The 42,623-nt window shown below is 40.0% G+C and carries 30 protein-coding genes and 1 pseudogene (1 of these 31 only partly in view); 5 read left to right on the top strand and 26 right to left on the bottom strand.

Annotation, left to right across the window (positions count from 1 at the left end; genetic code table 11):
* The 5 genes from BN4609_RS10170 to BN4609_RS10190 form a co-directional block, all read right to left on the bottom strand.
* Positions 1-236, bottom strand: partial view of an aldose epimerase family protein gene (locus BN4609_RS10170; RefSeq protein ID WP_068856580.1) — the beginning only. 853 nt of this gene lie to the left of the window's left edge; 236 of the gene's 1,089 nt are visible here — the first part of the coding sequence; the start codon lies at positions 234-236; its stop codon lies beyond the left edge, outside the window.
* 131 nt (positions 237-367) lie between these two features.
* Positions 368-1,669 (bottom strand): bifunctional folylpolyglutamate synthase/dihydrofolate synthase, encoded by a 1,302-nt coding sequence (locus BN4609_RS10175; RefSeq protein WP_068856581.1) that lies wholly within the window; start codon positions 1,667-1,669, stop codon positions 368-370.
* Positions 1,670-1,728: 59 nt separating this feature from the next.
* The gene (gene dnaJ / locus BN4609_RS10180) at positions 1,729-2,874 is read right to left on the bottom strand and encodes a molecular chaperone DnaJ (protein ID WP_021993745.1); all 1,146 of its coding nucleotides are present in this window, start codon (positions 2,872-2,874) and stop codon (positions 1,729-1,731) included.
* A 1-nt stretch (position 2,875) separates the two neighbouring features.
* Positions 2,876-3,463, bottom strand: a complete 588-nt coding sequence (locus BN4609_RS10185) for a nucleotide exchange factor GrpE (RefSeq protein WP_068856582.1) — start codon at positions 3,461-3,463, stop codon at positions 2,876-2,878.
* A 48-nt stretch (positions 3,464-3,511) separates the two neighbouring features.
* The gene (locus tag BN4609_RS10190; protein ID WP_068856583.1) at positions 3,512-5,128 is read right to left on the bottom strand and encodes an ABC-F family ATP-binding cassette domain-containing protein; all 1,617 of its coding nucleotides are present in this window, start codon (positions 5,126-5,128) and stop codon (positions 3,512-3,514) included.
* A gap of 221 nt (positions 5,129-5,349) precedes the next feature.
* On the opposite strand from BN4609_RS10190, the gene BN4609_RS10195 reads away from it, so the two are divergent.
* On the top strand, positions 5,350-6,240 hold the full coding sequence (locus BN4609_RS10195) for an RluA family pseudouridine synthase (protein ID WP_241033244.1): 891 nt from the start codon (positions 5,350-5,352) through the stop codon (positions 6,238-6,240).
* Positions 6,241-6,484: 244 nt separating this feature from the next.
* Here BN4609_RS10195 and BN4609_RS10200 read toward each other — a convergent pair whose 3' ends face one another.
* The 6 genes from BN4609_RS10200 to BN4609_RS10225 form a co-directional block, all read right to left on the bottom strand.
* Entirely contained in the window at positions 6,485-7,111 is a 627-nt protein-coding gene (locus BN4609_RS10200) for a DUF3256 family protein (RefSeq protein ID WP_068856585.1), read from the bottom strand.
* An 871-nt stretch (positions 7,112-7,982) separates the two neighbouring features.
* Positions 7,983-8,522, bottom strand: a complete 540-nt coding sequence (locus BN4609_RS10205) for a hypothetical protein (protein WP_164071639.1) — start codon at positions 8,520-8,522, stop codon at positions 7,983-7,985.
* A complete protein-coding gene (locus BN4609_RS16995; protein ID WP_068856587.1) occupies positions 8,491-9,594 on the bottom strand; it encodes an RHS repeat-associated core domain-containing protein in 1,104 nt (367 codons plus the stop codon). Before BN4609_RS16995 ends, BN4609_RS10205 begins: the two co-directional genes overlap by 32 nt.
* Before the next feature lie 5 nt (positions 9,595-9,599).
* Positions 9,600-10,541 carry a hypothetical protein gene (locus BN4609_RS10215; RefSeq protein WP_068856588.1) on the bottom strand — a complete coding sequence of 314 codons (942 nt, stop codon included), beginning with the start codon at positions 10,539-10,541 and terminating at the stop codon, positions 9,600-9,602.
* Positions 10,542-10,953: 412 nt separating this feature from the next.
* Entirely contained in the window at positions 10,954-13,674 is a 2,721-nt protein-coding gene (ppdK, locus tag BN4609_RS10220) for a pyruvate, phosphate dikinase (RefSeq protein ID WP_068856589.1), read from the bottom strand.
* A gap of 233 nt (positions 13,675-13,907) precedes the next feature.
* Positions 13,908-14,534, bottom strand: a complete 627-nt coding sequence (locus BN4609_RS10225; RefSeq protein WP_164071640.1) for an ATPase — start codon at positions 14,532-14,534, stop codon at positions 13,908-13,910.
* A gap of 2,054 nt (positions 14,535-16,588) precedes the next feature.
* Between BN4609_RS10225 and BN4609_RS10235 the strand changes: the two genes are divergently transcribed.
* The gene (locus BN4609_RS10235) at positions 16,589-18,448 is read left to right on the top strand and encodes an SLC13 family permease (protein WP_068856607.1); all 1,860 of its coding nucleotides are present in this window, start codon (positions 16,589-16,591) and stop codon (positions 18,446-18,448) included.
* Positions 18,449-18,477: 29 nt separating this feature from the next.
* Here BN4609_RS10235 and BN4609_RS10240 read toward each other — a convergent pair whose 3' ends face one another.
* The 15 genes from BN4609_RS10240 to BN4609_RS16560 form a co-directional block, all read right to left on the bottom strand.
* On the bottom strand, positions 18,478-19,251 hold the full coding sequence (locus BN4609_RS10240) for a hypothetical protein (protein ID WP_068856592.1): 774 nt from the start codon (positions 19,249-19,251) through the stop codon (positions 18,478-18,480).
* A 19-nt stretch (positions 19,252-19,270) separates the two neighbouring features.
* Entirely contained in the window at positions 19,271-19,831 is a 561-nt protein-coding gene (locus tag BN4609_RS10245) for a hypothetical protein (RefSeq protein WP_021992926.1), read from the bottom strand.
* Entirely contained in the window at positions 19,785-23,300 is a 3,516-nt protein-coding gene (locus BN4609_RS10250) for an acetate and sugar kinases/Hsc70/actin family protein (RefSeq protein WP_068856593.1), read from the bottom strand. The genes BN4609_RS10245 and BN4609_RS10250 overlap by 47 nt, the downstream gene beginning before the upstream one ends.
* 13 nt (positions 23,301-23,313) lie before the next feature.
* Entirely contained in the window at positions 23,314-24,795 is a 1,482-nt protein-coding gene (locus BN4609_RS10255) for a hypothetical protein (protein ID WP_068856608.1), read from the bottom strand.
* A 101-nt stretch (positions 24,796-24,896) separates the two neighbouring features.
* On the bottom strand, positions 24,897-25,340 hold the full coding sequence (locus BN4609_RS10260; RefSeq protein ID WP_068856594.1) for a hypothetical protein: 444 nt from the start codon (positions 25,338-25,340) through the stop codon (positions 24,897-24,899).
* A gap of 2 nt (positions 25,341-25,342) precedes the next feature.
* A complete protein-coding gene (locus BN4609_RS10265) occupies positions 25,343-26,845 on the bottom strand; it encodes a hypothetical protein (RefSeq protein WP_068856595.1) in 1,503 nt (500 codons plus the stop codon).
* A 794-nt stretch (positions 26,846-27,639) separates the two neighbouring features.
* A complete protein-coding gene (locus tag BN4609_RS10270; protein WP_241033245.1) occupies positions 27,640-30,066 on the bottom strand; it encodes a TonB-dependent receptor in 2,427 nt (808 codons plus the stop codon).
* A 70-nt stretch (positions 30,067-30,136) separates the two neighbouring features.
* Positions 30,137-31,132, bottom strand: a complete 996-nt coding sequence (locus tag BN4609_RS10275) for a beta-carotene 15,15'-monooxygenase (protein ID WP_068856596.1) — start codon at positions 31,130-31,132, stop codon at positions 30,137-30,139.
* Complete coding sequence (locus BN4609_RS10280; RefSeq protein ID WP_241033246.1) at positions 31,119-32,978, bottom strand: peptidase U32 family protein; 1,860 nt, start codon at positions 32,976-32,978, stop codon at positions 31,119-31,121. Before BN4609_RS10280 ends, BN4609_RS10275 begins: the two co-directional genes overlap by 14 nt.
* A gap of 12 nt (positions 32,979-32,990) precedes the next feature.
* The gene (metA, locus tag BN4609_RS10285; protein ID WP_021992934.1) at positions 32,991-33,908 is read right to left on the bottom strand and encodes a homoserine O-acetyltransferase MetA; all 918 of its coding nucleotides are present in this window, start codon (positions 33,906-33,908) and stop codon (positions 32,991-32,993) included.
* A 222-nt stretch (positions 33,909-34,130) separates the two neighbouring features.
* Complete coding sequence (locus BN4609_RS10290; RefSeq protein WP_068856597.1) at positions 34,131-36,653, bottom strand: ATP-dependent Clp protease ATP-binding subunit; 2,523 nt, start codon at positions 36,651-36,653, stop codon at positions 34,131-34,133.
* 52 nt (positions 36,654-36,705) lie between these two features.
* Positions 36,706-37,290 carry a tetratricopeptide repeat protein gene (locus BN4609_RS10295; RefSeq protein ID WP_068856598.1) on the bottom strand — a complete coding sequence of 195 codons (585 nt, stop codon included), beginning with the start codon at positions 37,288-37,290 and terminating at the stop codon, positions 36,706-36,708.
* Between the two features lie 5 nt (positions 37,291-37,295).
* Positions 37,296-38,576 carry a M64 family metallopeptidase gene (locus BN4609_RS10300; protein WP_068856611.1) on the bottom strand — a complete coding sequence of 427 codons (1,281 nt, stop codon included), beginning with the start codon at positions 38,574-38,576 and terminating at the stop codon, positions 37,296-37,298.
* 22 nt (positions 38,577-38,598) lie between these two features.
* The gene (locus BN4609_RS17260; protein ID WP_021992938.1) at positions 38,599-38,994 is read right to left on the bottom strand and encodes a 2-amino-4-hydroxy-6-hydroxymethyldihydropteridine diphosphokinase; all 396 of its coding nucleotides are present in this window, start codon (positions 38,992-38,994) and stop codon (positions 38,599-38,601) included.
* 2,234 nt (positions 38,995-41,228) lie between these two features.
* Complete coding sequence (locus tag BN4609_RS16560; protein ID WP_164071641.1) at positions 41,229-41,429, bottom strand: hypothetical protein; 201 nt, start codon at positions 41,427-41,429, stop codon at positions 41,229-41,231.
* A 31-nt stretch (positions 41,430-41,460) separates the two neighbouring features.
* Here BN4609_RS16560 and BN4609_RS10315 point away from each other — a divergent pair, with 31 nt between their 5' ends.
* From BN4609_RS10315 to BN4609_RS10325, 3 genes and pseudogenes are all read left to right on the top strand, one after another.
* A complete protein-coding gene (locus BN4609_RS10315; protein WP_005823735.1) occupies positions 41,461-41,700 on the top strand; it encodes a DUF6926 domain-containing protein in 240 nt (79 codons plus the stop codon).
* 23 nt (positions 41,701-41,723) lie between these two features.
* Positions 41,724-42,149 (top strand): PcfK-like family protein, encoded by a 426-nt coding sequence (locus BN4609_RS10320; protein ID WP_068856600.1) that lies wholly within the window; start codon positions 41,724-41,726, stop codon positions 42,147-42,149.
* Positions 42,146-42,623 (top strand): annotated as a pseudogene (locus BN4609_RS10325) (PcfJ domain-containing protein); the annotation flags it as partial. The gene BN4609_RS10320 and the pseudogene BN4609_RS10325, both read left to right, overlap by 4 nt.

Raw genomic sequence — 42,623 nt, forward strand, 5'->3', positions numbered from 1 at the left:
GGCTCTGGAGAATTGATGACATCGACAATATTGTCATGACCTTGTATGACATTTGCCATTTTTCCATTTTTGTCGGGAACCATTATTGCGACTATTGCTCCTCCGTAATTAGTTATTGCAACTTCATTACCCAGTGCGTTTTTAAGGATGTACAAGTCTGTCTTTTTCCCATTTATTGTGGTCTGGAAATCTTTATGTTTCAGACCGCAGATGTACTCAGCTTCTTTTATGCTCATACTGCAATAAGTTTTTAGTTATGTCTTATTATTGCAAAGTAACTGAAAAAAAACGAATTCGGCAAAAGAAATATTCAAAAATGTATTTTTGTCCTGTGTTAAAAACCATTAAGCAAAATGCACTTGTTGTTTTACTTACTATGTTGTTGCCGTATATAAAGTAACAAATCAGAAACAATATAACTGCTACCTCCTATAAATATCATATCATCAGGTGTTGCCATTTTTTTTGCAGCAGTATATGCCGATGGCACATCGTTATAGCAATCTCCTGCTAAACCGTGCGTCATTGCTTTCCGTTGTATGTCTTTCTCCGGAATGGCTCTTTTTGACTGTGGCTTTGTAAAATAATAATGTGCATTTTTAGGTAACAGGCACATCACCCCATCAACATCCTTATCGTTTACCATACCGAAAACAATGTGTAGTTTATTGTATTTCTGTACTTGCAGTTGTCGGCTGATATAAGTCCACCCTCCTACATTGTGTCCCGTGTCGCAGATGACAGATGGATTGGAACCTATCTTTTGCCACCTTCCAATCAGTCCGGTAAGTCTGCATACATTATAAAATCCATTGTTTATTGAGCCTGTATTCTTTATTATATGTTGGTTATATAAAAATCTTACTGCGTGTAGTATGGTGTTTGTGTTTTTTTTCTGATATAAACCGCCCAATTCTCCCTGTATTATTCCGAAGCTTCTGGTGTTGTAGGTAATGCCGCCATCTTCATTCATAGTGAATGATATTATTTCGTCATTTTCATCTGCGTATATAATTTCAGCATTCATGCTCTCCGCGCAGGTTTTGAATACTGGTTTTGTCTCATTGGTGGTTTCTCCAATGATTACCGGTATATTTTGTTTTATAATACCGGCTTTTTCCTTTGCTATTTTTTCAAGTGTGTTTCCGAGAAAATTAGTGTGGTCGAAACTGATATTTGTTATTATTGAAAGAATTGGAGTTATAATATTTGTGCAATCCAGTCTTCCGCCAAGACCTACTTCTATTATTGCATAATCGACATGTTGTTCTGCAAAATATTTAAAAGCCAATGCCGTTGTTACCTCAAAAAAAGACGGGTGGATTTTTTCAAATAAACTTTTTTCTTGATTTACGAATTCAATGACATATTCTTTACTTATACACTCACCATTGATTTTAATTCTTTCTCTAAAATCCATGATATGTGGAGATGTATATAATCCCACTTTATATCCGTCATTTTGTAAAATAGCAGCTAAGGTGTGTGAACATGAGCCTTTGCCATTTGTTCCTGCAATATGTATGCTTTTAAATTTTCTATGAGGATGACCAAAATGCTCATCCAGCAGATATGTATTATCCAATCCCTCTTTATAAGCTGAAGCACCGATGTGTTCAAACACCGGTGCTATATTGAATAAATAATTTACCGTTTCAAGATAATTCATTATTCTTTATATATTATGTTATGATTCTTGAATCATTGTTATTCGGAAAAGTGGAAAGTTTAATTAAAATAGCTTCTGAATTTTTCAAAGATAGACTTTTTATCTGTATCATCTCCCTTGAAGTTCTTACTTTCTTTTAGGCTTTCTATTGTTTCCCTTTCATTTTTATTTAATGTTTGTGGAATATAAACACTAATATTAACAATTATATCTCCAATCCCACTCCCATAACCATGTATTGCAGGCAGGCCTTTTCCTCGAAGTCTTAAAGTCTTACCCGGTTGTGTTCCTGGTTCTATTTTTATTTTTACTTTAGTACCGTCTATCGTAGGAATCTCAACGGTATCTCCCAATATTGCGGTCGGAATATCCAGCAGCAGATTATAGATCAAATCGTTTCCGTCGCGAATGAACGTATCTTCCGGTATTTCGGAAATATAAACTTGAATATCTCCATTAATTCCATTGCGAGGTCCGGCATTTCCTTTTCCGGGGATGTTTACAATCATACCATCAGCAACTCCAGCTGGAATTTTTATCTCAACGACCTCTTCTCCTTTTATAACGCCTGTACCCTTACATTTTTGGCACTTGTTTTTTATAATTGTTCCATCTCCATGGCAGGTCGGACATTCACTCTGTGTCTGCATTATACCAAATGCAGTTCTGACAGAGCGCATTATTATACCTGCTCCATGGCATGTCGGACATGATTCCGCGTGACTGCCAGGTTCAGCTCCACTACCATTACAATGTGTACATACGACGTCCTTTTTTACTTTGAACTTTTTGGTAATTCCGGTAGATATTTCCTGTAGGGTAAGAGACACTTTCATTCTAAGATCCGTACCACGGTATTGCGGTCTCCTGTCTTGGTTGCTGCCGCCGGTATTTCCAAAGTTGCCGAAAATATCCCCGAACATGGAGAAAATGTCATCCATAGAGAATCCGCCCGATCCACCAAATCCGCCAAAGCCACTGTTCGGACCGTCAAAACCGAACTGATCATATTGCTGCCGTTTCTGAGGATCATGCAGGACATCGTATGCCTCTGCCGCTTCCTTGAATTTTTCTTCAGCCTCTTTGTTCCCTGGATTTCTGTCAGGATGATATTTTATGGCAATTTTTCTGTATGCCTTTTTTATTTCATCTTCTGTAGCGTTTTTACTGACGCCTAAGACTTCGTAATAATCTCTTTTTGCCATTTTATTGTCCTACTGCAACTTTTGCGTGACGAATTACCTTATTATTTAATGTATATCCTGTCTGAATACAATCTATAACCTTTCCTTTCTTGTCATCTTCTCCTGTAGGTATCATCGCAACAGCTTCATGATAGTCAACGTCGAAGTCTTTGCCTACGGGTTCAATCTTGTTTACGCCAATACCTTCAAGAATCTTGTTAAATTTATTATAGATAAGCTGCATTCCTTCTTTTATTGCCTTCGGATCATCACTTTTGTCTGTAATGGCACGCTCAAAGTCATCAAGAACAGGCAATATCGCGGTGATTGTCTTTTCACTTCCATTAAGAATGAGTTCCGTCTTTTCTTTTAGTGTTCTTTTTTTATAATTTTCAAATTCGGCAATTTTACGAAGATAGCTGTCTTTAAGCTGTTTCAACTCTTCTTCAATATTCTCGATATTTTCAGATGTGGAAACCTTCTCTGTATTCTCATTCTCATTATTTTCGCTATTACAGCTTTTATTCTCAGTATCCTTCTCGTTATCTTTGACAGAATTGTTCATATTCTCTTCCGTCTGTTTTTCGATATTTATATCCTTTTCATTCATAGCTTTGATGTTTTTATTTATACAGCAAAAAACCTGCCAAATATAATATCAGACATTATACATTTTAGCTTTCTGCTCTTTTATCTGCTCATTATAGATATAGTCATCATAGTCCATGAGTTTGTCAATTGTTCCGGATGGTGTTAATTCAATTATTCTGTTCGCAACAGTTTGTATAAATTCGTGGTCATGACTTGCAAAAAGAATATTACCCTTAAATCCGATAAGATTATTGTTAAATGCCTGTATGCTTTCCAAGTCAAGATGGTTGGTTGGTGTATCCAAAATCAAACAGTTTGCATTTTTCAGTTGCATACGCGCAATCATACATCTCATTTTCTCTCCACCTGACAGTACATTGACTTTTTTCATGACCTCTTCACCTGAAAACAGCATTCTGCCTAAGTAGCCTTTCATTGCGACTTCATTTCCCGGACCATACTGACTAAGCCATTCCACCAAGTTCATATCACTGTTAAAAAATTCCGTATTATCAAGTGGCAGATAAGCGGTTGTAATTGTAATTCCCCATTTATATGTTCCGGCATCTGGCTCTCTGTTGCCATTTATTATCTCAAACAGAGCTGTCATAGCCTTTGGAGAATGGCTAAGAAATACTACTTTTTCACCTTTTTCTATATTAAAGTTTACATTGTCGAACAATACGGTGCCATCAGAATCTACAGCCTTAAGACCTTCGACTTCAAGAATCTGATTGCCAGGCTCTCGTTCCATTTGGAAAATAATGCCCGGGTATTTTCTACTTGATGGACGAATTTCTTCAACGTTAAGTTTCTCAAGCATTTTTTTACGGCTTGTCGTTTGTTTGCTTTTTGCAACATTAGCTGAGAAGCGGCGTATGAACTCTTCAAGTTCCTTACGCTTTTCCTCTGCCTTCTGACGCTGGTTCTGTGCCTGTCTTAAAGCAAGTTGTGAACTCTCATACCAGAATGAATAGTTTCCTGCAAATACAGTTACCTTCCCGAAATCAATGTCCACTGTTTGTGTGCTTACCGCGTCAAGGAAATGACGGTCGTGACTGACAACAAGAACTGTCTGTTCCACATTGCTAAGATATTCTTCAAGCCATTGTACAGTGTCCAAGTCAAGATCGTTCGTCGGCTCATCCAACAGCAGGTTGTCAGGATTTCCGAATAGTGCCTTTGCCAGCATCACACGCACCTTCTCATTATTAGAAAGTGTGTTCATCTGTTTATTGTGGAGCTCTTCCTTTACACCAAGATTTGACAACATCTGAGCCGCATTGCTCTCAGACTCCCAACCGCCCATCTCGGCAAACTTCTCTTCAAGTTCGGCGGCACGGTTACCGTCCTCTTCTGACATTTCCGGCTTTGCATATAGTGCTTCACGCTCTTTCATGTTTTTCCACAATGGTTCGTGTCCCATCAGAACTGTGTCAAGAACGCTGTAATTATCGTATTTGAAGTGATCCTGTTCCAAAACAGACAGACGTTCGCCTGGTCCTAACTCAACATTTCCCTTATTTGGTTCAAGTTCTCCGCTTATTGCTCTCAAAAGCGTCGATTTTCCTGCACCGTTGGCACCGATTACTCCATAAATATTACCTGGAGTAAATTTGATATTTACGTCTTTGTATAACACTCGTTTTCCAAATTGGATTGCAAGATTTGTTACAGTAATCATCCTTTATTCTTATTGTTTTTATATATTATGAGTGTGCAAAGTTAGTGCAAATACTGTGAATATCCAAAAATAAAGGAATCTTTTGTATATATTTGATATATATGATATTATCGGTATTTTTATTATTACGCGGATATTTATGAAACACAATATATACAGCAATTTATTTTGTCACAAAATCGAATTGCATTATCTTTGTAAGACATAAAAATAAGAGTTGTATGAGGTCAAATATGTATAAAACATCCAATGATTATGCACAATATGTTGTAACAGAAGAGTCCCCATTGCTTGAATATCTAATGGAGACTCTTGATGACAGCCGTACAAAGATTAAAGCCATCTTACAGGGGAGGGGGATAAAGGTGAATGGTAAAATCGTCACTCAATATAATTTCCCGTTAAAACCAGGGATGAAGATTTCTGTCAGTCGTAAAAAGGAAAATAACACGTTTAAAAGCAAGTATTTGAAAATTGTATATGAGGATCGATGGATCATTGTTATAGAAAAAAATTGCGGAATACTTTCCATGGCAGCCGGACATTCGTCGTTGAACGTTAAAACCGTACTGGATGATTATCTTCACAAGAGCAGGCAAAAGTGTTCCATTCATGTTGTGCACAGACTTGACCGTGACACAAGCGGCCTCATGATATATGCCAAGGATTATGAGACAGAGCAGGTTCTTGAACGTAATTGGCATAATATTGTTTACGACCGTCGTTATGTAGCAGTGGTAAGTGGGGAAATTGTAGAAGACGGTGGTACAATATCCAGTTGGTTAAAGGACAACAAAGCTTATATTACATATTCTTCTCAAACAGACAACGGAGGCAAATTTGCCGTAACGCATTTCAATGTTCTTGCAAGGACCACTGAGCATACTTTAGTTGAGTTCAAACTGGAAACGGGGCGGAAGAATCAGATTCGCGTGCATTCCGCAGATATAGGTCATCCTGTATGCGGAGACACGAAGTACGGAAACGGTGACAATCCTTTGCCTCGTCTTTGCCTGCATGCATACATATTGTGTTTCTATCATCCTGTTACCGGTGAGCGTCTTGAATTTGAAACACCAATACCGGCATCTTTTAATAAGTTGTTCAAGTAAAGCATACCTGATAAATAAACAACTATTATACACATCCATATTTTTTATCCCGTAATATAGAATTTCAATGTCGGAATCCGGTTATGACGCTGTAAGAAATACCATAAAATAAAAAAATTGATTGTCTCACGACAACCAATCTCTCTTAACCTTAATAATCTAATACCATGAAAAACACGATGCAAAGATATCTCTTTTATGCGATATTGCAAAAAAAAGGTATTATATATCACGTCATATAACATTAATTAAAACTATTGCCATTCCATTTAAATTTTCTTTGCACTAATATCGCATTTATCTTATCCTGTTCTTCATCTGTGACATTTGCGACAGAAGCACTGACGCTAATCTCTTCTGAATCCGGTGACATATTTGCTGTTATAAGATATGGATCCATCATGAGTTTTATGTTTTCAAATTCAGATTGTTCTATAGAGTCTGGTTTATTCAAAAATTTTTCTATACTGAATTTTATTTCTGAGATTTTATTCCATTTTTGCGTATAAAGAGCTATGCTGCTCTCTGGAAGCGGACCTTTATACGTATGAATATAGCATATTATAGTGTCATTAAATGCAGGCAATAATTTTATTTGTATATTAGAGGCTTCGCTCAATGTCGCTGAAATAAAATCTGACGTTATTGTGTCTATTCTTGTCTTGCCTCCAAGCCTGTTTGTTATTTCCGGAGTCATACCTTTTTCTATAAGATCAATACATTCCATCCTTGCTTTTTTATCCATGTAAACAATCATGGAGTCAGGCATGGTTGTCCATATATCTTTGATATTCTTTGCGGATATCTTTAGATTGACTGTTAAGAATAAGAGCATTAATAACAGTAGGATAAGTTTATTAGTCTTTTTCATTTATACTTTTATATATAATTATTATCGTGTTGCTCCATTATCTGCATTAATTGCAAAATTACCGAAAAGATTTGAGTTTCTCCACCTTTCATATATGAAATGTTTTCTTTAAGAATATAAAAAACGGGATGTTCTATTTTTTAACAGAACATCCCGCTATGCTATAATAGGATAGAATAAAACTAAGGTTTATCCTTCAATGGCAGCCTGCGCAGCGGCTAACAAGGATTGAAAATCAGTGGTTTACAGAGTTAGTGTAAAGTACTGGCTACTCTTTTTCGACACATTCTGCGCATTTTTACACGCTCATAGCTACTAAAACGTGCTTAATGGCAGAGGATTCAAAAAGTCCAGCGAATGCTGAACCTTCATACGTATAAGAGATTATTCTGTGCCAACTGCGATATTATTACCTAAATTAAATGTACATTAAGAATGAAAAGGCCATTTCTTTTGTTGAAAAGACAAGCAACCTTCCTTCAAATTGGATTAAAGCGATGGCTATTATTTCTCCATTTTCTCTAATCAATGGACAACTGTAACTATTTACAGAGTCTTCAGAAAAAGAAATGAAATCATTCTTCAGACTTGCTCCACTAGTTACCTTCCAATCATGTTCTTTTATAATGCTATTCCTTACCGTAAACATACATGTCGAGACGACAAAGAATAAAGATACCGCAGTAATAACAGTCTTTCTTTTTTCATAACTAACGATGCGCACCTGGTTGATAATATCTATCTACAATTCCCCTTCCGTTCCTACTTGTTCGCATAGGTTTTGCTTGAGTACAAGTAGGGGAAAAACGCCCTACAATCCCAAGAGATGATCCTCCAACCATATAAGTCGGATATGAAAATGTCCCACAATCTACCATGTATAACCAAATTCAATGTGTTTTAAATATCCCTTATCAAATATGTAAACGCTTCGATACAGGTTAGTTATATCTTGAAATTCGTATGTTTTTTTATTTGCACTTTTGGAAACAGAAAAGGTCATTTCTTTATATTTTTCGCTAAATTCTGTTTCAGAACTGCCGATATGAACTCCTAATGTGGTGTAAAAAACAGAATCTTCAAGAATAACTATTTTTGGCTTGTATTCAGGAAGTACACTATCAGTCAAACAAAAATAATTATACTGGTTATGCAACCCACCATTTTCTCTAACTAATAGTAAGAATTCTGATGACGAGGCATTTGAAAAACCTATGAACTCTCCGAAATTAGGATCGTCAATCATATCTGGAAGTTTTTCTATATTTACAAAAGATGATGTGTCACGCAAGACAAATTGGTTTACAGAAGTATCTCCTATAAAATATGTATTTTGAATAGAAGCACATCTATTCCTTCCACAAGACATCACTATGAGACTAATGACCAATATAAGGATTAGCTTTGCCATTATTGCCATAATTTGGGTTACCAGTTATGATAAAGTTTATTTGAATATTCTTATTCTGAGTTTTTATATAGTCATAAAGAAAACTTCCAAGTTTAGTCAATGCCTCAGCAGAACCTTGTATTCCAATGCAACCAGCTGTTCCTGGGGAGTTTGTATCGGGATGCATCCTTAATCCCGTCCTACCATTATAGTCTTCCATATAGACTTTCCAACCTCTATTTCCACCTATAGTCATTCCTGCTTGAGAAGTATAAGCAAAATCGCTACCAGTATAATTGTGGTTAGGAGTTGGTCCATTTCCGTAAGGACCACTAGTAAATGGATATGTTTCTGTAGTATAGATGCCTCCATCTGAGAATACTGCATTTAAATAAGCTGTACCTCGAATACCTTTTGCAGCGTGATTGCTACCCAATTGTTTTCCCGTAAGTTCCTGAGAACTAATCACCTCTCCAGTAAAGTCGAATTGATATGTTCCGTTGTGAACTTCATACGATAATGTCTTATTGGGCAAATAGTGTTCTTGTACCAATCCTACGGCACGAGAATTATTCCAATTCATATATCTTATATAATCAACACCGCGATATATTTCTCCCTGATTAAGTACTTTTTGATAATTTGACGATACAACAGAATTCCTCCAAACAATATTTCCATCCGCTCCTTCTACCCAATCCATTCCAGTTGTGTCAATTCTATTAACAGGATTCCCACCACAATAGCTATATGGACTCAAATGATAATAACTCTCTGCGTGAGGATCAATGGTTGTAAACATCGCCTTCGTATTTTCACCGATACTGTCTTGTCGGAGAATGTTACCTTCTGCATCATACAATGTTGCCAGACCTTTATTCATGTCAAAGTCCGCATAAAGGTTTACGCCATTAGTTGATTGTACGCCTACACGATATATGCTTGGAACAGACTCCCTCTTTGCCTCGAGCATTTTAGAGTTATCGCCAAACATAGCGTATGGGCTTTGGGCAGATACTTTTATGCATGTGCTCATGAGAAGGATTATCATTGTGATAATCTTTTGTGGTTCTAATGGATTAACTTTTCTCATATTCGTTATTCTTTGGCTTCGTTTTCAATATCCTTCAATGCTTTCTCCACACTCTGTTTATATTCCTCATCTGTTTGCTGAGAATAACCAAGACTGTCCAATCTGTTCATCATACGTTGGAATTCAGAGTAATTGTAATCCGAATATTGTGTACGTACTTGTCCGTATCTGTCCAGGTAATCAAAACCTAACTGCTGATGCACGCAGAATTTCAAGACAAGAGCATCACAGAAGTTGGGTAATACTTTAAGCACCTCTTCAGCACACCGCAAAGGGAAATAATCCCATGAATTGTATTTTTGCTGATAGGCTTTACCTAATTGCGTTATCATAAAGGCAATGTTCTCCTTGTCAGATAGAGCCGTTAGGAACACCCCATTGCGTATTGCTTCTGTATTGATTTGATGTGTTTGTATTAACCACTCGTCACGAACAAAATGGCCATTCGTGAGTTCTATATTCACCCATTTGCCATCTTCTCCAATATGTTTTACATACATGTGTTTTGGTGCAAAAGCAAGGGAGGATTGACCACCAAGTTCATTGCAAAGAATCTTATAATATAAAGGTAGTGAAGTGCATTGGCCTGTATGAGTATTCATCACTTTAGTAATGAACAATTTCCTGAAATCCTTCTTGCCTGTAAAATCTTCAAAGTCATAACTAAAGGCTTTATTGCCATTCATTGGACTCGGCTTGGTGAAGTATTCAAATAAGGCAAAATTTGGAGCGGTTTTGTATTGCTGGATACCATTCACTTCAATAAATCGCTTTAATATATACGCTATACTATCAATGTCATGGCAGAATTTCTCGTAATTCATATTGCCACCAGAATATGCCCACTCAACGATAAACTCTGCTCTCTTCAGAGAATAAGGTATCTTGCCATTAAGCATCAACTGGAGTTCGTTAAGTCCATCAAGAAAGGCTTGGTCTTTTACCATATATGGAATTGTATCAAACGAGAGTTCCTCTCGGCACTCATAATATACGGTGTCGCTGCTCATTGCTGTTATCTTGCTTGTGACTAACAGAAAGAGTATGATTAGACTTATTATCTTATGTATATATAGTTTCACGAATTCTAGTGATGGATGATTCTGATTATTAATACAATACTTTTTGCAAACTTTTCACGTAAAATTACAATTTTCCTACAATTACAAGCAATTCGCCGTCTTAAATAACGTCAAAAAGCCGATTTTTGCCTCATTCTAACATCAAAACGTTACCTTACCCTCTTTTCTCTACCTTTCTGAACTAATCGACACCATACAACAATAGCAAAAAAAACGAGGCAAGAACCTGTTCACCAAGTCCTTGCCTCGTTTTTTACTAATTTTCAGTTTTTATCGATTATTCCTCGACAGCAGCCTGCGCCGCTGCAAGCCGTGCTATAGGCACTCTGAATGGTGAGCAAGATGCATAATTCATGCCTACTTTTGCACAGAACTTCACTGACGACGGCTCACCGCCGTGTTCCCCGCATATTCCTGTGCGCATTCCGGGACGTACGGCGCGACCTTTCTCTACCGCCATCTTTATAAGCTGTCCTACACCGTTCTGGTCAAGAACCTGGAACGGATCAACACTCAGAATCTTCTTTTCAAGATATACAGGCAGGAAGCTTGCGATGTCATCGCGCGAATAACCGAACGTCATCTGCGTAAGGTCGTTTGTTCCGAATGAGAAATATTCAGCTTCAGATGCGATTTTATCGGCGGTAAGTGCAGCGCGCGGTACTTCAATCATTGTACCGATTTCAAACTTCACCTCTATGCCTTCCTTCTCAAACACCTCTTTAGCAGTCTTTAGTATGACTTCCTTCTGCTGTTTGAACTCATATAAGATACCGATAAGCGGAACCATGATTTCCGGTTTCGGATTCTTGCCTTCTTTCTTCAGTTCGCATGCGGCAGTGAGTATGGCACGTGTCTGCATCGCTGTTATCTCCGGGAATGTTATTCCCAGACGACAGCCACGGTGTCCGAGCATCGGGTTGTTTTCGGCAAGACTTGCTACGCGTTTCTGTATTTCCTCAACACTCACGCCCATTTCGTCTGCCATTATCTGCTGTCCTTTAAGGTCATGAGGTACGAATTCGTGAAGAGGCGGGTCAAGGAGTCGTATGTTGACCGGACATCCGTCCATGGCTTCAAGAATACCTTTAAAATCTGCTTTCTGGTAGGGCAGGAGCTTTGCAAGTGCTTTCTCGCGACCTTCAACAGAGTCTGCAAGAATCATCTCACGCATAGCTACAATCTTTTTGTCCTCAAAGAACATGTGCTCCGTACGTGTCAGTCCGATGCCTTTTGCTCCAAAAGCCCGTGCTATTCTCGCATCGTGCGGTGTGTCGGCATTTGTGCGAACCTGCAGCTTTGTGTATTTGTCGCAAAGATCCATCAGTTCCTTGAAGTCACCTGACAGCTCTGCCGCTCTCGTCGGAATCTCTCCGGCATACACCTGTCCCGTAGAACCGTTCAACGAGATGTAATCACCTTCTTTATATACAATTCCTTCTATTTCTACAGTTTTGTTCTTGTAGTTCACATTTATGGCACCGGCTCCGGAAACACAGCATTTTCCCATACCACGTGCAACTACGGCTGCATGTGAGGTCATACCACCTCTTGCTGTGAGGATGCCCTCTGCCGCAGACATACCTGCAAGGTCTTCAGGTGAGGTCTCTATACGCACCATAACCACGCGATGACCATCCTCATGCCATTTCTGTGCATCGTCTGCGTGGAATACTATCTGTCCGCATGCGGCACCCGGTGATGCTGGAAGTCCCTGAGTTATGACCTTGGCTTTTTTCAAGGCGTCCTTATCAAAAATGGGATGGAGCAGCTCATCGAGCTTTTGCGGCTCACATCTCATCAAGGCGGTCTTTTCATCAATCTTACCTTCCTTTACAAGATCCATGGCAATCTTCACCATGGCTGTTCCTGTACGTTTGCCGTTACGTGTCTGCAGGAACCACAGTTTGCCTTCCTGTACGGTGAACTCCATGTCCTGCATATCTTTATAATGCTCTTCGAGTTTATTCTGGAGCATATTAAGCTTTTGATATATCTCGGGCATAGCTTCCTCCATAGAAGGATATTTTTCAATGCGTTCCTCCTCAGATATTCCCTGTAGTTCTGCCCAGCGGCGTGATCCTTCCTTGGTTATCTGCTGAGGAGTTCTGATACCGGCGACAACATCTTCTCCCTGTGCGTTTACCAGATACTCACCATTGAAGATGTTTTCTCCTGTCGCAGCGTCGCGACTGAAGCATACACCTGTGGCAGATGTATTGCCCATATTTCCGAACACCATAGCCATGACATTTACCGCTGTTCCCCATTCCGCAGGTATTCCTTCCATCTTGCGGTAGAGTATGGCGCGTTCGTTCATCCAGCTGTCGAATACCGCACATATGGCTCCCCAAAGCTGCTCCATGGGGTCGTTCGGGAAGTCCCTTCCGGTCTGCTGCTTGATTGCATCCTTGAACAGAGTTACAAGCTGTTTCAGCTCGTCCACATTCATCTCGTTGTCGAGCGATATGCCACGTTGCGCTTTTACATTCTGTATTATAGCCTCAAACGGGTCGATGTCTTCTTTGTTGACCGGTTTCATTCCCATAACAACGTCTCCATACATCTGTACGAAGCGGCGGTAGCTGTCATATGCGAACCGTTCGTTGCCGGTTTTCCTGGCAAGACCTTCAACAACCGTATCATTAAGTCCGAGGTTAAGAATCGTGTCCATCATTCCGGGCATGGAGGCACGTGCTCCCGATCTCACTGACACAAGCAGGGGGTTGGATGCGTCTCCGAATTTGCAGCCCATCAGCGACTCTATATGTTTTACCGATTTCTCGACGTCGTCTTTCAGTAAGGCAACCACCTCGTCCTTACCTTTTTCAAAATACTCGTTGCATACGTCTGTAGTAATAGTAAATCCAGGAGGTACAGGCACTCCGATAAGATTCATTTCCGCCAGATTGGCGCCTTTGCCTCCAAGCAGGTTTCTCATGTCTGCTTTACCTTCAGCTTTTCCATTACCAAAAGTGTAAACTCTTTTTTCACTCATAGTCGATAAGATATTATTATGTTATAATTTTGAATTTTATTGTGGTTAATATTGTAATCAAAACAATATATATGTCATATTTTTTTTCACCAATATTGTTTTCTGCAAAGATAATTTTATTATTATAAAATGCAAAATTTTTTTATTGAAAAATGTAATGTCGGCTTTGCATTTTATACATTGTATCATCCTATATGTCTGTTACAGCATTGCAGACCCGTAACATTGCCTTGTTACGGGCGTACCGCTTCTGACTTATGATATTCAACGAGTCTTTCCGCCGGACTCTGAAGAATACATCCTATTCTTACATTCTCAGCTTGTGCAGCTTCCAGAAGCTGTGTTCTGTAGATACATGCTATACTGCCGACAATGCCAACCTCAAGTTCGGGATAGTTGTATTGCGACGTGTTGTTTCTGAAGAAGGAGCGGAAGTTTGATACAACTATATCTGCAACACCGTCTACATCAATGTGTGAAGAGATAAAAACAGATAAAGATGCAAGAAACTTGCTTGGTGTATTTCTGCTGTATACATTTTGTATGATGTCATCTATGTCAGTAGAACATTGCTCCTCGAATTCTTTGAGCAGCGGCTTCGGGAGTCTGCCTTTGTAAAGAGCATTAAGGAAAAGCTTGCCGAGAACGGCACCGCTTCCTTCATCTCCAAGTATATATCCCATGGACGGAACCTTGTATGTTATGTTGTTTCCATCGTACAATCCGGAATTAGAGCCTGTTCCGAGGATGCATGCAATGCCTTTGTCCCGCCCGAATAAAGAACGTCCGGCAGCTGTCAGGTCACTCTCCACTTCAGTCTTGGAGCCTGTTCCGAATATGTTCTGCAGCAATTTTTTCATTTTGGGCACGTTCTGCTGGGAACATCCGGCTCCATAATAATATATCTCAATATCGTCACTCCGATGTCCGCTGTTACACCTTTCGGAAAGAATGCCACTTTGAGCCAGTTGAGGACGTAGCTCTTTTTTCAGAATATCACAAATTTGCGACTCTGACATGATAGCCGGATTTATTCCGCTTGTTCTTATGACAGTATCGCCTGTGCCCTCCAATATCCGCCAGTCCGTCTTCGTGCTGCCGGCATCTGCTACTATTATCATGGTTTATATATGTATGAATATATAAATAAGTGTAGCATGGTTTCAGTAGCTACACCTCATCGGTTCTAATAAAATTTATAGTAATATAATAGTAACATGGCGGCGACAATGACTGCAATGACTATAAACTTAATAAGACAGCTTGCTATTTTTTTCAGTATAAAGAATGCGGCAATGACTGCCAGAATGCAATAAATGTAGTATTCGAAGTTTGAGCTCATAGTTTTCTGTATATTTTACTATACACTTATATTATGCGGCAAAATTACACTTTTTTTTTCATCCACCGTATTTTCATTACGGCTTTTTTGTCAGTTCAAACATTGATATGTGGATGTTATAAATTAATTGCCATCATATTGTGTGATGTCAGGAATCTGCATTTCAAAGTCCGAAGAGTGAGTGTGGCGGGCTACACTACCGATAAGACTTTGAAATGAAAACCTGAAGGACGCACATAATGATGGCAAAGGTATATTTAACATATAAGTGATTTTATAATATAGGCTAATTTTGAACAGCTGCTTATATGTATTCGATGACACTATATTCCAATTCTGTTTATGCCGTACGGATATGCACTTTGTATATTTATGCTTTTTCAATGGTAATTTTTTTTGACAGTCAGAATTCGTGAAATAGAATTTTGAATGTGAAGAACAGTTTAATCAAAATGTGTAAAAGCACATCGTAAGAACATGTATTCTTTATTGTTGCTTTCAACAAAGTGCTTTTCGCTTTATAAAAAAGCAGCTTTCATGCTTCAAAACGATGCTTTGGAGCCCGTGATATGGGCTTTATCGTGACGTGAAACTGGCTTTATCGCGGTGCGAGTTAATATTATTCTTGATTTAAAATATGGTAAAACGTTTATTATCAGATATTTATACATGTTGTAAAATACCTGCGCATTTGAATCCATATTTTATTTTTCTCAGAATAATACGTCTATGCGCACTTGAGAATATTTATTGTTGTATAATTATAAATAGCGATGAATAAATATGCATAAGTATATGTTCCAAACTGATTCACATTCAATCATATGCTGTAAAAAATCGCATTTAACAGTCATAAGTGTCGGTTTTGCCGACTCAACACTTCTGTTGATACTGTGTTTACGACCATGAAGAACGCGAAAGACGGTGACAAGGATATGGCGAAAATGTCAGTAGTTCACAACACCAATTTGATTTTGACATATAGCTATGCCATACAAAGTCAGTAAAAAATAGGTGTCAGAAAATACAGGAAGTCCGATATCTGATAATGAAAGAAATGTTCTTATCTGCACAAAGCCAATAATCCGAAATTAATGATGAATTATCCTAAATAGTCGTCTTAATTGTATTAATCTCGAAATTTATCATTAAATTTGCATAAGATAGGGTATAATCCGCAAGTTTAATGCCTGCTCTTATTGCACATTTTTGCATTACCATTGCATAAGACAAGCTTCGGCTCGGCAGTATCAAGTCTGGTAAAACTTCGTTTTCCCGTCTTGCTGTTGCGCTCGCCTTGCGTTATCTTTGCATAAGACAAGCTTCGGCTCGGCAGTACTAAGTCTGGTAAAACTTCGTTTTCCCGTCTTGCTGTTGCGCTCGCCTTGCGTTATCTTTGCATAAGATAAGCTGCACTCGGGAAATTGAAAGCAAGCTTTCCTTACGCTCGTTTGCATTATTTTTGCTATAGAAAATTTATATTTAACTCTTCCGGAGGTAAGAATGACTGTGTCGTGATAACGATTTGCTGTATATCTTTCATCCGTATAAAGAAAACATATTCATATGGACATGTTGATAACTGTTTTAATTCTTGTAGTCTCAGCTATCCTGTTTGCAATAGGAAAAATCCGTGCCGACATAGTGGCATTGGGCGGTCTCATTTTGTTATTGGTTTTTGGAATCCTTACACCAGAGGAAGCTTTGGCAGGATTTTCAAGTCCTGTTGTGATAATGATGGTCGGACTGTTCGTTGTCGGAGGCGCGATATTTCAGACAGGGCTTGCAAAGAAGCTCAGCAGCAAGATAGTAAGCCTGGCAGGGAAAAATGAGCTGCGTCTGTTTGTCACAATCTTTGTTGTCACGTCATTAATCGGAGCATTTGTCAGCAATACAGGCACCGTGGCACTGATGATGCCTGTTGTTGTCAGTCTGGCGTCAAGGGCTGACATAAAGGCTGGACGTCTGCTCATGCCGGTGGCATTTGCCAGCAGTATAGGAGGAATGCTAACGCTTATCGGTACACCGCCAAACCTTGTCATTCAGGATACTTTGACAGGTGCGGGTTACGAGCCTCTGTCATTTTTTTCGTTCTCTCCTGTCGGCTTGGTATGCATCATTTCTGGAATAATAATTTTATTGCCATTGAGCAGATGGTTTCTGTCAAAGAACGATGATAAGAAAGGACGGCGCAAAAAAGGAGGTAAGACATTGGAGCAACTTGTGAAGGAATACAGGCTTGCTGACAATATGTCGGTATTCAAAGTCAGCGCAGGCTCCGGACTGAACGGAAAAACCATTTCAGAACTTGATATACATAACAACTACGGACTCTTTGTGTTTGAAGTGAGAAGCGAGAACAGCCGTCATAGCGGTATAATAAAGAATGTGGCACAGAGGTCGGCGGGTCCTGAGACGATTCTGTCTGCGAATGACCTGATTTATATCACCGGCGATAGGGAGCAGCGCATGCGTTTTGCGGAAGAATACGCTCTTGAGATATGCAGCAATAAAGACGAACAGAGCAAAGACACAGCCGACGGTCTGGCATTCTACGATATAGGAATAGCAGAAATTGTGTTGATGCCCAACTCAAGGCTTGTGAATGTATTGCTCAAAAACTCGGGATTCAGAGACAAATACAGTATAAATATTATTGGTATACGTCGTGACGGGGAGTATATAATGGACAACTTGCCTGAAGTTAAACTGCATTCGGGGGATGTGCTGCTTATACAGGGTACATGGAACAACATAGCACGGCTCAGCAACGAGGAAGACAACTGGGTGTTGCTTGGTCAGCCTCTTGAAGAAGCGGATAAAGTCACGTTAGACTATAAGGCTCCCATGGCAGCCGGCATAATGCTTTTGATGATTATGCTTATGGTGTTCGACTTTATTCCGGTTGCCCCTGTTACCGCTGTCATGATAGCCGGATTGCTTATGGTTGTGTGCGGTTGCTTCAGAAATGCGGAGGCTGCCTATAAAACGATAAACTGGGAAAGTATAGTGCTGATAGCTGCAATGATGCCGCTGTCTGTGGCATTGGAGAAAACAGGAGTTTCGTCATGGTTGTCCCATTCGCTTGTTAACGTTCTCGGAGGATTCGGTCCCATGGCACTTCTTGCAGGCATTTATTTCACTACTTCCATAATGACACTATTCATAAGTAATACTGCAACAGCTGTACTTATGGCTCCGATAGCCCTTTCTTCTGCAGTGGAGATGGGATTCAGTCCTTATCCGTTTATGTTCGGAGTGACCCTCGGGGCAAGCATGTGCTTCGCATCACCGTTTTCCACACCGCCGAATGCTCTTGTAATGCAGGCAGGAGGCTATACGTTTATGGATTATGTCAAGGTGGGACTGCCTTTACAGATATTAATGGGAATTATATTGATATTCGTTTTGCCACTTATCTTCCCGTTCTGAGGAGTGATGTCGGCGGTAGCGGAAAAAGCTCATTTGACCTTTCGCATTATGAGTCCGTTACCGCAGTCTATCGCTTCTTCTGTAAAGTTAAGATGATAAATAAATGTAGACTTGTTACCGAAGTCGCATATAAGTTTTCCGTTTTTATACGTGTACGTACCTGCTGACGTATGTCCGCATTCGCTTTCGATAATGCTGTCACCATAAATATCTATGATTATATCGAAGAATTCCGCCCGGAACATCCATCGTCCTTCAATCCATTTCGGTATTTGCCCGGATCTTTCATTGTATTCCGTTGCATCTTTGTCAGGGGTGGAGGATATGTCTGTTATATAATCGCTGTTGTTGTATAAGTCGCTTTCCGGTGTTATGCCTTGTCTTTGTTGAATGAGTAAGCTCACTATAACTGCCGTAATTACAATTATTGTAATTATGACGGACATTGTTAACGGAGTATTCCTGTATACGTGTTTTCCGGTCCTTTTATGATTTTGAACGCCATTGACATGATTTGACACATTAACGTTCGGTTGTTTGTTTATGTCGGGCGCGTTTGTTTTTTCTTCGGATAAATCAGTTGAACGTTCCTTTATATCCGGATGCCTGCCGGCTTTCCCGTCACTTACTGATATGGTGTTTTTATCTTCAGCGTCTTGTATGCTGTCTTCCTCATTTGCTGATTCTGTTCTTGTGTATGCAAACGGAGTTCCACAACGCGGGCATACACAAGAATGCTCATTGATGAAATCAGGAATGTCTTCCTCAAAACGGAATCTGCATTTGGGGCATTTTATTTCCATGTATGAATGTCTTTAATGCCTATTTGTCTAATTTTATGATAGCTTTCTGTTCCACCTTCCATTTTTCTCCGTCAAAAACGGCAATTCCTTTTTCTAATGTTACAATATGGTTCGGAATGCCGTTCGTTGAAGACGCTATCTTGCATGCTGGTTTAAGGAATTGTGTTGTAGAAATTATGGCTGTGGCTATGGCATCCTTACTTTCAATAACAGAAAACATGCCACGTTCTTTTGTTTCTGTTTCCAGCATATATATGGATTTTCCTATCTGTATCTCTTCAGAATATTCGCTGAATGTACCATCAGATGTCGGAGCAGGAAGGTATATGGTCGTTGGACTGTCGGCGGCTTCATCATGTTCTGCACCTTTCGGTGATGTGTTGTCTGCAGATAGTCCGGATTCTGCTTCCTGACGCTCATCATCCTTCCGCATCTGTTCTTTTAGAAGCCTCACTTCTGTCTCCAACGCCCCGATTCTTTTTGAAAGAATACGTATTTCTTCCATCAAATCATTGGTAGATTCAGTTTCATCACTACTTGTTTCCTTCTTCGTGAATTTCTGAAATGGATTCTTTATCATATAAATTCTCTATAAGGTTATTACGGATTATGCCGATGATAGGGTAGAAGAATACGGTATCCTCTATTATATCGTCATCGTTTTTGTCATCGATATTTTTGTTCATAAATATCCATCCGTTCGCAAGATGATGCTCAATGTTTTTATTCATTAATTCACGGAAAGCCTGCATTGTCTTGTTGGCTACAAGAAAGTTCTCGTTAACATGGATGTTGTCACACAGCGATATGAAGAAATCATTAAATTCTTTGACACTCTTTATAATCTCATTACGTATGTCATCACTGTTCATGTCATTATATGTCAGGAATTCCTTTGATATCATTGAATGATTATATCTCATTGGAGTGTCCAGGTCTGACATGAGTCTGTTAAGCTCATATACACTCTCACAACCCATTTTATCGCGGACCTGCATCAGTGCGCCACGGCATGTTATCTGTTTAGGCTCATCTTTCTCAATGATGACGGAGAAGCCGTCACTGTCATATTTTTCATTATATGTCATTTCAAAGATAGTCTGAGTTATGAGGTTCAAAGCTTCATTGTTTCCAATAATATCAAGAATCTTTGAACCGGTACCGCTGAACATCACACTTCTTGGTTTGTTTAACCGACGGTGGTGCATGGTTTTTGCCACATAATATATTATTGCAGCATAGAAATATATGAATATAATCTTTCGAATATAGTCCTCGCCCAGTCTATGGTTGTAAGAGAATATGTCTTTGTTCTTTATTATCTTGTTCTGTACTATTGAGAAAAAGAACGCATTGACATCCTCGGATTTGCGTTTCTCCAAGATGTCATCAAGTATTCCATGCAGCTCACCGTATTTGTCATCATCGTAGTTGAACAGTTCCTTAAAATATCTGGCATACTCCACGACCATCGGATTTGTGTCACCGTGCGGTATCTCTGAAAAACCGTCACCGAACAGCACATTTGCGGCAAAGCGGAAAGAAGACAGCATTATCGGCTGTTTCGAGTTTGGCTCAAAAACAGCTATGTCGCTGGTACCGCCTCCTATGTCTATGCTTGCCACACACGACGCCGCACCATGAAACTTGTCCGAGCACTTATAATAATAATATGGCGCCACAGACTCTGGCATCTTTATGATATTTGTATTGTCAGCTTTTACTCCAAATACGTCTTGGAAGGTTTTCGACCAGATTTCCTCCATCTTGCGTATCTTTCCGATTTTCATACTTAGAGGGTAGAACCAAACGAGACGTGTTTTCCTTAAGTCCCCGTTTTCAAGTATGACTTTGGTTCTCATCAGTAACGCAAGCTCTGTGATATATGCCCGAATGCGTTTGCCGGAAGCAATATCTGCCGACCATTTAATGTCAGGCACAATCCTGTTGCCATACCCTACAGACTCCTTTTCATATATGAACGGTATGTTTGTGTCACCAAGTGCGACAATGTCGTCAGCATTTCTTGCATCCAGATGCTCGCTCTCTGAAAGTACTGTACGCTGTGGGAAGCCATACGTCTCATCAATGCATTTCGGTAGAAATTCCTGTCTCATTATCGCGTCATAGAGAATATTCTCGCTGTTATATAACGTAGCTATGAGTCTTTCATGCCCGAGAGAATCTATGTTTAACGGTTCCGGCATATTGCTTTCTCTCATATATTCAATATGAGTGTTTGTCGTTCCGAGGTCTACAGCAAAGGTGTAGGAGTCGTGTCCGTTTATGTTTTGTGCCCATTTCGGACAGATTATGCCTTCAATATTGTTGCCGGCATCGTCTGCGTTTATCCCGACCTTTATGTAATCAAATGAATCCGTTACTTTGTAATAGCTCGTTCCGACACGTTTTTCTGCCTTCAGACTTCTCTTACGTGATGTGACGCTTTCTTCAGAAAGGATGTTATTATAGTTGTCTTTATAAAAAGACAAAGAGATGTTATGCTGTTCGAGTTGTCCTAAGGCGCGGTCAATAAGCTGCACGTTGTACTGTTTCAGCAACGGACTTTTTATGAATGGGAATATGGACAATGCGAAGGGAACTGTTATAAAATGCCCGTAATTGTTCTGTACGTCATAACTCAGGTCTCCAGTGCTTGACTTGATGTATACACGCGACAGCTTTATGTATTTACTGCCGTTGCTGACCGGAATCCTGAGTATAGCCTCGACACTTTCTGACGAACCGTCTTTTTTATGGCGAAGTTCAAATCGTTTATGCCCGTTAACAGTCCCCCACAGGTCGCTGACTTTGAAATATTTGAAATACAACGGCTTCAGTGGCAATATGAAATCAAACTTGTCGGTTTCAACAGTTCCAGTAGAAATGTTCCCGTCAAAGAAGCATTCATGATTTGAAGTGTAGTCAAGCTTCATGATTACCGGCTGTAAGAAGTCATCATCTGTAAGCCATGGATATCTGTGACGTGTTGCCGGTAGTGTGCGTTTATCCGGAGACAACGCATAATCTTCCGGTTTTATGACAATGGTATCGTCCCAGTCTCGTGTAACATATCTGAACTTGTTTGACTTTGTCGCATTCAAATTGTTCTGCAAAACCAGCGGTTGTGTCTCGTCGATATCAAAAGAAGGCGCTATGACAAAATCGCTTTTGGCGATTTCCTTTTGTATATCAACAGCTCTTGCACAAAAGAATGGAATGTCAAGAGCCTGAACTCCTTCCTCCATAATGTCATAATTAGATGTAAGAAATACTTTTGCCTTCTCTTCATTCTCTACATCCAAAGCCTCTGGATTGCCGATTTCGCGTATTATTTCATTTCGCAGACTGTTGTCGAGCAATGAAAAATCGCGTATTATATAATTGTTGACTTCACGGCAGAATCTCTTTAGTTCCGGATATGCCGTGAACATTGCATATACGTATTTCACAAATATCGGCTTCCTTTCGTGCAACGGACGGTATTCTGTAAATATCCTTCTGTTTTCCTCGACAAAAATATCATAGGAGTCATTCCCTGCATTCGGAGTTGCCATGAACAGTGTGACAGGTGATGTTCCGCCTATTACGCTGTTCCCATATACTACGAAATACAACTTCTCCAACCTGTTGAAATTGAACGCTTCGGCATCCTGCCGGAGAAACATTTCTATTGTCTCACCAAGCAGTTTGTGCAGTCCGTCAGTCTTCAAACGGTCTATCTGAGTCTGTTTGTTCCATTCTATTATATGAAACAAATCATTATATTCCTTATAGTTGAACAGTAATTGAGCAATATCCAAGGCATCCGATACAAGTTTCTTGTCCATCGCCTCTCCATTCAGATCGGCATGCACGGACAAACGCTGAAACGCATTCTTAACCAATTCCATTTGTGCGAAAGGGCTTGGAATAGCCGTACGCGGAGTCTGCAACATGCCTCCATCCGGATCGGATATCATTTCTATCTCATCAGCATTATACTGATCGTTCAGCTGTATCCATCCCTCACCTGTTGTCTTTTTATTGTATGATAATATATTGCTCATTGTGTTCTTACTGTTAATTAACGGAAATGTATTTTTCTTCTATCAGTTTGTCAAGCGTCTCATTAAGAAGACAGAACAGCTTATACGGAACTTCATTTGCCCCGAAACGCGATGTCTTTACTGCCTTCTGGGAAGCCGCATTCATTGCTGACATGATTTTCTTGTAGTCCAGAGGTGATTTCATGAATCCGCTTTTGGGCATTATGTCCGTCAGACAGTCTTTCAGATTTTCCGTATTGAGATTGAACGGTACAAAGCTACGCTGGTTTTCCTTAAGTTCTTTCAGCCATTGATTGTATGCTACATAGAAGTTGGATGTCAGTGTAGAATAGAACGATGTCGACAGAAAACTGCCGGTAAGTTCCGGTTTGTCCAAAGTGAATCCGTGACCTATGTCTTTTTTCAGATGGTTTGTTATATACATGTAGGCAAGATGGAACTTTATCATCGGTTTGTTTATCATGTGCCGTGACTGCATACCAAGATCCATAAGACTTATCTGTTTCTTGTCATAAGCGAGTCCGTATTCTTTGTAAACAGGATTGATAGCTTTGCCGTCAGCCGTTATGAGCTGGTCGTCCGGTATCTGCATAAAATCCAGAATGGACAACGCACCGATGAACTCCACTATATGGGCATCATTGCGCTGCCCGTTGTTACCGGGATCGTTGAAATATGGCATCGACGGTATTTCGTCACCGAGATAATAGCAAGCATTTATTTTTGATTCCTGTATGTCACTGTCATCATGTTTTATACCTGTCAGATTATCGTGATAATAGTAGAGCGCAGACTTTGTCTTGGAAATGAAATCAGCACGGGAGATGGGACTGTTCTCATCTTGCTGTACATTGAAGTAGGGCAGAACGGTCAGCGCACCGATTCTGGCGTCCGCAAGGTCTCCTCTGTTTGCCTGATTGCTGTTTCTCGCATTACGTATATTATTGACTATGATAGGATAGCCAGCCGCTCCGGTTCCTCCGAAGATGGAGCTGACAATGAATATCCTGTCATTCCGCTGGAACACACTTGCAAACAGTCTGAACTCCTCGCTGTCCTTTATCTTGTTCAAAGCCACACTTCCGATATTGGGATTGCCGACAAAGCCGATGTTCATTTTTGTTTCCAGCTGTGCTTTGGAAAACAACATCGAGCATAGAGCCTGATTTGCGGAGTCAAGTGTATTGTAGGATATGAATTCCTGGAATGTCTTTGAGCCTACAGCATCGATATTAAAGAGAAATGTATCAGAAAGAGTGGGGCTGTTGGGAACAATATCTTTCAATGAAGAAATCTTCACGGAGAAAAAGCCTTGTCCTACATCCTGTCTGTCACCATACAGGCTGTTGCGTATCTGTCTGTACCATTTAAGCAGGTTCTCTGTGCGTTTCAGGTCTTCGTTAGACCTGTGCGGATCTATGATAATAGGTATAATCTCTGTCGCTACGGGCGTACCGGACTCATTCAATGGGGTGATTCCGGCAGCAAGCTGCATTATGAGCGGACGCATTACACGCGATCCTGTACCTCCGACTAAAAAAAGAAAAAGTCTCACTTTCTGTATGATGATAATATTTATATGTTATATGTCTTTATTTACTCCGGTATCGGTGTGTGTCTGCAGTTTGTGCTCCACCATCTCATTGAAAACGATGCAATAGTGTATATTATGCATTCTATTATTATGTTCACCACCGCAAAAACCGCAAGTTCCTTTGAAAAGTCTATGCCATTGTCTGAAAAGACGCTCTCGAGATAGGGAACGTTTATTGCGGTAACGATAATGCCGGCGATTACGAGCATTACCAGCCAATGATACCAGCGTGAGAACGACACCGAGTTTATGCCATAATAGAATATTGCCGCACAAAGCCAGGCAATGATTGCTGTGGATAATGATGCGACGAAATACAATCCGTTGTTGTACATTTCGTTTGAGAATTGCATTTCATAATAGAACATCTCAAACAGGTCGGTTGCGAAAACCATAAATAATATTGTGACAATTATTCCGGTGAACAATAATATCAGCTGTCTCATATCTATTTTTTTAATTTTAATTTAAGTGTAAAATAATATGGTCCTTCCTCAGCGTTTTTGCTGTAAGACTCGTATATTCCTTTCATTATATATTTAAATCCGAATGTGGTTCTGGCGAATTCCGGAGCGGCAATGTTGGCGTCATCGTCACTTGAGGATTGCTCAACCCATTGTGGAAGTGCTTTCTTGAGTCTTATCCTTACATCCTGGTCAGTGGTTATTTTTTTCGTTTCAAGTACAAACACGTGGGTAGCTTTCTCTGCATATTTTTTTTCTGCCGGAGTAATGTGTTGTCTGTCAATAGTCATTATGGCTTTGATCTTAATGTCATCGTCAGATTCCACCACATAGTTTCTTTTGTCTGAAAGGTAGCCGTCGTCTATGAACATTCCTCCAAGGTCTGCCGCCACAACCAATTGTATGGATGATGTACCCTTCTCAGGCTCAACGTCCTCAATCTCCGTAATCTGACTCGTCTGTCCCTTTTCTGGTCTGAACCGTGCCTTAATATCAGGATAGCTCATCAGAAGAGAATAGTGAGGACTGTATATCTCAGACGTTTCGAACAAGTATTCATTCTCATATCCGTCCATCTCCTTGAACTGACAGAATGTGGAATAACTGCTGTCTTGCGTCAGACGTGCGATGTTCTCCTTGTTGCTGACAATCACAATGTAGTAGGGACGTTGTCCGTCATATCTTTTTCCGGATGGAGAATCATAAGAATAATACATGCCATTGAAGCTGCTGTTCATTTTTATGATTAACATCGACTTGTCTTTTACATTATTCTTAAATACGGAGTTTATCATTCCCTGTGCCTCTGCAAAGACCTTCTGAGGATTGATTCCATTCATGTTTTTAGTGGAATATATCATGTCTGTCACAAGGATACTTACTTCATTCGTGGCAGTATGGTCAAGAATGTCTCTGAATATTACAGCGAAATCCGTATAGCTCGCGTCGCCTATAGACCTTGTTGCCTCAAAGATGTTGTTGTCAGCAAGAAACTTACGCACTCCCTGCGGATATTCGTTTATTGAACTGTTCACCACATATATTTTATTATGGTCTTCGTTCGGCAGGCTGTTCAGCATCCTCACAATGGCAGCCTTGAAACGTCCGTCTCCGTTGGCGGCGTCGTATGGCACCATGCTTCCTGAGCGTTCCAGATAGAATTTGGCTGTCATATGTCCGTCGCCGCCGATACCGACAAACGATACTTCAATGGACGGACGTCTGTTTTTAAAAAATTCTTCTATATATGTTTTTACCTTTTCTGTGTCTAATCTGTCGTCTTCATAGAACTCTTCGAAGTTCTCCTTAGCGGAGGTTATGGATGATTCTATTTTTTTCCAGTCGTTATTATCTATTGTACGGTCACTCTCCGCAAGCGTGAGAAGCAGTCGGTTGAACTCTTTCTTATTACTGTTGCCACATCCGCTGACGGATAACACACACACAGTCAGTATAAGACATATAATCGGATAAATGATATTTTTCATACCTATTATGACGCTATAATAATAAATATAGTTGCAAAAATAACAAAAAACACGGACATTATGTGGTGATATTCGGTTTTTTAGTGTTAAATATTACTCAGTCACAGTTTTATAACGTTCTTTCGTGTCCGGTACATTGATATTCATGTCATATTTGTTATGATATTTGAAAATATAGGAAATACGGTACAGTTTCCATTCCGTCAGCATATGACTCTGTATATTGTATAATAATACAATTATTGAGCCGATTCTGTATAATTATGCGGCTGAGTGATGCTCAAAACTCGATTATTTACGGAAAAAGAAAAGGTTGTGGGTGAAAATGCGAGTATTTCTACCTTAACATAATCAGTTGAGTACTAATGCGATACAAAAAACGTATGCCCGCGGAACTATATTATATGCGTAAAAAAGCCTGTTTCGCCATCTGAAACGGGCTTTATGGCATGGCTGAACATGCTTTTTGACAGTATGGAAAAGCCTGTTCCGCATCGCAATATATGCATAAACATAATAAATGGATTGTATTGGAATGAGCCATACGGGCTTTTCCGGATAAAAGAATCAGACTTTACTGGCTTAAAGTGTCATTTTAGCCGTAATAAAAACGAAACAGACCGGTAGGACAACATGTTCCTCCGGTCTGTTTTGAAGATTTATTATGATGTTTTCAATTATCCCTTTTATGCATAAATATTCATTTATATGGGTTGTTATTCTGTCTGGATGAGGAATAACAAAAGATGTGTCTTATGCAAGCATATGTCACCATTTCAGATGGGTTTGCAACATCACAGTCTCAATCTCACGTCAAATCCAATCTGTACAGGATACCCGCGCTGCGCGAAACAGTTCCTTGTTCCGGTAGCGGAACTGTCTATGGCAAATGTGTTATATTTGGTATCTGTTATGTTTTTACCCCATAATGTCAGTATTGCATTGCCTATTTTTCCTTCCACACGTGCTCCCAGTAATGCGTAGAACGGCTGTGAATAACTGTTGGTCTCGTCCCAGTATATTCTTCCCTGAGCAGAGATATTGGCACCGAAAGTGAGAGACTCGAGTCTGCTTCCCGACAGGTCAAGTCTGTAAGCCACGTCAGCTCCTATCGTGTGCATAGGTATGTATGGCACCTTCTTGTCTTTATAGTCGCGCACGACATTCTTGCCGTCTACTTTTATGCTGTCTTTATATTCTTTGAACACGGCATGTGTGAGACCATAGCTTGCCATCCATGAAAGATGATTGTTAAAAGCCTTTCCTCTTACAGAAGCCTCAATGCCGCAGCTTCTGCTTTTCCCGGCGTTCACCATCATTCTTCCGAAGCCGTAGTTGCCTGCCATTACGGAAAGCTGTTGGTTGCTCACGTGCATGTAATATGCGGATATATCGAAACTTATGGCATGTTCAGGAAGGTTTATGTGAGCTCCCACCTCATAGTTCCAGCTTGTTTCCGGTTTGTAGGCTATGGTTTTGTTCACCTTATAATAATCCTCCTTAGAATGTGGTACGTCATAATCGCCTCTCATGGCATTTGACTGATTCTTCATCAGTTCTGTCTGAAGTATGTCTGAGAACATCTGTATGTTGTATCCTCCGGCACGATAACCCTTGCTGACAGACATATATATATTGCTGTTGTTATTATCAAGACGGTATGTAAGTCCGAATTTTGGAAGCAGCTGGCTGAAGTCGTCTTTTGCATTGCTTAGCAGATGTGAGGACAGTGTGTATGTAGCCTCTTTCCCCATGACTTTTGCGGTCATTGCCATCAGAGCCTTTGTGTCGTAATTTATTTCAGTCTGACTGAAATCGTAGCGCAGACCTATTGTTGCGTTAAGGCGGTCTGTAATGCTTATGTTCGACTCATGAAACAGACCGAGATTAAAGTGTGGTGTATGGAATACACCGGGTACGGTAAGTGCCATGCCGAGTGATATGCCGCCCGATTTTTCAACAGTGTTCTTTGCCATTTCCATCGCAACGCTTTCCGGCATGCCGCCTGCCATCATTTTCTGTGCAATTGAACCGACAATGGCATTATACATGGCACTCTGTATTTTATCAGATATTGGCTTTGTCATACCCTCACCGAAATAAACCGGAGCGTTTGTCTTGAGCCACATGTATGAGCCGAACAGTCCGAAAGTCCATTTCCACCGTCTGTCGCTTTTGCTTTTGACGGTTATCTCTTCCGTCAAGGCATTCTGGAATTGACGCTGCGTAAGGTGCATGTAGTCTATCGGTGTATAGTCCTGATCCATAAGCATGTAGTCCTTCAGATATTGATAGGAGGTTGTTGCATTAAAGTCAAAATTGTCTTCTTTCAATCTGAATGTCAGACCGGTGTTGAATATGTTGCGTCTGTAATTGTTCTGATAATTGAATGACGGCTCCGCAGTTGTTCCTGTTTTTTCGTCATACAGACCATATGCGAATCCGTTTTGCTTTACATACTGATAGTCGGCTACAAAATCAACAGATAATTTATTACCGGAGTCATATACAAGACGTGCCTTTCCTCCAGCCTCATTCATCTTGTCGGCGCGTTCTCCGGTAGCTGTGTTGCGGAGGAAGCCATTGGTTCCGTTGTAAAAGCCTGCAATGGAAAAAGCGAGCTTGTCGCTTATCTTACCGTAGTGGGCTATTTCTATATTGCGCAGAAAATGCGACCCGATGCTTAGTTTTACGTCTGTTCCGCTATACGACATGGGATTCGGTGTGTAGAGTCTTATAAGTCCTCCTTCAGTATTTTGTCCGTATAGCGTTCCTTGAGGGCCTCTCATCACATCTATACGCTCTACCTGATATGTATAGAAGTTCAAGGCACTTTTATTTATTATTGGCATGCCGTCAACGTATAATCCTATGGCAGGACTGTTTATTCGTGAGCCTATTCCTCTGACATAGACGGAAGATGTGAGGCGTGATCCGTAATCAGGCATTGCAAACGATGGTGCATATGCAGACAGACCGTTAAGACTGTTCACTTTCAGTGAATTTATGTCGTTACCGGAAAACGAGGAGGAACTCAGTGCCTGCATTCTCAGACGATAGTTCTCTTTGGGTTGTGATACGACTATTATTTCGTCTATGTCGAAGATACGCGATGTGTCAAGTACCTCCGGTCTTTCATTTATGCCGCACGATATTCTTGCATTCAGTGCAGCGGTCGTAACGCATAGGATTGACATTACGGCAAGTCTTTTCATACTCATTGGCTGTGTGTTTTTGTGCAAAGTTACACCGTTTGCAGCATTGCGGCAATCCTTATTTATTATGATTTGCTCATTCGTTCACCGTTCCACAATAAGGACATTTTCCTTTTTTATGCAACCCCGCACCGCAGTTGCCACAAATATAGTAACGGCTGCTGTGTCTGAAATAACGGTATAATGCGAATATGACATATGCAAGAAACATCAGATAGCCTATATAATAAAGTGTTGCTATGCTGAAGAGAATATAGTTTATTGCGCACATGCCGATAAGTCCACCCAAATAGTGGGTTGCCTCACCGAATGGCAGCTTATGGAATATTTCATCAATGGCAGCCAATGTCACTATAATGATGAACCATACCGTACACAGAAAGACTGAGAGTGCCGGTGGCTGCACAAATGGATTGAGGCTGGGATGAAAGTAGAAATGCCTCCACATGTCCGGTGCGAACATTTGTATGCTCGAATAGAACATGGCGGCAAATGCCACAGACAATGCGAGAAGAGTAGGGTAGAATGATGGTATGTCATTGAAATGCACCACCTTTGCGTTTATCTTGAATATGAGATGAAACACGTAACTCGCTCCTATTATGCTTATTATGATAAGGAATATGAGCAGATGGGTGTCTGAGAACATCGATATGAACTGTGAAATGGGGTCGTCCGGCACCACTCCTGAAAGGAGACGGTTCTCTTGTATCCATCCGAATGTGAACTGGTCTCGTGCCACCTGAATCCATACCGAGTCGGCTCTGTCATCAGATGTCCTTGTATCCACAACTACAATGTTGTCGTGTTTGCGTATTACTATCGTGTCGTTCCCTACAGGGCTGCTTGCGTAAGGCATTTGCCTGCACAGAACGATTGAGTCTGCTTTGACTACAAAGTTGTAGTTCCTGGCATAATGATGTGTTTTTAAGAACGATATGGAGTCGAGTTGTCTTTCATTATATGCAACGTTGTCCTTCGCATTCTTAAACTTTGTTCTGCTGTGATAGCATCCTCCCATGAGAAGGAATGACAGGAATATGGTTATGACAGTAATTTTATTTCTCGGCATATACTTTCATCTGGCAATTGTTACAGTCAAATTTCAGTCGGAATCTTCTGTTGTCTTTGAGGACAAGATATAGAGGCTCTTTCCATGGAGCCTTTCTTTCGCATTGTTTTGTGCAATATCCCATTTCGTATCTGATGCAATACCTGCATGTCATTATCGGTGTGCCACTGACTTCATAGTTATTCGACACTTCAATGGCTACAGGTGCATCTTTAGGTCCGAGTTCATTGTACAACTCTCTGGCAAGCCTGTTTGCGACATTCGCGGCATTTATATCTTCGGCAGAAATTATATCTTTACCGATAGTTTCCGGCAAGATAAAAGGCGTCGGTTGTTCTTCATGTTGTGATGTGTACAGACTTGAGAACTTTTTCAATGTGTTCCGTCTTAACTCCGCAAGAATACTTGATGGGATGAACCTTGACCCTGTATCGGATGAAATGATTATTTCATCGGCTGAATATGGAGTATTGCCTAATTTACTTAATTGCATCCTCATGTTTTCATCCTGCGGTTTGTGCGCAGCTTCCGAGATATAATATATCTTTTCTGTTGCCGTGTGACCGTCGCTGTCTTGTATTGTCAGTTCCACGTTATTCTGTGAAGCGGACAGCACCATCCTTATATTGATTTTTCTTTTTGCCGTAGTAGTTGACATCATGTTCTCAAATAGCTGGTCATTATTACGGTATAACGCCATACGAGGCTTCAGGTTTTCAGGCATATTAAAAGGATAGAGCCGGTTGTTTAAGACCTTGTTTACTCTAAAGCCTTCAAGTTGTTGGTTTTCATTAATAAAACAAAGTCCATCACCATTACTGAAACTTTTGGTTCCCGATACGCTGATCGAATTATGCCTTATCTCCTTGACATTACCAACAAACTCACCTATTGCTTTCGGTGTATTGACAGATGCTATACCTTGTTTACGTCCATATAGAAAATAATCAGTAAAACCACGGTTAAACGTCTTGTTCAAATCTGGCTTGAAAGAATATACCGACTTTCCGGCAGAAGCTCTTTTATATTTGTCCGGATTTAACGAAATAATCCTGTCCAGCTCTTGATTATATGCGGCAACTACATTCTTCACATAATCCACATTCTTCAATCTGCCTTCAATCTTTAATGATGTTACCCCGGCTTCAAGCAGCTCCTGCATACTGTTTAATCTGCTCATGTCTTTAAGAGACAGCATATATTTGTCTTTCAGAATCGTTTTATCTGTACTGTCCCTAAGATCGAATTTCAGTCTGCAGAACTGTGCGCAATTGCCTCTGTTGGCACTGCGACGGAAACAATATTCTGAAGCATAGCATGCTCCGGAATAGCTCACGCAAAGTGCTCCGTGGACAAAGGCTTCCAATTCTATATCCGGTATCTCTTTATGTATCTCATTTATTTCCTTCAAGGAAAGCTCTCTCGCAAGGACAACTCTTTTGAAGCCAGAACTCCTCAGCCATTTCACCTTTTCCACATTCCTGTTATCTGTCTGTGTACTGGCATGCAACACCATTTTGCTTTTGATGTCATTGCATATCTTTAATATTGCCATGTCCTGCACAAGTATTGCGTCTACGTTTATCTCCTCGAGTTTTCTTATAAGGTTCTCAACCTGACCGATTTCGCTATCAAATATAATTGTATTTATTGTAACATAAACCTTTGCATTATATTGATGCGCGTATCGGCACAATTGTCCAATGTCATCTATGGAATTTCCTGCTGCAACGCGAGCTCCAAAATTGTCCGCACCGATATACACAGCATCTGCTCCATGGTCTATGGCAGCAATCCCGCATTGTAGATTCTTTGCCGGTGCAAGCAGTTCTACCTTTCTTATCATTCGTGTCTGGTATTATTTGATTTTATTAATATCGTATGGCGTTTCCTGATAGATGTAATAATTGATCCAATTGCTGAACAAAAGGTTTGCGTGCGCGCGCCATGTTACCAATGGTGGATTATCCGGATTGTTGTTTATATAATAGTTCAACGGCATTTCAACGTCATCTCGCTTGCCTAAATCACGCTTATATTCTATATCCAAAGTGTTTGGTGCATATTCGAAATGTCCTGTTATGAAAAACTCTCTCCCGTTGCGTGCCATTACGATACTTACACCACTGTCTTCTGATTCAGCAAGAAGGGTCAGTTCATTTTTTGCAACAATGTCTTCTCTTCTTATTTCTGTATGTCTGCTATGCGGCATAAAAAAAAGATCGTCAAAGCCTCGGAATATTGGTTGTTTGAGATCAAGCGGTCTCTGTTGAAACACTCCGAACATTTTCTTCTGAAGCGGGTACTTAGGAATACCATAGTGATAATAAAGCCCAGCCTGTGCAGCCCAACATATATATATGGTACTTGTGACATGTGTGCGAGCCCATGAGAATATTGTGGTTATCTCCTGCCAGTAAGAAACGTCTTCATATTCCATGTGTTCGATTGGTGCTCCTGTAATAATCATACCGTCGAATTTCTCTTTTTGCAGCAAATCGAAGTCTTTATAGAACATCATCATGTGTTCAATCGGAGTGTTTTTCGGAGTGTGGCTTTTGAGCTTCATGAAAAATATCTCCATCTGTAATGGTGTATTGGACAGAAGCCTGATAAGGTCTGTCTCTGTTGTTATTTTGATTGGCATCAAATTCAATATGATTATTCTAAGCGGACGAATATCTTGTTTAGTCGCCCGTGAATTATCCATTACGAAAATATTCTCTTTCTTCAGAATCTCTATTGCAGGGAGCTTATCAGGTAATCGTAGAGGCATTGTTTTTACTTTTTTATTGTAATTAAAGCAAAGATAATGCAAACGAACGCAATGAGATGTCGCTCTCAGATTGCCGATCGCAGCTTATCTTATGCAAAGATACGGAATAAAAACGAAAACAGAAATTACTTTTATTACCATTGGGCATTATTGTCATAAAATAATTATTGTTTAATCAAACAGCCCGTTTGTGTTAAACACAACGGGCTGTTTATTATTTTATTATTGGCAAATGAAAGTAAGTTCTTCCTTTTGTGGAGATTTATCTATGGTTATAATTCCATTTGATTTTATTTCTTCGGAAAGAATCTTTTCACACAGCTGATTCTCAATATAGTTCTGTATCGCACGTTTTAACGGACGTGCGCCAAACTGGCTGTCATAACCTTTAGATGCGACAAAGTCTTTAGCGGCATCCGTAATATCAACGGAATATCCAAGCTCTTTGATTCTTGAGAATAGCGTTTTTAATTCTATATCAATTATCATCCTTATGGAGTTCCTGTCCAGCTGATCAAATGTCACTATTTCATCAAGCCTGTTCAGAAACTCAGGGGTGAACTGTTTGCTCATATGCTTTTTTATTATATTCCTGGCATATTCCTTTTGTGAACTGTCATCATTTGCCTCACCAGACATGTTGAATCCTATTGATTTACCGAATTCCCTTAACTGACGGGTTCCTGAATTAGACGTCATTATGATAATTGTATTCCTGAAATCGACAGTCCTACCATTACCGTCTGTCAGCCTGCCATCATCAAGAACCTGTAGCAGCATATTGAAAACATTGCTGTGAGCCTTCTCGATTTCATCAAGCAATACAATAGAGTAGGGATGACGTCTAACCTTTTCAGTCAACTGTCCACCGCTTTCATAGCCAACATATCCCGGAGGAGCACCAATAAGCCTTGATGTATTGAAACTCTCCGAATACTCGCTCATATCTATTCGAATGAGAGAATCCTGGCTTCCGAACATCATTTCTGCAAGTTTTTTTGCAAGGAATGTTTTGCCCACACCGGTTGGACCAAGAAACATAAATACCCCTATCGGTTTATTGGGATCCCTCATGCCGATACGATTACGCTTTATACATCTTACTATTTTATCTATTGCGTCATCTTGACCGATAATCTGCTGTTTCAGCTCCATATCAAGATTTCGCAGCCTGCTGCCCTCTGAGCGTTCAATACGCTGTACAGGTATTCCAGACATTACAGAGACAACTTCAGCCACATCTTTTTCTGTTACAGTTTCCCTATGCCTGCCATATTCTTCAGTCCATTTTTCATTTAACGTCTGAAGTTCTTTTTCAAGTTGGCTCTGTCTGTCTCTCAACTCCGCAGCTTTCTCAAAGTTCTGACCGGATACAGCCTGCCTTTTTTCTTCTTCCACATCTTTTATCTGCTTTTCTTTTTCAATAATTGATGGAGGCATTTTAGCATTCTTGATTTGAACTTTAGAACCCACCTCATCAAGAGCGTCTATCGCTTTATCCGGGAAAGAACGGTCTGTTATATAACGTTCAGTCAATTTCACGCAAGCTTCTATTGCCTCATCAGTGTAATTGACACTATGATGACGTTCGTAGCGGTCTTTGATATTTTTTAAAATACTTAATGTCTGGTCATAACTCGTCGGTTCGATAAGTACTTTCTGGAAACGACGCTCAAGAGCTCCGTCCTTCTCTATACTGTTACGATACTCGTCCAATGTCGTTGCGCCTATACATTGTATAACACCTCTTGCAAGAGCTGGTTTCATGATGTTGGCTGCATCCATGCTGCCGGGAGTACTTCCGGCTCCGATAAGCGTATGTATTTCATCAATAAATACAATTATATCCGGATTGTCCTCTATTTCTTTTAACAATGCCTGTATGCGTTCCTCAAACTGTCCTCTATATTTTGTGCCGGCAACAATCGCTGTCATATTCAGACTGACAATACGTTTGTTGTATAACAGGGGAGATGTGTGTCTTTTGGCAATCATCTGGGCAAGCCCCTCGGCAATAGCACTTTTACCAACTCCCGGTTCACCTATTAATATTGGATTGTTTTTCTTTCTACGGCACAGAATCTCAATTACTCTCTGTATTTCTTTCTCACGTCCGACAACCATGTCCAGTTTACCGTCTCTGGCAGCCTGTGTCAGGTCTATAGAAAAATTATTGAGTATAGGAGTTTTTGTCTGATTTATTTGTGCCGTATTCGCTGACCTTTTATCACTTTTATCTGAGTTAGGGCTTCTCTGTATGTCCTCTTCATCATCAGAAAGCTCAAGACCGTTTGTTATTTGATTTTTTTGCTGAATATATTTCACAATTTCTTTATAAGATATTTTGTTCTGTTCTAAAATCTCTTTTGCACCATTGTTTGAGCGGTCATGCAATATTGCCAGCACGACATGATTCGCATCTACAAACATATTATGCTGCAGACGGGCTTCAAGAACAGACAGTTTTAAAATGTTGTTGGCCATCTCGTTCAAGGCAAGTTCCTCCATCTGATTGTCATCGACATTTACTGTTTGACTCAGAAGGACTTTTTCTTCCAGTTCATTTATTATTGAATCAGGCTCTATATTTAATTTTGAGAACAAATCCGTTAAAATACTATTCTTCTGTTTCAGTATTCCAAGTAACAAATGTTCCGGACCGATCTGACTACTTGATAAGCGAAACGCCTCATCCTTGCTTATTGCAAGGATTCTGGAAATGTCATTTGAAAATTGGTTCATCATATTATATACTTGTTATAACATTAATATGATATCAATGCAAATACCATGCCAATTAAAATTTTTCTTTACATCCCTGCATCATATTACTGATCTGAACAATGCGTTGCTTTTTTTCCGCAGAAATGCCGTAATGCTTATAATATGCAAGTGAGCTGCTGAAATACTCATATGCAACATCATAACGCTCACTGTACATATAGCATAATGCCATCCTGTATAAGATATCGGCTTTTTCGTTATCTAAGCATAGTATTGTCGCTTTTTCATAATAAGGTATAGCTTTATTATATTCATTCTGCATGAAACAGCTCTCTGCCAAACAGTAATAATATACTGACTGTTCGCGTGGAGCCAAAACCGCAAGCTCAGATATTGTGCCTTCAAGAATTTTACATGCATTCTTGTAGTCCCATTCATAAAAATAACAGACTCCCATGTACGCCTTGAATCTTGGATTAAGGGCATATTTTTTGTTTAAATCCTCCAGAAGCAATAATGCCTCGTGGTACTTTCCACCTTGAAAATATCCAATCGCCCGTTCCAGCTTTTCCGTATCATCTCTTTTAATCTGTTGGGCGTTTATACGAAAAGAACACAATATACATAGAAGTAAAATTATATATGTTTTAACTAGCATTCTGTTTATTCAGTGTAGAACTTTATTATATCAGTAATGGCTTTCTGACATATTTGGCAAAATTCAGCCGTTTCATTTGTTCGCATGCGGCATTCCTGCTGACCTCTGAACACACCATGCAAACTATATCCGGCTCCTTCGTATATTCCTACTTTATTCTTATTTTCGGAGGACAAAGGCGTTGGAATCGATGTACCCTTATCTATCATATTCTCCCATTTGCCATGAAAATCAACCAGTGTTGTAATGTTACGTTCCCATGGTTCTATATCATGCGGATACATGGGGATGTCTTCTGTCTCATATGCATATTCATCAGCAAGTCCGGCGAAACTGTGTCCGAACTCATGTACTACAACCTGTTTGAATTTATCATGATGTGTCATAGACAAATTGTAAGAGTTAAGTATGCCGCCTCCGCCATATTTGTTTGTATTTACAAGTACGATGATGTGTTCATATGGAGTGCCTGCCAATATATCGTGCATATCCTTTAAATTAAGTGTCGTCAAGTAACGATCGCTGTAAAATGTGTCAAAATGACTGTTTAAGGCAGTTTTCTTCCATATTCCGGCAGACGGCTCGCTGCATCCGCTTTCTTCTGACGGTGACATGACGGCTATGACGTTAAACCTTCCCTTATATTTCTTAAATGGCTCGTGTGCAAAAATGGCATCATTCGCGGTTTTGGCATCATTCAAAAAAACATTCATTTCCTCTTGCTTATATCCTTCCGCAATATAAGCTATATGGATGCAGCGAGTTGTATCCTCTGCCTGCTGAAGAGTCTTATACGGCGTCACATTCTTAAATCCTATCTGTTTTATCAGAATGTCCTCAGGATTTACGACATGAGTGAATGACTTCATTATTTCTCTGCGATTGTTTCTTATATCCACAGTCACGTTTGCCTTACGCCTCGGCATAGGTATAAGAAATACATTCTCGAATGAGCGTACGTTGTCTATGGCATCGTCATAAGACAGCCATTCCTGAAACAATGTGGAAAATGAATTTCTATAAATCACTTCTCCGCTATCGTAGTCTCTTACAGTGATCTGTCCGTTGCCCTCAACAGGCAATTCTGCCAGATTCGTCTTTTTCCCATACCATACCGGCATTACATTTAATTTATCAACAGCAACCATCTGCATGTGTCTGTTTCCGGAAAAGACATAGTCTATTCTCAGTGTACTGTCTTTGAAATTTTCATTAAAATGCTGTGCATTGACTGTATTAACGGAGCAAAACACCATTATTAACAGTATGTAAATAAAGTATTTCATTGTCATGGTCGGTTTGGTCATATTAGTATGAATTGCATATCTCATTATATAATATATGTATATACGGTCTGTTCCAATCATCTATATGATATTTGGTGTTTCCATACAGTAACAAATCTATATCTACTTTGACATGTCCTGATTTATGGTCTTCATGAGAGCTTTCGCATGCATTCTCAATCCGTTTTAATATGTTCAATATATCATCTACAGCTAACGTTGTCTCGGTGATTCCAAGACAATTCAAGAACTGTCCGGATATTATATTTATCGGGTCTGTCCATAATGATGTCGAATATTTAATACAAGGAAAGTACTCATTTAGCAATCTTTTGGCTTCATCGATGTTTTTGCGCTGCTCTATATTTGAGCCTATGGAAAATATAATTTTAATATTACTGTTTATTTCATGCTCCATTTCAAATAAAAATAATATATTTCAAAAAACTTATATTCCGTTGCAAATGTATTAAAAAAAACTCACATTAATGCGAGTTCCGCCGGTTTTATATCTGTCAATTACCGGAATATAAAAACTGCGGTGGTAACATGAATTCTAAAAATATACATACTTACATGATTATCCGGATGTTTACAATTGAAAGAATCTGTTCCGCACACACTTTATTCTGACGTTTACAGCTATCGTTCATTAAATGTCTGTTATGCTGAAATTAATACTATTTAAAGCGTATGAGAGTCTGACACGCCAGTTATATGAACGGATAATAACCAACCCGACATTTAAAATCAATCGTACTAGGATGGATTTTGATTGCCGCCCAATTTCAACCGGTGTCTCAAAACACGTAAATTCATATGTAAATTCAAAAAAGCGCAAAGACGGTGAGGAATATTCCAGTGTGCCATTTTAGCAGACATTCGTTCGTTATACAATCGGGAAATGTCTGTACAGAAATGTCTGAACAGGCAAACTGATAATTTTCCGAACCGTTATTTTTTTACAGCCGGAGGCATGGTTTACACAAATGACATCCGAAACGTCTGCCCATTGTCATCGCGGACATTAATTTTGTATATCCCTGATTATTGATGCTGACAAATATAATTTCCTGTCTTGAACTACGTATATGAATTCTTAACGTTATGTTTTTTAGAGTACTGCCGTGAACAGTTCGTGTAATGCAGAAATCAGAGGACCTGGCAAGAACAATGAACGGACTGTCGGCGTTAACTGTCGTTATGTTAATTCCGGAAAGGAATTAACTTTGTCATTTTACATTGTTTCATATGGCAGAAACGCGATAAATAGTGTTTAATACACTGTTCTCACAGCTTTGATATATGTTTTTGATATGTGATTGCCTCCAATATGCCTTTATCGCATTGTCATAGAGCCTTTTTTATTAGATGAAAGTACGTATTTTTTTATAAGTGATTGAGAATGAGATAAGTTTTTATCTCATAAAAAGAAGAGGTTACGAATTAGAAATAAACAGAATGTAGYATCCTGCTGTGATTTGCATAACCATCCAAAGAACTCTTTCGGTTGCAAAGGTACGATATTTAATCGGGGATAAAGAATGTTTTAAGATTTTTTATCCTCGATTTTTTACTTGGATAAATCTGTTTTTATTAAACCATATTCTTCTCTATTCTTTGCTATTTCCATTTCAATCCATTCAAACTTATGTGGCAATGGTTTCTGTTTTTTGAATGGTCTATTTCGTTTGYATATTCTCATCCTTTCGTGTGTTTTGTATAAAAGTCAGCCGTCGTCGCAGAAAGACAGTCCTCGTACCTCAGACTAACTTCCTCCGACTATGGYACGGCAAGAAAAATCCTTGGCGGTATGCCTTGAAATACTTCAAGACTATACTGCCAAGGACTTTTCTTTGTTTGCCGTGCTGACAACGGCTGACTTTTATAGCCACAACTCGCAGTTCCATTTTTATCGCACAATCCAAACAACATGAAACAGTGGCACGCCATCCTTTCATGTCTCAATAGTACGGCATGAGGAAAAGTGTTTCTTTTTGTCGGTTGCAGGCTAACCGATCAAAATAAACACCATTCCTTGATTTGCCGTACAATTTTGTTTGCATACTCCACCGCAAGAAAGAAGTCATTGATGTAAAYCCCAACGACCACTTTCATGCTTGGCTGCACAGCCTTGGAGAAAACCCGATGCAAGAAGCATGGACAAGCCATACTCTTCTTTCAYCGGAATTTCTCTGAWGGCTGTGCCATTCTTGTRTGCGATTTCCATTTTCCTAAAAACACTTGCAAGACAGTAATTGTATCCATTTCTCAGAAATGRGTATGCGATAAYCGTRCAGTCCAAAAACTTCCGTGAAGTTTCTATTTTCATTTGYCGCTCTGATTTTCTTTCCTCCACAWGGTCTTTCCTTTTGGCATCAACCGTTATCGTGCAGGTGCAAAGGTATGGCAGCGGGCTTTGGAAATAAAAGGTCGAGCCTTCGGTTTTCGAAAAAATCTCCACACCGTTGGGTAGTATTTTTCCGAAAAACCTTGTATTTCCAGCCTCGCCGCCCTTGAAAGGCACCTGAAACGAAACGACCGATGCGACAGGAAGACGCAAAAAAAATGTCGGAAAAGGGAGCGACAAAAAGGTGAAGAAACGAGAACTTCCCTTCAGCTCCTGGAACCGCAAATAAATTTAATTCAAGGCTATATGACAACAAACATCAATATAACACAGACTTGGTGGAGATTGCTCTCCGCAGTCGGCTCAACCCTCATCACTTTGGTGGCTTGGTTGGGATATATGGCTCTCTGCATGGTCGGTGAAGTCATATTGGGAATTGTGAAGTTCATCTTCGGCATCATCATTTCCATTCTTTCTATGGTGGTACTGATTGGAACATTCATTTGGTTATTGACACTTTAAAGTACAAGCTATATGAACAGAAGCATTGAAGCGATACCTACATGGGCACTCTGCTACATCATCAATGGCGATGCAAGCGGACTGACAGACGAGGAAATCCGTATGGTGGACGAAGCCATACGCAAGAACAATATTGAGATAGTAAGTCCAAGATACAACGAGGACATGTGCACAGAACCTTACTTCAGCCGTTATCCGTTTTTCGGACTGCCTACAGAAGTTGAGGACTGCGACATCATCTATCATGAGTAACGAACCCTTTAACAACATCAGATATGAACACTACAGAATATTTCAAGAGAACCATACAAGCCTATTTGGAGGAGCGTGCTATGGAGGACGAACTCTTTGCAGCCAAGTATGACAACCCCGACAAGAACATAGACGATTGCGTGACCTATATCCTTAATTGGGTACAGAAGAGCGGTTGCAACGGCTTTTGCGATGACGAGATATATGGGCAAGCCATCCACTACTACGAGGAGAAGGACATCGAGGTAGGAAAACCATTGAACTGCCAAGTGTCTGTTAACCACCACATCGAACTCACAGAGGAGGAGAAGGCACAGGCAAGACAGGAAGCCATCCGCCAATATCAGCAAGAGCAGATGAACAAGATGCGTAACCGAGATACCGCCAAGCGCACCTCACAGAGAGCAGACAACGAAGTACACCAACCATCATTATTCGACACGTTATGAAACCAAGAACGAAATATCAGAAGCAAGTCGTAACCTCAAACAAGGGGTTACGACCTATCAAGGGAGCGCAAATGCAATGGGCATTCCGTGAGTGTCTTGACCACTATGCCTTTCAGTTGAAGCACGGACAGACCACYTGCATGGACTGCGGACACACTTGGACTACGGACGAGGATGCGGACAAATGTGTCTGCCCGAAGTGTAAGGCAAARTTGGAAGTGCAGCGCACCAAGCGACAGAAGGCAATGTCTTCTACYTATTTCAGYGTACTCACCGAGCGCAAGGGACTRCAACTTATGCGAGCATTTCAGATGAAAGCMTAYTACCGCAAGGGACAAAAGGCAGACATTTATTGTTGGGAGGTGRCACGCTATTGGATGAACGARAAAGGCAAGGTGGAGGTTATGGCACGCAAGCGCACAATGGGTATCTATATGGACACGTTCTGCTACGACTCCGACATTGAACTGCGCA

Source organism: Leyella lascolaii (genome assembly GCF_900079775.1).
GTDB lineage: Bacteria > Bacteroidota > Bacteroidia > Bacteroidales > Bacteroidaceae > Prevotella > Prevotella lascolaii.

What these genes read in the sequence shown, in the direction of transcription:
- BN4609_RS10190 (WP_068856583.1), bottom strand. Translation starts at nt 5,128, where the DNA reads ATGATTACTGTAACAAATCTTGCAATCCAATTTGGAAAACGAGTGTTA.
- BN4609_RS10235 (WP_068856607.1), top strand. Translation starts at nt 16,589, where the DNA reads ATGTTGATAACTGTTTTAATTCTTGTAGTCTCAGCTATCCTGTTTGCA.
- BN4609_RS16560 (WP_164071641.1), bottom strand. Translation starts at nt 41,429, where the DNA reads ATGAATGTTCCAATCAGTACCACCATAGAAAGAATGGAAATGATGATG.
- BN4609_RS10270 (WP_241033245.1), bottom strand. Translation starts at nt 30,066, where the DNA reads ATGAGTATGAAAAGACTTGCCGTAATGTCAATCCTATGCGTTACGACC.
- BN4609_RS17260 (WP_021992938.1), bottom strand. Translation starts at nt 38,994, where the DNA reads ATGGAGCATGAAATAAACAGTAATATTAAAATTATATTTTCCATAGGC.
- ppdK (WP_068856589.1), bottom strand. Translation starts at nt 13,674, where the DNA reads ATGAGTGAAAAAAGAGTTTACACTTTTGGTAATGGAAAAGCTGAAGGT.
- BN4609_RS10215 (WP_068856588.1), bottom strand. Translation starts at nt 10,541, where the DNA reads ATGGTAAAAGACCAAGCCTTTCTTGATGGACTTAACGAACTCCAGTTG.
- BN4609_RS10185 (WP_068856582.1), bottom strand. Translation starts at nt 3,463, where the DNA reads ATGAATGAAAAGGATATAAATATCGAAAAACAGACGGAAGAGAATATG.
- BN4609_RS10205 (WP_164071639.1), bottom strand. Translation starts at nt 8,522, where the DNA reads ATGGCAAAGCTAATCCTTATATTGGTCATTAGTCTCATAGTGATGTCT.
- BN4609_RS10200 (WP_068856585.1), bottom strand. Translation starts at nt 7,111, where the DNA reads ATGAAAAAGACTAATAAACTTATCCTACTGTTATTAATGCTCTTATTC.
- BN4609_RS10295 (WP_068856598.1), bottom strand. Translation starts at nt 37,290, where the DNA reads ATGCTAGTTAAAACATATATAATTTTACTTCTATGTATATTGTGTTCT.
- BN4609_RS10260 (WP_068856594.1), bottom strand. Translation starts at nt 25,340, where the DNA reads ATGAGACAGCTGATATTATTGTTCACCGGAATAATTGTCACAATATTA.
- dnaJ (WP_021993745.1), bottom strand. Translation starts at nt 2,874, where the DNA reads ATGGCAAAAAGAGATTATTACGAAGTCTTAGGCGTCAGTAAAAACGCT.
- BN4609_RS10250 (WP_068856593.1), bottom strand. Translation starts at nt 23,300, where the DNA reads ATGAGCAATATATTATCATACAATAAAAAGACAACAGGTGAGGGATGG.
- BN4609_RS10315 (WP_005823735.1), top strand. Translation starts at nt 41,461, where the DNA reads ATGAACAGAAGCATTGAAGCGATACCTACATGGGCACTCTGCTACATC.
- BN4609_RS10240 (WP_068856592.1), bottom strand. Translation starts at nt 19,251, where the DNA reads ATGGAAATAAAATGCCCCAAATGCAGATTCCGTTTTGAGGAAGACATT.
- BN4609_RS10280 (WP_241033246.1), bottom strand. Translation starts at nt 32,978, where the DNA reads ATGATAAGAAAGGTAGAACTGCTTGCACCGGCAAAGAATCTACAATGC.
- BN4609_RS10275 (WP_068856596.1), bottom strand. Translation starts at nt 31,132, where the DNA reads ATGCCGAGAAATAAAATTACTGTCATAACCATATTCCTGTCATTCCTT.
- BN4609_RS10225 (WP_164071640.1), bottom strand. Translation starts at nt 14,534, where the DNA reads ATGAAAAAATTGCTGCAGAACATATTCGGAACAGGCTCCAAGACTGAA.
- BN4609_RS10195 (WP_241033244.1), top strand. Translation starts at nt 5,350, where the DNA reads ATGAGGTCAAATATGTATAAAACATCCAATGATTATGCACAATATGTT.
- BN4609_RS10265 (WP_068856595.1), bottom strand. Translation starts at nt 26,845, where the DNA reads ATGAAAAATATCATTTATCCGATTATATGTCTTATACTGACTGTGTGT.
- metA (WP_021992934.1), bottom strand. Translation starts at nt 33,908, where the DNA reads ATGCCTCTACGATTACCTGATAAGCTCCCTGCAATAGAGATTCTGAAG.
- BN4609_RS16995 (WP_068856587.1), bottom strand. Translation starts at nt 9,594, where the DNA reads ATGAGAAAAGTTAATCCATTAGAACCACAAAAGATTATCACAATGATA.
- BN4609_RS10290 (WP_068856597.1), bottom strand. Translation starts at nt 36,653, where the DNA reads ATGATGAACCAATTTTCAAATGACATTTCCAGAATCCTTGCAATAAGC.
- BN4609_RS10320 (WP_068856600.1), top strand. Translation starts at nt 41,724, where the DNA reads ATGAACACTACAGAATATTTCAAGAGAACCATACAAGCCTATTTGGAG.
- BN4609_RS10175 (WP_068856581.1), bottom strand. Translation starts at nt 1,669, where the DNA reads ATGAATTATCTTGAAACGGTAAATTATTTATTCAATATAGCACCGGTG.
- BN4609_RS10245 (WP_021992926.1), bottom strand. Translation starts at nt 19,831, where the DNA reads ATGATAAAGAATCCATTTCAGAAATTCACGAAGAAGGAAACAAGTAGT.
- BN4609_RS10255 (WP_068856608.1), bottom strand. Translation starts at nt 24,795, where the DNA reads ATGCAGCTTGCTGCCGGAATCACCCCATTGAATGAGTCCGGTACGCCC.
- BN4609_RS10300 (WP_068856611.1), bottom strand. Translation starts at nt 38,576, where the DNA reads ATGAAATACTTTATTTACATACTGTTAATAATGGTGTTTTGCTCCGTT.